The 57,671-nt window shown below is 47.7% G+C and carries 41 protein-coding genes (1 of these 41 running past the window's edge); 1 reads left to right on the top strand and 40 read right to left on the bottom strand.

What is annotated here, in order from left to right; translation table 11 throughout:
- The 16 genes from NFR99_RS00205 to proB all read right to left on the bottom strand — a co-directional run.
- Positions 1-922 carry the 5' portion of a flagellar hook-length control protein FliK gene (locus tag NFR99_RS00205; RefSeq protein ID WP_251352113.1) on the bottom strand. Its footprint begins 188 nt before the window's first position, so 922 of the gene's 1,110 nt are visible here — the first part of the coding sequence; it begins with the start codon at positions 920-922; the stop codon falls past the left edge of the window.
- Between the two features lie 59 nt (positions 923-981).
- Entirely contained in the window at positions 982-1,422 is a 441-nt protein-coding gene (gene fliJ / locus NFR99_RS00200) for a flagellar export protein FliJ (protein WP_120481091.1), read from the bottom strand.
- Between the two features lie 94 nt (positions 1,423-1,516).
- Entirely contained in the window at positions 1,517-2,818 is a 1,302-nt protein-coding gene (locus tag NFR99_RS00195) for a FliI/YscN family ATPase (protein ID WP_120481048.1), read from the bottom strand.
- Between the two features lie 6 nt (positions 2,819-2,824).
- Entirely contained in the window at positions 2,825-3,646 is an 822-nt protein-coding gene (locus NFR99_RS00190) for a FliH/SctL family protein (RefSeq protein ID WP_251352112.1), read from the bottom strand.
- A complete protein-coding gene (gene fliG / locus NFR99_RS00185; RefSeq protein ID WP_120481050.1) occupies positions 3,630-4,676 on the bottom strand; it encodes a flagellar motor switch protein FliG in 1,047 nt (348 codons plus the stop codon). The genes NFR99_RS00190 and fliG overlap by 17 nt, the downstream gene beginning before the upstream one ends.
- 15 nt (positions 4,677-4,691) lie before the next feature.
- Positions 4,692-6,374: a flagellar M-ring protein FliF C-terminal domain-containing protein gene (locus tag NFR99_RS00180; RefSeq protein ID WP_251352111.1), complete on the bottom strand. Its 1,683-nt coding sequence runs from the start codon at positions 6,372-6,374 to the stop codon at positions 4,692-4,694.
- 32 nt (positions 6,375-6,406) lie between these two features.
- Positions 6,407-6,739: a flagellar hook-basal body complex protein FliE gene (gene fliE, locus NFR99_RS00175; RefSeq protein WP_120481051.1), complete on the bottom strand. Its 333-nt coding sequence runs from the start codon at positions 6,737-6,739 to the stop codon at positions 6,407-6,409.
- Positions 6,740-6,802: 63 nt separating this feature from the next.
- The gene (gene flgB / locus NFR99_RS00170) at positions 6,803-7,204 is read right to left on the bottom strand and encodes a flagellar basal body rod protein FlgB (RefSeq protein ID WP_120481093.1); all 402 of its coding nucleotides are present in this window, start codon (positions 7,202-7,204) and stop codon (positions 6,803-6,805) included.
- 343 nt (positions 7,205-7,547) lie between these two features.
- On the bottom strand, positions 7,548-8,171 hold the full coding sequence (locus tag NFR99_RS00165) for a hypothetical protein (protein WP_120481094.1): 624 nt from the start codon (positions 8,169-8,171) through the stop codon (positions 7,548-7,550).
- A 152-nt stretch (positions 8,172-8,323) separates the two neighbouring features.
- Entirely contained in the window at positions 8,324-8,683 is a 360-nt protein-coding gene (locus tag NFR99_RS00160) for an Hpt domain-containing protein (RefSeq protein ID WP_120481052.1), read from the bottom strand.
- Positions 8,684-8,728: 45 nt separating this feature from the next.
- Positions 8,729-10,786 (bottom strand): bifunctional diguanylate cyclase/phosphohydrolase, encoded by a 2,058-nt coding sequence (locus NFR99_RS00155; RefSeq protein ID WP_251352109.1) that lies wholly within the window; start codon positions 10,784-10,786, stop codon positions 8,729-8,731.
- Between the two features lie 20 nt (positions 10,787-10,806).
- Entirely contained in the window at positions 10,807-13,350 is a 2,544-nt protein-coding gene (locus NFR99_RS00150) for a response regulator (RefSeq protein ID WP_251352107.1), read from the bottom strand.
- Between the two features lie 104 nt (positions 13,351-13,454).
- Positions 13,455-14,354 (bottom strand): M14 family zinc carboxypeptidase, encoded by a 900-nt coding sequence (locus NFR99_RS00145; RefSeq protein WP_158604767.1) that lies wholly within the window; start codon positions 14,352-14,354, stop codon positions 13,455-13,457.
- Between the two features lie 32 nt (positions 14,355-14,386).
- Positions 14,387-14,941 carry a 5-formyltetrahydrofolate cyclo-ligase gene (locus NFR99_RS00140; protein ID WP_120481055.1) on the bottom strand — a complete coding sequence of 185 codons (555 nt, stop codon included), beginning with the start codon at positions 14,939-14,941 and terminating at the stop codon, positions 14,387-14,389.
- Entirely contained in the window at positions 14,922-15,140 is a 219-nt protein-coding gene (locus NFR99_RS00135; protein ID WP_120481056.1) for a DUF896 domain-containing protein, read from the bottom strand. The genes NFR99_RS00140 and NFR99_RS00135 overlap by 20 nt, the downstream gene beginning before the upstream one ends.
- A 10-nt stretch (positions 15,141-15,150) precedes the next feature.
- Entirely contained in the window at positions 15,151-15,993 is an 843-nt protein-coding gene (gene proB / locus NFR99_RS00130; RefSeq protein WP_120481057.1) for a glutamate 5-kinase, read from the bottom strand.
- Positions 15,994-16,252: 259 nt separating this feature from the next.
- Here proB and NFR99_RS00125 point away from each other — a divergent pair, with 259 nt between their 5' ends.
- Positions 16,253-16,600, top strand: a complete 348-nt coding sequence (locus NFR99_RS00125; protein ID WP_120481058.1) for a hypothetical protein — start codon at positions 16,253-16,255, stop codon at positions 16,598-16,600.
- A gap of 36 nt (positions 16,601-16,636) precedes the next feature.
- On the opposite strand, the gene NFR99_RS00120 is transcribed toward NFR99_RS00125, so the two are convergent.
- The 24 genes from NFR99_RS00120 to NFR99_RS00005 form a co-directional block, all read right to left on the bottom strand.
- The gene (locus tag NFR99_RS00120) at positions 16,637-17,467 is read right to left on the bottom strand and encodes a pyridoxamine kinase (RefSeq protein ID WP_120481059.1); all 831 of its coding nucleotides are present in this window, start codon (positions 17,465-17,467) and stop codon (positions 16,637-16,639) included.
- A 1-nt stretch (position 17,468) separates the two neighbouring features.
- On the bottom strand, positions 17,469-19,109 hold the full coding sequence (locus tag NFR99_RS00115) for a putative polysaccharide biosynthesis protein (RefSeq protein ID WP_120481060.1): 1,641 nt from the start codon (positions 19,107-19,109) through the stop codon (positions 17,469-17,471).
- Positions 19,110-19,193: 84 nt separating this feature from the next.
- The gene (locus NFR99_RS00110) at positions 19,194-20,306 is read right to left on the bottom strand and encodes a DUF3048 domain-containing protein (RefSeq protein ID WP_135974913.1); all 1,113 of its coding nucleotides are present in this window, start codon (positions 20,304-20,306) and stop codon (positions 19,194-19,196) included.
- 11 nt (positions 20,307-20,317) lie between these two features.
- On the bottom strand, positions 20,318-20,815 hold the full coding sequence (gene ybeY, locus NFR99_RS00105; RefSeq protein WP_120481062.1) for an rRNA maturation RNase YbeY: 498 nt from the start codon (positions 20,813-20,815) through the stop codon (positions 20,318-20,320).
- Positions 20,793-21,812, bottom strand: coding sequence for a PhoH family protein (locus NFR99_RS00100; protein ID WP_120481063.1), 1,020 nt, complete (start codon positions 21,810-21,812; stop codon positions 20,793-20,795). Before NFR99_RS00100 ends, ybeY begins: the two co-directional genes overlap by 23 nt.
- Entirely contained in the window at positions 21,805-23,037 is a 1,233-nt protein-coding gene (gene yqfD / locus NFR99_RS00095) for a sporulation protein YqfD (RefSeq protein ID WP_251352106.1), read from the bottom strand. Before yqfD ends, NFR99_RS00100 begins: the two co-directional genes overlap by 8 nt.
- A 14-nt stretch (positions 23,038-23,051) precedes the next feature.
- The gene (locus tag NFR99_RS00090) at positions 23,052-23,327 is read right to left on the bottom strand and encodes a YabP/YqfC family sporulation protein (protein ID WP_120481065.1); all 276 of its coding nucleotides are present in this window, start codon (positions 23,325-23,327) and stop codon (positions 23,052-23,054) included.
- A 52-nt stretch (positions 23,328-23,379) separates the two neighbouring features.
- Positions 23,380-23,928 carry a DUF2284 domain-containing protein gene (locus tag NFR99_RS00085; RefSeq protein ID WP_251352104.1) on the bottom strand — a complete coding sequence of 183 codons (549 nt, stop codon included), beginning with the start codon at positions 23,926-23,928 and terminating at the stop codon, positions 23,380-23,382.
- Positions 23,903-24,586, bottom strand: a complete 684-nt coding sequence (locus NFR99_RS00080; protein WP_120481067.1) for a YkgJ family cysteine cluster protein — start codon at positions 24,584-24,586, stop codon at positions 23,903-23,905. Before NFR99_RS00080 ends, NFR99_RS00085 begins: the two co-directional genes overlap by 26 nt.
- 79 nt (positions 24,587-24,665) lie before the next feature.
- A complete protein-coding gene (locus NFR99_RS00075) occupies positions 24,666-25,652 on the bottom strand; it encodes a diaminopimelate dehydrogenase (RefSeq protein ID WP_251352103.1) in 987 nt (328 codons plus the stop codon).
- 94 nt (positions 25,653-25,746) lie between these two features.
- A complete protein-coding gene (locus tag NFR99_RS00070; RefSeq protein WP_120481069.1) occupies positions 25,747-25,923 on the bottom strand; it encodes a YjfB family protein in 177 nt (58 codons plus the stop codon).
- 192 nt (positions 25,924-26,115) lie between these two features.
- Positions 26,116-26,394 (bottom strand): DUF4160 domain-containing protein, encoded by a 279-nt coding sequence (locus tag NFR99_RS15430; RefSeq protein WP_251352102.1) that lies wholly within the window; start codon positions 26,392-26,394, stop codon positions 26,116-26,118.
- Complete coding sequence (locus NFR99_RS00060) at positions 26,378-26,656, bottom strand: hypothetical protein (protein WP_120481071.1); 279 nt, start codon at positions 26,654-26,656, stop codon at positions 26,378-26,380. Before NFR99_RS00060 ends, NFR99_RS15430 begins: the two co-directional genes overlap by 17 nt.
- 312 nt (positions 26,657-26,968) lie before the next feature.
- The gene (locus NFR99_RS00055; RefSeq protein ID WP_251352101.1) at positions 26,969-27,421 is read right to left on the bottom strand and encodes an FHA domain-containing protein; all 453 of its coding nucleotides are present in this window, start codon (positions 27,419-27,421) and stop codon (positions 26,969-26,971) included.
- Positions 27,422-27,491: 70 nt separating this feature from the next.
- Positions 27,492-29,105: an ABC transporter substrate-binding protein gene (locus tag NFR99_RS00050; protein ID WP_251352100.1), complete on the bottom strand. Its 1,614-nt coding sequence runs from the start codon at positions 29,103-29,105 to the stop codon at positions 27,492-27,494.
- 1 nt (position 29,106) lies between these two features.
- Positions 29,107-51,327 (bottom strand): SdrD B-like domain-containing protein, encoded by a 22,221-nt coding sequence (locus tag NFR99_RS00045; protein ID WP_251352099.1) that lies wholly within the window; start codon positions 51,325-51,327, stop codon positions 29,107-29,109.
- A 309-nt stretch (positions 51,328-51,636) separates the two neighbouring features.
- Positions 51,637-52,416, bottom strand: coding sequence for a hypothetical protein (locus NFR99_RS00040; protein ID WP_251352098.1), 780 nt, complete (start codon positions 52,414-52,416; stop codon positions 51,637-51,639).
- A gap of 165 nt (positions 52,417-52,581) precedes the next feature.
- Entirely contained in the window at positions 52,582-53,139 is a 558-nt protein-coding gene (gene efp / locus NFR99_RS00035) for an elongation factor P (RefSeq protein WP_120481107.1), read from the bottom strand.
- Positions 53,140-53,218: 79 nt separating this feature from the next.
- Positions 53,219-54,277 (bottom strand): M24 family metallopeptidase, encoded by a 1,059-nt coding sequence (locus NFR99_RS00030; RefSeq protein WP_251352096.1) that lies wholly within the window; start codon positions 54,275-54,277, stop codon positions 53,219-53,221.
- A complete protein-coding gene (locus NFR99_RS00025) occupies positions 54,267-54,773 on the bottom strand; it encodes a shikimate kinase (protein WP_120481109.1) in 507 nt (168 codons plus the stop codon). The genes NFR99_RS00030 and NFR99_RS00025 overlap by 11 nt, the downstream gene beginning before the upstream one ends.
- Positions 54,770-55,276: a YqeG family HAD IIIA-type phosphatase gene (locus NFR99_RS00020; RefSeq protein WP_120481110.1), complete on the bottom strand. Its 507-nt coding sequence runs from the start codon at positions 55,274-55,276 to the stop codon at positions 54,770-54,772. Before NFR99_RS00020 ends, NFR99_RS00025 begins: the two co-directional genes overlap by 4 nt.
- Positions 55,277-55,286: 10 nt before the next feature.
- A complete protein-coding gene (locus NFR99_RS00015; RefSeq protein WP_120481111.1) occupies positions 55,287-56,141 on the bottom strand; it encodes a patatin-like phospholipase family protein in 855 nt (284 codons plus the stop codon).
- Positions 56,142-56,161: 20 nt separating this feature from the next.
- On the bottom strand, positions 56,162-57,379 hold the full coding sequence (locus NFR99_RS00010) for an aminotransferase class I/II-fold pyridoxal phosphate-dependent enzyme (protein ID WP_251352095.1): 1,218 nt from the start codon (positions 57,377-57,379) through the stop codon (positions 56,162-56,164).
- A 55-nt stretch (positions 57,380-57,434) separates the two neighbouring features.
- A partial coding sequence (locus tag NFR99_RS00005; RefSeq protein WP_251352094.1) for a hypothetical protein occupies positions 57,435-57,671 on the bottom strand: 237 nt, incomplete at its 5' end.

Genomic DNA, 57,671 nt, shown 5'->3' with positions numbered 1-57,671 from the left:
CTCCGCTTCTCTGACTTAAGAGCTCCAGTGTCCTGGTGTTTGTTGCCATAATAGACACAACTGCTTTTCCTGCTTCATAGGTCATGCGTATCGTAAGCTTTCCCAGTGATGCCGGTTCCAGCTCCAGGGTTAGCGTCCCGTTATCCGCAGGCATCCGCGCTGCCATCGTTTTAGCGATATCCGGTGCCAGAGTATTTTCTGTCGTCTTTACCGGAACAGAAATGTCTTTCACTGCCGCAGTTTCAGCTTGTGCTTCCTGCCGGATATCATTTCCTGACGCCTGTACTGCTGTCTCTGCCTGGAACATTCCCTCTTCGTGGGGACGATTTCCAGCCTCTTTTACAACATTCGCTTCTGCTCTTCCTGAAACTGTCTCTGCTTTTGCAGCAGGCATATCTATCTGCTCATGTACGGAAACTGTTTGAACATTTCCTTCTACAGACTGCATTGGCATATTTTCCGCCGGCTTTTCTTCTGCCTGGCTTACAAATACTCCTTCCACACCATACACGCCCGCAGCGCCGTCATCCTCAACTGCTGCGACTTCCTCCGGCAACTCGAGAAGCTCTGTCTCATTCAGCAGATAAGCTGCTCCCAGCATCTGTGCCGTCAATACCTCTTCGGCGCCTGTTTCCTGGGTTTCTGATACACTTTCCGCTTTCTTATCCCCTGTTTGCTGAGACTCTGTTTTCTCTGTCTGCGCTGCCTTGCTGTCTCCTGCTTCTTTTGTGTCTTGTTTTCCTTCTGACTGAACCGTATCTTTCTTATTTTCTGTTTCATCCACGGCGTTCTGCCTTTCCTGGAGAAGTCTCTCAAAAATGCCCTCCACGCCTGCTGAAGCACTCTCCTTGCTGCCTGCCTTATTTGTACTCTCGGTGCCCTGCATGCGGTTAAAGGACTGCACTCTTTCGGTCCCTGTCATCTTTTTCCCTCCTTTCTTTATATTATATGTATATAATCAACAGGTTGCCCTGAGATTACCTATGTTTCACCAAGCCCCCGTATGACAAACTCTTCAATAAAAGATTCTTCCTCTTTTGCGGCGGCCTTGTTGTATTCCTCAACTTTCTTTTCTTTCAGCTTTTCAAATTTAGAAGTATCTGTCTTTGCCTCAATAACCTCTTCTTTTTTTTTCTGCTCTTTTATCTGCAGCTCTTTCAGCTTTTCTTTCTCGGTGTCAATGCATTCCTCCATACGGGAAATACATATGTCAAACATTTTGAAATCTTCTATAGAAGCGCCTGTTGATTTTTTCTTATCAAAGTCTGAACCATATTCTGCCAGTCTCTGATTCAGCTGATTAATCTCCTCTTGCTTCCGGTTTACACTCTGGAGAATTGCCGCGTGCTGCACCTTTAGGTCATCTAGCACCTGGCTCTTATATCTCAGTACCGTTTCCAGACGATATTGAAATTTCTTCATGCTTTCCTCTTTCTGACGCACTTGCTGCGTCATCCTGGTAGATTTGGAAGGTTAGTTCCAAACTTTTCTCTTTCTCACGCATTTACTGCATCATCTATCCTACAATACGCTCCATTAACTGTACGATTTCATCATAAGAGAATTTTTCTTCTATCCCCTGCATTAGAAAAGCGTTGATTCTGTTGATTTTTGATACCGCCTCATCTAATGCGGCGTTTGTTCCTTTTTTATAAGCGCCAATCGCGATAAGGTCTGCATTTTTCTGATAAAGACTCAACATATTCCGAAACTTTGACGCTGTATCGTGATGTCCCCGTGATACAATTTCAACCATAAGACGAGATATACTCGCTCCAATGTCTATGGCCGGAAAATGATTCTCATTTGCCAGCTGACGGCTCAGCACAATATGCCCGTCCAGAATACCCCTGACAGTATCGGCAATCGGCTCGTTTGTATCATCACCCTCTACCAAAACTGTGTAAACTCCGGTAATAGAACCTTTGCCAAAATTACCGCTTCGCTCTAAAAGTTTCGGAAACTCTGCATAAATTGAGGGAGTATATCCCCTTGCAATAGGCGGTTCCCCAATCGCAAGCCCAATCTCCCTCTGTGCCATGGCATATCGTGTCAGAGAATCCATCATCAAAAGCACATCATACCCCTGGTCTTTGAAATACTCTGCGATTGTAGTCGCCACTAAAGGACATTTCATCCGAAGCATGGCGGGCTGGTCGGATGTCGCCACCACCAGTACGGAACGGCGCATTCCCTCTTCACCCAAATCCTTTTGCATAAATTCCAAAACCTCACGGCCTCGCTCCCCTACCAGGGCAATCACATTAATATCTGTCTTGACATTCCTTGCAATCATGCCCATCAAGGTACTTTTTCCAACGCCCGAGCCTGCGAAAATTCCTATTCTCTGTCCTTTTCCAATTGTATTCAGGCCATCAATGGCCTTAATGCCAAACTCCAGCCGCTCTCTAATGGGCGGTCTGGTCAGCGGATTTGTATAGTTACTATTAACTGTATAATATTTGAACGCCTCAAACTTTCCCTTATCATCTATTGGCTCGCCTAAGGCATTGATAATCCTGCCTTTCAGAAAGTCTCCTACAGGAACCCTCAGCTTATGCTTTGTATTCCGCACAAAACTCCCTGATGTGATGCCGCCCATATCTTCATATGTCATGAGCTGGATTCTGTCACCTTTAAATCCTACAACTTCAGCAGGTATCTGTCGGTTCTGCTCTTCATTGTATATCATTACAATGTCACCAATGCTTGACTTTCCTCCTGAAGCTTCCATAGACATTCCCACTACATTTTCAATCTTTCCAATGTGGCTCACTGTCTCAGCTTTCATGACCTGCTGTGTTACTTTTTCAAACATACCCGGCTAAACCCTCACATTTCCCAAGATATCTTTCAAATTTTCCATCTGGGTATTTACACTTACATCAATGATTTCATCCGGCATTTCTATGATACAATTGCCCGGCTCCTCCTGCTCCATCACAACAAACTTAATATTGTTCGATAAATGCATGAGTTCCTGAACCATATTTGCATCCGCTTCTATCATCATATCATAATCATATTTACCCATGTAAATTTTTACCCATTCTTTTTTCTTGAGTTTTTCCGTAGCGGCAACAATCATCCGTTTAATAACTTCACCGCTAGATTTCAAGCTGATATGCATAACTTTTTCTGCAATTGCAATAGAACAGTCTTTCAACTCCTCAAGATATTTTTCCAGGACTGTCTCTTTCGCCCGGCTTACATCCTTCAGGGCTGTTTCCATTTCCCTGTGAAACTTGGAAGTTTCTGCATCCATCTCGGCTTTATAGTCAGAATAAGCCCTGCTTTGTCCTTCACGGAATCCAATCTCATAACCTTCTTCCTGACCGCGGCGCAGAGCTTCTTCTTTCATTCTCTCTGCCTCAGCCCGGGCTTCCTGCAGGATTGCCTCTGCCTCTTCCTGTACCTCTGCCAGATAACGCTCTTTTTCTTTTTCCTTCAGGTCTTCCTGCTCTTCTTCACATTCTTCTTCGGGAAGCGCTTCTTCTGCAGAAGTGTTCAGGTAAAAATCCGGAAAAACCGGACTTTTACCTTTTCCATTTGTATCTGCCGCCATAGAAGGAAGTTCAAACGATTTTACTCCCACGGACTGTGAAACAATCCCTGCTTTTATGATACGGCTAGACGAGAATGTCATCGTCACTGCCTCCCTTCTTGATAATTACCTCTCCCTGTTCTTCGAGATCCCTGATAAGCGTGACGATACGCTGCTGCGCTTCCTCTACTTCTTTCAATCTTACATTTGTAGTAATCTCCAAATCCTCACGGACGCTGTCAGCCATACGTTTGGACATGTTTTCGAAGAAAATATCCTTCATCTCATCAGATGCAGTCTTAAGCGCATACACCACATCTTTAACATCACAATCTCTAATAAACCGCTGAACAGAACGGCTGTCCATTCCAAGAATATCCTCAAATACAAACATTTTGTCGCGGATACTCTTTGCAAGATTCGGATTCCGTTTATCCAGCTCTTCAAAAATCCTCCGCTCATTACCGCGGTCTACATGGTTCATCACATCAGCCACATAATCCACACCACCCAGATTTGTGTTATCCGTGCTCGTGGTGATAGCTGAAAACTTACGGCGCATTTCTTCTTCTACAATCGCAATGGCCTCAGGCGAAACTCTATCCATTCCGGCCACGTTTTCTAATGCCGCAATCCTTTTGCTCTCTGGAAGCTGCTCCAAAATCTTTGCCGCCTGATCTGGATCCATATAAGAAATAATCAGGGCGATTACCTGCGAACGCTCATTCTGCAGCAGTGACAATACAGCTTTCGGATCCCCTTTCATAAAGAAGCTGAACGGCCTGGACTGAAGTGTTCTGGATACTTTATCCAGAAGCCCTGCGGCAGCAGTACTTCCAAAAGCTTTTTCCAGTACGTCACGGGCATATTCCATACCGCCATCTGTCATCATCTTATGCGCAAGGCAGAACTTATAAAACTCATCCAGTGTATCCTCTACCTGTTTATTGTCTGCCTTTCCCATGCCTGCCACTGCATAGGTAAGTTCTTCTATTTCCTGTTCACTCAGATACTTATAAATCTGAGACGCCCTGTCTGATCCAAGGGAGACAACTACGAGGGCGGCTTTCTCTCTACTGCTCAAGCTTTTTACATCTTCTGCAAATTCATTTAATTCTGCCTGCTTGTCCATAGTCATCACCCCTCATCATTCATCATTTTCTTTCAGCCAGCTCTGGAGAAGCTTCGCTGCAATCTGCGGGTTGCGCTCCACAAATTCATTCACATTCTCTTTCAGTTTCAGCCCGCGGCGCATACTCATGTTAAAGTTTGCTTCTTCGTCGGCAAAACCATCATCAAAATCATCCATACCTGCCCCGCCTGCCACACTTTCACCGGGACGAACCGGGAAATCATCATTTTCATTACTGAGAACTGAAACCGGAAGATCGTCTTCTGTCATATCTTCTAATCCTTCTGCCTTGTGCTTTCTCTTTCCTCTGCGAAGCAGCAGGAAAAGTACAAGAAGAAGCAGTACTGCCAATGCCACCGCGCCTGCTATGATAATCGGAAGCCAATTCATTCCCTCGCCCGGTTCATCCGGCTCGTCTGTAGAAGAATCGCCCGACTCTGCGGTTCCGTCTGCCCCATTGATCGGCACGCGTATAATTGATACTTTCTGGTCTGCATCCTCCTGGGAAATCCCGGCGGAATTTGCTATCAAATCAATCAAATCATTTTCTGATACCCTGGTATCATCCGTATCAATCACAACGCCTACGGTAAGATTCTCCAGATATCCCGGATCCACCTGTTTCTGTTCTTTCAAAACATCATACAGCCATTCCCTTGACGCACTTCCGTCTGAATATCCATTATTATCCCCGTCGTCATCGTCATCGTTTGTATATCTGGGGGTATCTGCATTTGCGTCTGTACCAACGATTCCCCCATTGCCCTGTGAACCAATCAACGACTGCTCGCCCTGCAGATCCTCCCGCTGAAGCAGTCCGGTTTTATCATCTTCATCATTTTTTTCAGGAACCTTATACTGTGTGTATTCCTGAAGCACCCTTTCTACATTCAGGGTTCCTTTTACTGATACAGCTACATTCTCCTGCCCATAAAGCCTTCCGAGAACACGACGGATGTTCGTTGCAATATTGTTCTCAATCATGCTTTCCAAAGCTGTCCGATTCTGCGAAGTTCCAACATCCGTATCAGAACTTCCTGCTCCTACCTCAAGCATCGTGTTTGCATCAAAGACAGAAACATTCGTAAATGTCATTCCCTGGACAGACCTTGCCACCAGATTTTTAACAGCCGACGCTTTTTTCTCCGACAGCTCGGACTCACCGTTCATGGTTATCACCACAGAAGCCGATGCTTCTGCCGCTGACGTATCCTCTATCGCGTATCTCTGCGTCGTGCCCGGCGAAATTGTCACCTTCGCATCTGTAACGCCTTCAAACAGACGAATAGTCGCCCCCAGGCGATCCTGCAGCTCATACAATGTATATTGCTCTTTATCTGACTCCGTAGTCATAATCCCCGTGTTCTCACGACGCATGTCATATGTAAAGCCGCTTTTCGGATATCCCTTGCTGAGCAAATCTACACGAAGCTGGTTCTCCTGGGACTGAGGTACTTTAATCGTACCGCTCTGGGCATCATAACGGTAATCCACGCCCGATTCGTTCAGAAGCCCCGCTACTTCCTGAGCCTCCTCCTGATTCATTCCGGTAAACAGGGTACTGTAATCTGTATTCTTAGTCAGGTTCAGCAATATTACAGCAGCCACAACAATAACCAGCATGCCGGCCGTAAGCCCTATTACCAATTTCCTTGTTTTCTCTGATAATTTTTGCCAATTTTCTTTTAGATTCTGCACATCCGTTACCAACCTTTAACTAATTTCGCTCATTACAGACTTATCTTCATAAGTTCATTATAAGTTTCTACCGCTTTATTCCGAAGCGATATCAAGACATCCAAACTGAGTGCAGCTTTCGCTTCTGCTATTGGAAGCGTATGCGCATCATCTAACTGCCCTGTTGACAGCAAATACTTCTTTCTTTCCACATCAAGCTCCGTTTCCTTTACCTGGTCTATTGCATTCTTGAAAATATCCGAAAATGAGGATATGCCGCTGCTTTCTGATAATGCTTCAGCTGTTCCCGCTGTTCCGAGAGTCTTCCCAATGCCCTCAAGTGACCCCCACATATTCATAGGGTTAATAAAAGATGTCCCTTCCATTTTAGATGTCCTCCTGTATTTTTATAATAGTGTTGTTATGATTCACCAAACGGCATCCGCCACTTAAAACGGCTTAGCCGCCGCCTGCAGCCGGCTGATATCATTATTAATAGAGTTAAGCATATACTGATATTCAAGCGCCGTCCGCACTAAATCTACCTGCTCTTGATCCATATCCACGTTATTATCGTCAAGCCGCGTGGACTCGTTATATGTAGTATACAAACGCGGGCGGGATGAATCAATCGCATCTGCCATCATATTTCGCCTCTCCCACTTATTCCCTCCGGACAAATCAGCCTTCGACAGCTTCGACGCCAGCTCTTCCTCAAAAGTCACAAACTGCGACTTAAACCCCGGAGTATCATTATTTGCAATATTGTTTAATGTAACCGTCTGCCTTGTCCAAAGATTATCAAGCACTCTCTCTGTCAAGGCAATTCCATTTCCATAGATTCCTGCCATATCAATCTCCATTCCGCCGCCGGCACCAGCGGCATAAATTATCATTTTTTCTTATAAATATAAATAAAAAGCTTATACACGAAAATCGTTGGGTAAAACCTTTTTAAAAAATTAACCCAACTGCTCTAGTTAATTTTAGCCTTCCTTGATGCTTTTGTCAACACTATTTTCCCTTTCCAAATCATACCAATTTACTTTTCACCCTCTCTTAATATCTTTGTGAGCACTGTGTAAAACAGCCGTAACATTTTCGCAAAAAACGTTACGGCTGTTAAGTGAAACAATGTAATCTTTATTAGTTATTATCTACTATTTAAACTATCGCCTGCTAATCCATTTAGCCTCAACCACGACTTGCATAATACTCATCAAAAAGTTTGCTTACCGCTGAATGTGTCTCATCACAGATCGATGGCAGAGAACCTCCCCACGCTGCTCCGGCTTGCTTAAACCCTTTCTCAACAGCAGCCTGCATCTCCTTCATTTTTTCAACGTCATCTCCGGCTACCGCCGCAGCAAAATCAAAAATTCTCTGAGATGTCTGAGAAACGCCCCAGAAACCGTTTTCTGAAATAGCTTCCTGCGCCTCTGCTTTCGTCTGCGCGTCAACAGTAAAATTGCCGCTGGCAATCGTCCTCCAGAAATCTCCGCCCTGTGCCATAGAAGCTGATATTCCCTGTTTCTGGAACATCTGAGTCATCATATTCGTAAAGCGGCTCATCTGGTTTGCCAAATCTTCTTTCAGGCTATTTACTAAAGACGCCCTCTCAGAAGCGCTCATTTTTGTTACATTTGCGTCACGGCTAAATTCCACTTTGTCTGTATCCGGCTCTGTCTTACCCTTAGAAGCCCCTGCCGTATTTTCCTTCTGTGCGGTGCCCTGAACTGCTGCAATTTCTTTGTCTGCTGAAACTGCCTGCATTGTCTGTGTATACTGGCGAACTGCCATATCCTGATTAACCTGCATATATCTGCTCCCTTCTGCCGTCATGCGGCATATAATATTTTTCTGGCTGCCTATGGAATATATCGGCATTCTCTCTGAAAAAATAAAGGGTACATTCATAAATAATATAAAAATCTGCTGTCATTCAGCATAAGTCCAAGCTGTGTTGAAATCTACTGCCCGTCCAATTCCCGGATACACGAAATCGTCCTCTCATAATCCTCTCTGACCCGGTCAAGCATCGGTTCTATATCGCTGCCATACTCTGTCTGTTCCTTCAGCCTGTCCGACAGGACTGCTGCAGACTTATAAAGCGGTGTAAGCGATAGATTCTGGCAGACGCCTTTCAGCGTATGGGCAGCCCGGAACGCTTCAGCCATATCTCCGCTTTCCAGGGAACTGCACAGCAAATCATAGCTTTTATCATTCATCACCTTAAGCAGGAATTTCTGAATTCTCTCATCCTTTCTCAATCTCGCAAATACATCCTCATAGTCCGCCCCCATAGCATCATAACACTCTTTTACTGTCATTTAAATACCTTCCTTTCTTTCATAAATAGCCTTACCGCACTCCCTTTATCTGGCTTCCCCTCCGGTATCCGCCATCTCCGCTTTATAAAAACAGTATCTTCCGCGCCCGCTTCTTTTTGCCTCGTACATCGCTTCATCCGCCATATGGAACAATACGCTGTAATCGCCTCCGCATTCCTCGGCGCATGCAATCCCCATGCTCACACTGACACGAAACTCTTTATACTGTCCGCACAGCAAATCAAAAATACGTTTCACCAAAGGTTCTGCCTGCTCTTTGTACGGCATAAAAAGCAGAAATTCATCTCCTCCCATACGCGCCGCAATATCAGAAGCACGCGTACTTTTTTTAATTGTTTCTGCTACATATTTCAGTACCTCATCTCCAAACAAATGCCCATACTGGTCGTTCGCCTGTTTAAACTTATCTAAATCAAACAACAAAAGGATATATTTTTGCTGTTCATCCTGATTAAGTATGTCGGAAATTTTCTCCTTTGCCGCCTTGTGGTTCAAAAGCCCTGTAAGCGAGTCATGGGCTGCCATCCGCTCAAGGTTGGTCATCTTTTCCATGTTGTCATGGATATCTACAATTTTGCCGATTGCTCCCATATACTCAGGTGTTTCCCCATCATCCCACATAGAACGGGCGATGACCCTGCTCCAACGCTCATGTCCATTGATATTCAACAGATATTTCTTCTCAACTACCGGTTTCTCCGGCGTAGTATTCACCAAAAGCCTCAGCAGCTCCTCGAAGTCACTTCCGTCAAATACTTTTTGCCCAAACGCTTCCTCTCTCGGATTCAGCACGGTTTCCGGCATATCAAGATAACGCGCCCCCCACTCGGAAAGAATCAGCATTTCCGGCATAGCCGTATACTCAAACTGTATTTCATGGGAAAGCTCTGCATAAAACTGATATTTGGTTCTCTCATGTTCCAGCAGCCGCAATGTGCGCTCAGATACCTCCAGTTCTCCCTTCTCCATCATCATTTCCACTGTACCGAGAATCTCAGTCTGTGAACTTCCCTGAGAGAGCACAGACAACTCTTTTTCTAATGTATCCGAAATATCTTTCAGGCATTCCATCAGTATCGGATTAAATATGCCGCATTCCCCATTCAAAATCATCTCCACGGCTTTCTCATGACTGTAGGCGTCCTTATATACCCGTTTACTGGTAAGCGCATCATACACATCTGCCAGCGCTACCACTTGAGCCACGATGGGAATCTCTTCTCCCTTCAGGCCGTCCGGATATCCTTTTCCGTCATATCGTTCATGATGCCAGCGGCAAATCTGATACCCAAGCTGAATCAACGGTTCATTTTTCCGCATAGGAATATCCTCTAACAGCCTGGCTCCCTCCATCGAGTGGGTACGCATAATAGCAAACTCCTCGTCCGTAAACCTTCCCGGTTTATTCAGTACTTCTTCCGGAATGACAATTTTCCCAATATCATGCAGTGCGGAAGCATTACAGATCAGCGGAATATCTTTCCGTGAAATATCATATTTATCCGTTTTCTCCAACAGCGCTTTCAAAAACAACTCTGTCAGCGTACAGATATGCAATACATGAAGCCCGCTCTCCCCGTTTCTGAATTCCACGATATTTGACAAAATCTCTATCATCAGCTGATTGCCGTTTTCCTTCTCCATCATCTGGTCTGCCACCATATGGGAAAGCTCCTTCTGTTTGGCAAAAAGCATGATCGTATTAATCACACGGCGGCGTACTGTACGCTCGTCAAACGGACGGCTGATATAATCCTGCACGCCTAAATCATAAGCCCTGTCGACATATGCCGGAACTGTTTCCGCTGATATCATGATTACCGGAATGCTTTTTATCCAGCCATTTTTGTTCATGGCCACCAGCGTCTCAAATCCATCCATAACAGGCATCACAATATCCAGCAGCATTACCGAAATCTCATGCTCATGGCTCTGCAGAATTGCTGATGCCTCCATCCCATTTTCCGCTTCCAAAATTTCATATTCACCAGACAACATATCCGAAAGAAGCGAACGGTTAATTTCCGAGTCATCCACTATCAATATTTTATTTCTTATTTGTCCATTCTCTTTTTTATTCATTGAACCATCTTCCTACCCTGTTATTTAAAATAGCTCTGAAGGTGATGCATCAGCTTATTCACATCAATCGGCTTTGCAATATGCTCATTCATGCCACATTCCAAACATCTCTGAATATCCTCTGAAAATGCATCTGCAGTCATCGCGATAATCGGCAGCCCTGCATCCGCACGTTCCAAAGCCCGGATTGCTTTTGCCGCATCATACCCGCTCATCACCGGCATGCGGATGTCCATCAGAACCAGGTCATAATACCCGACCCCGGACTCCTTGAACTTCTCTACACAGATCCGGCCGTTCTCTGCCCACTCTACCTCGAAGCCTACATCTGTAAGGATTTCTTCTGCAATCTCCCAGTTCAAATCATTATCCTCTGCCAGCAGGATACGTTTTCCGATAAAATTCTGCTCTTCCTCAATCTGTTCCTCCGGTTCTGATGAGCCTTGCAGATAACGGTTCAATCCAAGATACAGATTTGACTTAAACAGTGGCTTTGAGATAAATCCATGTATACCTACCTGCCGGGCTTCTTCTTCAATATCGCTCCAGTCATAAGCAGATATGATCAGGATGGGAAGTTCATCCCCCACAATCTTCCTGATTTCTTTCGCTGTCTGCATACCATCCATACCCGGCATTTTCCAATCCAGCAACACAATATCATAGTCATTATGATTACTATGGTTCTCTCTTACTTTTTTAACAGCCTCATTTCCGCCCAATGCCCATTCCGCATTAATTCCTATTTCAGTCAATGCCTGAACTGCGCTGTTACAGAGGTCTTCATTATTGTCTACTACCAGCATTCTCCAAGGCGGCAGCATCATATCGTCTTCCGCAACAGTAGCTTTCTCCAAATCAAGCATCACATGGAATTCGCTGCCTTTCCCTAACTCGCTGCTTACTTCAATCGTCCCGTCCATCATTTCAACAATATACTTTGTAATCGCCATGCCCAGACCTGTTCCCTCAATCTTCTGAACCTGGCTGGACTCATCACGTGTAAAAGTATCAAAAATCTTTTGCTGAAATTCCTCAGACATCCCGATGCCGCTGTCTTTCACCCGGAAATGACATCTGACATATTTATCTCCTTTCGGCGATTCTTCCTGTGTGAGATAAACATTAATCAGTCCTTCTTCCGGGGTAAACTTCACTGCATTAGACAGTAAATTAATCAGAACCTGATTCAGACGCACACTGTCGCCATACACATTTTCCGTCATGATTTTCTGGATAAAAATATCAAAATGCTGCCGATTGCTTTTAATCTGAGGCTGCACAATATTTACAATACTGTCCATAGTCTCCCTCAGAGAAATCAAATCAAGGCTCAAAGAAAGCTTCCCGCTTTCAATCTTTGACATATCCAGCACATCATTAATCAGCCCCAGCAGATGCTTGCTGGACAAGGTGATTTTCCTCAGACAGTCTTTTACACGTGAGATATCATCAATGTTTGCCACGGCAATCGCCGTCATTCCCACAATTCCGTTCATCGGCGTACGGATGTCATGGCTCATGTTAGACAAAAACTCGCTTTTTGCCTGGTTCGCACGATCCGCCTCTCTCTTAGCCTTCTGCAATTCCCTGAGCTGCTGCTGGGACAGTCTGTAATACAGAGCAAAAACCAGAAGCAAAGCCGCAAGAATACTTCCGCACGCACCCAAAACAACTCCCTGTCGCTGGGTACTCAGCCTGCCGATTGCATCATCCAAAATACCGTATGGCATGACAGACACCATGTACCACTCGGAACTTGGCAATGATGAACAGTATAAATGACGATGCACATCGCCTACCATCGCCAGCGCGGAATAGTCTTCACCTGCCTCCATTGCATCCTGCAGCTCCCGTGCATACTCATCCGGCGTTTTGCCGTTGTATTCCCCAAATACTTCTTTAATACGCGAAAAATAATCCTCTCTGAATGCACTGCCGCTTCTGACCACATAGCTTCCATCTTTACGGATAATATGTGAATACGTCATGGCGCCGTCCCCGCCATCGAGCACCATAGCGTCCGCCATATACTCCATCGGTATCCCTGCCACAATTGCGATGCTGGTTTTCCCATTTTCCATTGGATATGCCGCGTCCACACACAACATAAGCAGCTTTTCACCATTCTCTGTCCACCCGCTGGTTACCCGCTCCTCTTTATTATGTAATACTTCCCGGAACTCTTCCTGATTGATTGGCGTTATCTCCCCGCCATGAATCGGCTCACATTCTCCATTCTCTCCATAAAGCGCCAAATAGCTGAACTCTCTGATGTCTGCACTCTTATTCAGCTCGCTTATCATTTCTTCTCCATAACTGATTGTGTCCGGCGGCGTACGCCTGATGATCCCTTCTATCTGTGCCAGGCGCAAATCAACGATTGCGGCAAATTTTTCCTGAAGCTGTTTACTCATCTCCGACATATAAATCATGCCGATTTCACTGATCGTCTCCCCACTCTTTCCGCTCATGGTAGCACTTATCCAGAAAAACACCCCAACACATAATGCTATCAGACCGACAATACTGGCCAGCAGCAGCTTCTTTGTCTCTTTAAACATTGAACTTTACTCCTTTAGCGTATACTAACCTATCTGCTGCAATCCGCAGAAAAACATCTGCGGATTGCAGTATTACGATAACTAGCTTATCATAGCCCGCCGGGTTATTCAAGCAGGTTTTTTAAAAACTCCAGCGGAATCCACCGTGTCTCCTGATACGTTTCTGCCTGAAGCGCGGGATTCAGCGGAAACTCTTCTTCATCCCCCACCGTTTCTACAGTCAGCGCCGGCTTACGGTATGTTTCTGAATAAAAATTCACAGAATTCCCCCCATCATTCCTGGAGGCATGCTCTTCTTTCCTTTTCCCCAGCGCATAACCGGAAATCTTCTGTAAATGTTTCGCTATACACTTTGCTCTCCGGTTATAACGGTATGGCATAGCGTCTCTATAATAATAGATAATCCTGCCTCTGGAATGAAAATCTATATATCCCACGGATTCCGGAAACTCTCCAAAAGCATGAATTAATGCCCGCGTCTCCTGTTCACTGGCAGACTTTTTCATCCCTTCCCTCGCCTGATAAGACGCACAGGGAAAATTCCTGTTAATATCCACACCTCTTCCGTTCTCTTTCCATTCCGTATGCAAAATCCCTTTTGCCGCAGCAATATTCCCAAACAGAGGATTCCGAATTTCCGAAAAACCTCTCAGCGCTATTTCATATCCATCCGGGTTCATTAGCGGCAGAAAATAAATGCTGTAATCCGTAAGCAGTTCCTGCCATTCATCAAGTCCCGGGTCGCGGTACTCATTTTCACGGATAAGAGCATAATCCTCTGCCATCCGCAGCAGCAGCGCCGGATTTAAGCTCTCCCTGCCGTGAATGGCGCTGCTCACAATCAGGCATTTGCCGGAATCTCCCAGAAGAAGCCCCGGAATCTCCCTTCCGTCGTGGCTCTCCCCGGCACGACGGTAATGCAGATGCCCGGGATGCTCTTTTGCCAGTTCTTTTGAATGCTCCAGGATTTCCCCGCTGGTGTAGATTTTCCCAAATTCTATCAAACGCAGCCCCTCCACATGATATCATTCATAACTTATTTTATCATATGGAAAATCCTGCTTTCCGTGACAACTGTATGCGGCGCTATGTCAAACACATCCTTCGGCACTTCCTCCACAATCTGAAACTCAAATGCCGGGGCAATTGTTGTCAAGCCGGTATGTACGCTTAGAAAACGGTCATAAAACCCTCCGCCGTAACCGCATCGGCGCCGTTCTTTGTCAAAAGCCACCCCTGGCATAATCATCAGCGCATCTTCACAAACGGCTTCCTCTCCGCCCGTCGGTTCGGGAATACCATAATACCCCGGAGCTGTTTCTTCATATGCCTGAATATAGAAAAAGCGCATTTCCTCTCCGAACACTTTCGGCACGGCAATACGTTTCCCCTCTGCCCAGGCGGTTTCCAGGATAGGGCGCATACACACCTCTCCTTTACAATCCATATATGCATAGACGCACCCAGCGGTTTTCCACTGTTCCAGCTCCATGATTCTTTTACATATCATCTGGCTGCGCCGCTCCAGCTCCCCTGCGTCAAGCTGCCTTCGCCTGGCAAAAATCAGTTTTCTAATTTCCTTTTTTTCCATACCGCTCCCCCAGATTGGTGACGCTCCCATCTTTCTCTTTAATATCAATATTATCAAGCTGTGCTTTCAGATTCATCCGCACTGCCTCAATATACTCTCTGCGCAGTTCTGCCTGTTCCTCCTGCTCCGCCCGGGTCAGCCCCTCGGCTTTTGACTTTCTTGCCAGTTCATTAATCCGTTTTAACTTCTTCTCGTCCATCCCGCTCCTCCTATAGTTGTTCCAGGTAATCAATCAAATAAAATTCTTTTTCCGGCCTGCTTATAAAAAGTGTCCCATGATTCCGCCCCTGTATGATTTTATGTATCACATGGAAATCTTCTCCGTTGGCAATCACCATATCCACTCCTGCAGCGCCTGCAAGCTGCGCTGCCTGAAGCTTCGACGCCATGCCGCCGGTTCCCACGCTGCTGCCGGAGCTTTCTTTTCCCATCTCCAGCAAATGCTGGTCCAGTTCCGTAACGATATCAATAAACTCCGCGTGGGGGTTCTGGTTTGGATCATCCGTATAAAGCCCGTCAATATCCGACAAAAGAATCAGCAAATCTGCATCTACCAATGCCGCCACAATAGCCGAAAGCGAATCATTGTCTCCAAAATGAATCTCATAAGTCGCTACTGTATCATTTTCATTTACAATTGGAATCGCCCCCATATGCAAAAGCTCCCGGAATGTATTTAATGCATGATGGCGGCTCAAATTATCCAGCACTGTATTTTTCGTCATAAGAATCTGTGCAGCAAGCTGATTGTATTCCATAAAAAGTTTCTGATAAATCATCATCAGACGCCCCTGCCCTATAGCGGCGCACGCCTGCTTCTCTTCGGTCGTCCCCGGCCGCTCCGCCAGTTTTGCCGCAGCCGCTCCCACAGCAATGGCTCCCGAAGATACCAGAATGACTTCCTTTCCCATATTTCGGATATCACTGATTTCCCTCACCAAAATTTCCAGCTTGGTCAGGTTCAGCGCTCCTGTCTCCTCATGTACCAGTGAGGATGAGCCTACTTTAATCACAATCCTTTGTTTATCTTTTAGTCTTTCTCTTAAATTCATCTTCTATTCCCTTCTAACACACATTTTCCACGCGTCCTATCTTACAACACCAGAATACATCTGTCCAGTTAAATGTCACGCTTTCAAGACAGATGCCTGACGCAAAATCATTTTTGTAAATATTGGTCTGCCGTCATCTGCGGCAATGATGGATAAATGCATTGAAAATGTCGATACTATGACAAAACCATGAAAAAGCTTGGAAGCAAATGTTCAAGTTTACGAAAGATAGCGAAAAACGCGCCAGAAAGGAGAAATCATGAAAAAAAATTATGGCATCAGCATCCTGCTATGCACGGCAATCCTGTGCGCCCTCTATGCCGGCAGCTACCAATCTATGTATGCAGAGGACTCACAGACAGAACATACAGAAGAACTTTCCATAGCTCCTGCAGAAGCGGGGCGCGAAAAAAAATTGTACCAATACTGCCTGAAAGAAAAGGACGGCTGCGTATATGTATATTTTGCAGACGGAAAAACCATCTATGAACCGACCAGTATTTCACTGGCAGAGCTTCCGAAAAACATTCGGAAGAAAATCAAAAAAGGGCTGTACCTCCTGGACGACCGGGAACTCTACAGCTTCCTCGAAAACTACAGCAGCTGAAATCCCCGGCTGTCTGGCCGGATATCCTGTGTACAGTCACAAATACTGCAGATTCGGCTCCAACATCACGCCTTCCCGCACCGGATATCCGAACGCATCACTCATCTTGATGCACCGGCTTACAAAATCATGGGCTTTCACGACAGACTCCATTAGGCTCTTACCTTGTATCATACTCCCTTTCAGGACAGCCGCAAACAAGTCTCCTGTTCCGGGATAGGCGCGCCCTGCCTGGTTTCTCTTCAATACCTTAAGCCCTTCCGCGCCGTACACGGCAATCCCGATTTCCGCCCCTGATATCGGTACGCTTGTAATCACTGTCTGCCTGGCTCCAAGTTCCCCCAGCCTTTCACAAATTCTGCAAATCTTCTCTTCGGTACACCTCTCCTCATAGTTCTCCCCTGCCAGAAAACAGCTTTCCGTATAGTTCGGCGTAATAACGTCACTGTACTTTAAAAGCTTCCGCATGGCTTTTCCATAGGCTTCATCGTAATTCCTGTAATATACACCGTGGTCGGCCATAATCGGATCGACCAGCACATATGCTTCCGGATACTGTCTTAGCAGTATGCGCACCTCCTCCAGCATAGAAATATTACCGAGATATCCGACGAAGATATCATCAAACCTGATTCCGTTCTCCCAGAGATGTTCCGCGCTCCGCCCGACAAAAGCCGGCAATGCACGCATTACCGGCTTTCCATATCCTCCTGTGTGGGCAGACAATACCATTGTCGGCAGTGGGCATGCCTCAATCCCCATGACCGATAATACCGGAAGGATATTCGTCATGGCAGCTTTCCCCACACCGCATAAATCATGGATGACTGCTACACGCGTTACTGGCTTTCTTTTTTCTTTTATCATCTTATAAAATCCTCAGTCTCTGCAGAATGTATACGAGATAATTCCCTTTCGGCATTCCCCGCAGCTCCCGCTCCGTGATGCCCCGCATTTTTACGAGCAGCGCCACATATACAACAGCCCCCACCAGAACTGCAAGCACTGCCGGAAACAGGACGCCGGCAAATAAAGCAAACAATCTGTACGTCCCATAAGCAGCAAGTCCCATAATCCCTGACACCAGAATCGGTATAATAAAGGTACGCCTCAATTCCTGATGATAGCCAATCGCACGGTTAATCGCCCATGCATTTAAAACGCAAATTACAAAAGCAAAGAAAATATTCGCGTATACCACGCTGTATATATTCATTCCGCTGAAATTCAGCATAAGTACAAGCACAATAATATGGAACACCAGGGCAATCGCTGAATGGATCAGGGGTTTCTGCATCTCCCCCAGTCCCTGGAGAATCCCCGTCGTCAGCGTAGATAGTGCATAAAGTACTATCATCAACGCGCCGCTCTGCATGATGCCCGCCGCCAATGCACTGGAATCCCCATACACCAGCTGCATAACCGGTGAAGCCAGCGCTGCCAGCCCCACGGCACAGGGAATCGTAAACACCATTGTATAGCGGATGGAATCACGCACTTTAATCCCCGCTGCCCGGTAATCCTCATCTGTCATAGATGCAGTCAGGCTTGGCACCACTGAAGGCGCCAGACACGATGCGATAGACAGCGGCACATTCATCAACACTTTAAACTCCACAAATATTCCCCAGACCGTACTGTACTCCTTCTCGGAATATCCCTGCCCGGTCATAATTCCCCCGAAAATTCCCTGGTCAATAATCGTACTGATGTTGTAGATTACCGTACTCAGGATAACCGGAAGAATCGTTGCAATCAGTGCCCGGTAAATGACCTGGTCGGATTCCAGCCTTTTCGTGTGATCCCGCCGCATCTGCCGCCGGAAGCTCCTCTGATATGATACATAAATAAACAGCAGGAACAGTAAAGCTACCGTAACGCTTACTACCGTACCCAACGTGCCGCCTGCCGCACCAAACGCAGGTCCCAGCGAATCATTCCCTTTTTCACGCCCCAGTTCCGTGCCATAACCAATCAGCAGCGCCGCGCCTCCCACAGACACTACAGCATTCACAATCTGCTCGATTACCTGTGAGACTGCCGTAGGCACCATAGTTTCGTGCCCCTGGAAGAAACCGCGCAGGACGCCCACTACAGCATAGATGAAAATTGCCGGAGAGAGTACCCGCAAGGCATAGGCAGCCATCTCAAATTTCATAAACTTTGTAATAACCCCGCTCAGCGCCAGGGTAAGCAGGGACATGATTCCGCCGGCCACAAGCCCGAACTTCATCGCACATACAAAAACCTTATGTGCATTCTTCTTCTGTCCCTTATGCAGCCTTTCCGAGACAAGCTTTGACACCGCCAAAGGCAGGCTGAACGAAGAAATCATCAGAATAATCGCATAAATCTCATTCGCTGTAGAATAATATGTGTTGCCCTGATGACCCAGGATGCGCGTCAGCGGAATTCTGTAAATCATGCCGATTACCCGGGCCACAAAGGATGCGATTACCAGGATCGTCCCCTGTACTAAATAGTCTTTATTTTTGCTTCCGTTTCCCAAAACAAACCTCTTTCATTCCCACAAGCAAGGAGCCAGGCAGGCGTGCTTGCACGGATATTGGACTCCGGGCTGTTTCCCCAGGTATTATTCAATGACTATAGCATCCGCATAGGAATCCTGAATAATGCAGACCCAGGTTTTTCCCTGATTCAGCACAATCTCGTCACCGTTTTCGTCATAATATTTCGCCGGAGCATCCCCGCTCTCCCGTCTCCAGGTACATTTTTCATATGTGCCGTTTGTAAAATAATAAGCATCCCCGCCTGATATGGTATCAATATTCAGGTAGCCGTGGTCATCATAATTCTCCCACGGTGAAAGCTGGAAAATAATGTTTGTGTAGGTAAGCTGTTCCCCGGTGAGTTCGTCAATCTGTTCATCCCCGTACTGATAACGGTAATATTTTCCGTCCCTGTATTCAAACCACGGGGAATTGACCTGATATCCCGGTTTAATCGTCGCTGCCTCGCCTCCGTCGAGCGTAACCGTCTCTCCGTCTGCCGCAAACTGATACTTCTGCTGGAAGTCCTCTTCATGCACCCTGCGGTAACCCAGCTTTGTACATGCATTATCCAGAGCTTCGCCGCTGGTATAGCAGTTGTGGGGAGCCGGACGGTCTGAAGTACGGTAGAAAATGTCTTCTCCGGCATATCCGTAAATCTGCCCTGCGCCTTCCTGGTACTCCAGGCCGCTGATATTATTCACATCCTCAGAATTCAAAAGCTCCACTGCATAGACCGCTTGTCCATAGTGGACATAAATCGCATCAAATTCACGCGCGTACATCGGATAATACGTACGGCAGCTTCTTACAGCCCCGATTTTCTCCATGCCTTCCACGTCCTCGAAGATTCCCATAAGACGTGTAATACCGCCTTCTACCGGCGCTTCGTAAACCACTCCTGCCTTCTCAATTCCCGCCTGAGGACATGCATTGATAATATTATTCATCATAACCGCGAACGGACGCCTGTTATGCTGCTCTTCCCCTACAACTTCTCCTGTCAGATAGCTCCTGTCACCGGACAGCGCTTCGCTCTCTGTTTCTTCTACCACCGTCGGTTTAGGCTGTTCAACAGTTTCCGTTACAGGCTGCTGTGTCGCAGGCTCTGTTGCCTCTGTCTCTGCCTTTTTCTTACATCCTCCCAGCGCCACTGCTGCCGCTATAAGTAATATTGCTGCTGTCTGTTTTTTCATTTTTTTCTCCCTTATCTTTGTATACTCATCTGATTTAAAATCTCAGACTGCCTTCTTTCCATATCCTTTGCCTCCCCCGGCTCCATATGGTCATACCCCAGCAAGTGGAGTATGCTGTGAGCCACAAGGAACGCAAATTCCCTAATCACTGAATGTCCATACGCCTCCGCCTGTGCCAGAACCCTGTCCTTAGAGATTACAATATCCCCAAGCACCAGTTCTCCGGTATCAGGGTTAAAACAGTCATCCCCTGTTTCCTCCAGTTCTTCAAAATGCGCAGGTCTTTCGTATTCCCGCATCGGAAACGAAAGCACATCTGTGGGTCTGTCAATCCCCCGGAACTCCCGGTTCAGCCTGTGTATTTCCGTATCTGAGGTGAGAAGCAGGCTTACTTCTGCCTCATATGGGCAGCCCTCGTAGTCCAGCCCGCATGCGATCACCCGTTCCGCCAGTTCCTCTGCATCAAAGGGAAGTGCCAAATCATACTCATCTTCGAAATTTAGCGTCATATTTTTTCCTTCCCGGATGGTGCTCCTGCTGATTCTCTGTCCGCTTTTCATATTCCTCGTAGGCTTTTACGATTTTCTGTACCAGCGGGTGGCGCACCACATCCTTGCTGGTGAGATTGCAGAAAGCCACTTCATCAATCTTCTTCAGCACGCGCACTGCCACATCCAGGCCTGATTTCTGTCCGGATGGCAGATCCTTCTGTGTCAAGTCACCGGTGATGATAACCTTTGAGCCGAATCCGATTCTGGTCAGGAACATCTTCATCTGCGCCGGGGTTGTATTCTGCGCCTCATCCAGAATAATAAATGCATTATCCAGTGTACGCCCGCGCATATAGGCGAGAGGCGCCACCTCAATCAGCCCTTTTTCCATATTCTTCATAAAACTGTCCGGCCCCATAATCTGGTAAAGCGCATCGTAGAGCGGCCTCAGATACGGGTCTACCTTGCTCTGCAGATCTCCGGGCAGGAATCCCAGCTTCTCCCCGGCCTCTATCGCCGGCCTGGTGAGGATAATACGCCCCACTTCGTCGCTTTTAAACGCCTGGATTCCCATCGCCATCGCCAGATATGTTTTTCCTGTTCCTGCCGGTCCGATTCCAAACACTATCATTTTTTCGCGTATGGCGTCTACATACTGTTTCTGTCCCAGCGTCTTGGGTTTGATCGGCTTTCCATTGATGGTATGGCAGATGCAGTCCTTATCAATCTCTACAATCGAAGCTTCTTTATCTTCAAACGAAAGTGACAGGACATAGTCCACATTCTGCGCCTGAATGACATTTCCGCGTCTGGATAATTCTACCAGCTGCGTAAACACACTTTTTGCTTTATTTACCGCTCCTTCATTTCCAATAATCTTCAGTGCACCATCCCGGGCAATCAAGGTCACATTAAGTGTTTTCTCAATCTTCTTGATATGCTCATCGAACTGTCCAAAAACATTTTTTTCATGTTCCGCCGGAACGGATATTCTTATTTCGATGATATTACTCATTCGCCTGAATCCTTTCCTCTGCATCAACGCCCAGCGTGCGTTCCACCCGTTTCCCCGCCCGCCTGGTAATTTCAATTTCCCCACGCGCTGTACAGCTTTTTACGCCTATTTCTATTTTAACATTATTTTGTAATATTTGAACCCCTTTTTCTTGCATTTTCCAAAGAAATTTAGCGAGGGATTCTTTTGCTTTTCTGACAGCTTCTTCTTTTGAATATGTTTTTTCTATCAATTCATATTCTCTGCACTCTATCTTCCCCACCGTCACAGGCAAATAAAAATTTTCCGTAACCCTGAGCTGATGCCCTTCCTTTACTACGTCCGAAGCCTCATAAGATACCGGCCAGCCTGTAAACGCAAAGTTCTTTCCGAACATCGTCAGAAATACTCCTTTTTTCATCCTGCCCGTATATTCCTTTTTTATGTATTTCATGGAGAATGTCTCATTGTAAGAATATGTTGTTTTTACATAAATATCTGCGTCCGCCGCCACATACTGATAGTCAGCTACCTCTCCCGCATCATCCAGGATCTCCACCTGTCCCAGCACCAGCGGCTGCCCCTTTTTTACAGTGTCGCCTGCTTTGACCACAGGCGTACCCGAGCGGGTAATAATCTCCTGCACAACGCCGTCCACATCAGAAATCAAATCACTTGGGCCGTAATCCACCTCTTCTTCAAGCGCTAAATCTGTATTTTCCTTTACATCAATCAGCAGCCGGGTTCCCTGTATTTTCACTGATACCCATATAATGTCGTCAAACGCTTTACGGATATCTGCCGCCAACGCCTTGCAGTCGATCCTGGATTTCCACATCCCATGTGTAATCCTCTGCTCTGTGAGAAAATCAAAGATTACGTCATCTGTCCTTGCCTGGTTCCCCTCTATATGGATATCCCATATAAAGCCAGACAAAAACATCATCAACAGGACGCCAAACAGCACTCCGCAGGGAAGCGCTTTCCGCCCCCGATGTCTGTGCAAAAAAAAGGGAAGTCCATATCTTTCAATGATACGGACTTTTGTACCGCTCTTTTTCACCAGGGGCCTCAGGGTTTTAAACCCACGGATGGACAGATTCATCTCATAAGCGTTGTGCGCTTCCAGGAGATCCCACAGCTCAATCTGATGTTTCGCGCACATATTCAGAAAGCGCTCATAAGAGCTGCCTGTCACCCGTATGCGCACATACCCTTTCGTGTACTGTAATAATTGTTGTACCAAACAGACACCTCCGCTTACAGATAGTTTATCTGCTCGATATGCCCCGTCACCTTCATTTCCTCCCCGGTGTAATAAGAGATAAATAAATTTTTCCCCAGCACTTCCAATCTGCAGTTTTTCGTCTGGAGCATCAGCCGTGAATCTGTGTACTCAATGATTCCGCGGTAATTCTCAATGCACAGCTCCTCCTGCCCTGTCGCAGTCACAAGAACCGCCCCATCGGACAAATCTTTCGGTATCTGCGCGGCAGCGGATATTTTATGGTAAAGGGATTTTGATTTCGAACTCATACACTATCATCGCTTTTTATTACACAATATATGAAGCGGGGCGGGTACATATTCATTCTCCCTGCCTGATAAAAACAAATCCATACCACACGACGGTTCTTCCGTCATAGAAAAAATCCATAGAAAGCTTTTCCGCCGCCGAAGTCACCAGAATCCCATAGCTCTCAATGCACGGAAGCATCCTCTCCGCATGCCTGCAGGGCGCATCCGGCCAGGCGCATGTTTCACAGACAGCGCAGGAATCTGAAGAAAGCGCCAGAACTTCAAGCCCCGCTTCCCTCAAATCCCGGCAGACCGCATGGACAATCTCTTCATGCTCTTTCCTGGTTTCCAAAGTCTCCGCCATATCTGCGGCGTCTGTAACTTCTGCTAACGTCGTAAATACCAACGCCTGTTCATATGCTTCACATCTGTTCCGGCACTCTTCTACCGTCCCCACAGCCGGAGGACATGACCAGGATGTATTGTACCTCTCGCACTCCTGGCGGCAGATATGGCGCACCTCTTCTTTAAACTCAATTTCGCCCACATCCAGAAAACCGTATTGAAACACTGGATAAGCTGCAAGAATCTTTTCAATCATTTCCCTTTTGCTGTGCATCCATTAAACACCTCGCCTCTCTCAGACGTACATCAAACTGCACGTAGAAATCCCTTTCTCCGTCAAAAGGTTTCCGGTAAAAATTCTGCAGGATGTATAAATTTAAATTCCTTGGACTGTCCGTACCCTGACTCTCTGCCACCAGTCTCTCAGCATCTTCCAGAAAATAATGCCAGTCTGTCACGAACTTCTCATACTGTCTCGGACTCGGCGTGTCTATCCACTTCTTTACTTTCACCTTGCTCCTGTTGGTTTTACTGCACTCATGAACCTGCAGAAAATACCGGAACTTATGCTCTTCATAATACCGGCCCAGAGGAAACAGGCGGCAGATTCCCGGGCGGGCTGCATGAATGCCGCACCGCCCCTCCCCGCTCAGAAACACACATGCCTCACGGCTTCCTGCCATCCTTAAATTCGGCAGAATCGTCCCGTCCACCATCCGGAGCTCCAGCGCTTCTTCCAAAAGCTCATCAAAACTTTTCCCCAAATGCATACGCAGACGGTGCACATCCAGCGGATCCAAGAGAATGGAACTTCCCATTCCCCGACAGCAGGAAGAGCACCCCTGGCAATCATGGCAGTCCGCTTTTACACAGTCGTTCAAATCATACAGTTTACCGTCAGATATCTCATCCAGGCTTACTTGTCGTCTCATTTATTTTCTCCATATCTTCCAATCGGCAGCCATACACTGCAAATCCGGCCTTGCCGCCTATATACAGTCCTGCTTCCCTCTACAGCATGGACGCCCTTAATTCTTCCCCGCTCTTCGCACTCAGATAAGCCGGCGCGATGTCAAAGACTGTCCTGCACCCTGTCTGCCCCTCGCTTGCCAGACGGTAAGCCGCCCGTGCATACGCTGCGATTACGGAAGATGTAAACTCCGGGTTGGAATCCAGTTTCAGGCTGTATTCAATCAAATGCCTGTGTTCCTTCTCCCAGCCGGTCATGCCGCTGCGAAGCACAAATCCCCCGTGTGGGATTCCACTGTGCTTTTCCTTCAATTCCTGTTCGCTGATAAAATGCACGGTTGTATCATAATCGGCAAAATAATTCGGCATCGTTTTGATTTCCTCTTCTACCTTCGCCGCATCCGCGCCTTCCTCCAGCACGACAAAACATTCCCTTGTATGCTTTTCCCTGGTAGTAAGTTCAGGATTTTCTCCATTTCTCACTGCCTCCAGCGCCGCGTCCACCGGAATTGTATACTGCTTCCCGTCTTTCACGCCGTCAATACGCCGGATAGCGTCTGAATGTCCCTGGCTCACGCCCTTGCCCCAGAACGTGTAGTCCTTTCCTTCTGGCAGAATCGCATTCGCATACATCCTGTTCAGCGAGAACATTCCCGGATCCCAGCCCACGGAAATAATCCCTACTTTCCCTCCTTCTTTCGCTGCAGCATCCACATTAGCAAAGTGCTCCGGGATTCTGGCATGGGTATCGAAACTGTCTACGATGTTGAACAGCTTCGCAAACTCCGGAGACTGCTCCGGCAAATCCGTAGCGCTGCCGCCACAGAGAATCATCACATCAATCTTATCCTTCCAGTCTGCCGCTTCCGAAACCCGGCACACGGACGCCGTCTCTGTCAATATATGTACATCCTCCGGATTTCTCCGGGTAAATACTGCCGCCAGCTCCATGTCCGGATTCTGCCGAACCGCACATTCCACGCCGCGCCCCAGATTTCCGTAACCTAAAATTCCAATCCTAATGCTCATAGCTTATTCTCCTCTCTCTGCCTGTGATTTACAGTTTACTTCCGCCGTATGTATAAAAGAAACTGTGTACTAATTTCTTAGCACACAGTTTCTCTTATACCCGAATGTCAATATTCTCGCCCAATCCGGGTATCACGGCAGTTTCTATCATCTCTTCCAGAGCTGCCCCGGCATCTTCTACCGTGTCAAGCACTTTAGCCATCAGGGCAGTCCCCAAATCAATGCCTAACTCGCTCCTGGACATAGAAACTGATAATGCTGGAATATTCATATAAATCACCTCTTCGGGTACTATCATACCAAAAACTCACCCAAAATACAAGACTGTAATTTCTTCTTAAGTTTATATAAAAGGTCAATTGAAAATCCATACTTGTTTCACACAGTCCGTCAGTGTTTCCGTTTCAGAATCAGAAATTTCAGATTACCGGACAGATTATACAAGGCGATTAGAAATAGGGATTTAGCAGTAGTAACGGATTTTCCTAAAATACATAAGCCATTTATTCTCTATATCACTATGCCTTGCCGCAATGATATCCATAATATCCCTTAATTTCTTGTTGGGGATGTGCGAGTTATTATGGCAGAGCAGGCAACGCCCAGATTGAGTAAGCCATATCTTAGTTGCGTTTTCATAAGGAACCCCCTCGGAAACATGAACGTGTATCGGTTCCAAAGGTTCATTTTCATTAGACCAGAAATACACCAGGTAAGAGCCGATTTTAAAAATTTGCGGCATTATCAAATCCCCCTTCTCTCGCAAGACGGATTACGATATGCGCCACGGATTGGAGGTATTCTTGGAATATTTCAATTTCTTCCGGGGAGAATCCGTCAATATTCCTCCATTCGTAAGAAGGTAAATAACATTCGGCAGAATGGAATCCACCATAAACAGGCTTTTCAAAATAAACCTTTACAGTTTCTGCTCCGTCAGAATCATAAACCTCAGAATGGACAACCTCTGTTTTATCCTCCAGCGTCATAAATGGGTACATCATAATAAAAATCTCCTTTCTGTTCAGTACGTTTGGGTTAACAAGGCTTCGTTGGCTCTAATACCACGGCTGCTACCGCAAAAAAATTATATCCTTATATCAAAATCATCCTGCAGAATCTTTTCCTTTTTCTCCGCTATGTCCCCAATTATATTTTCTTCCTAAATCACATACCAGGTGATTGTATTTTCCCGGTATTTCGGTGAGCGTGAACATATCTGTTTTCTGCATTTATCTTACCACAAACCATACGAATAATCCATATGCTAATTTCATCCTGGTAATCACCGCGAACAGAACGCCGGAAGCCACATGTTATCTCAGCTCCAGCACATTATCCGCATCCCCTATCGCCAGCAGCGCGCCTTTGGGAAGCCTATACGGCTCCCTGCTTTTCAGCCTCTGGTCATTATAAAATGTACCGTTTGAAGAGTAGTCTGTCACCTGATATACATTATCCGGCAGCATCTCTATCACGCAGTGGAGCCTGCTCACCTGGCTGTGTGCCAACTGAATATCGCAGATAGATTTCCGTCCTACGGTACACCTCTGCCCCGGAGCCATCGGATAGCTGCGGCCGTTGAATATCCCAAACGCCCCATAAACAGCTCCTGTCGGCGTATAGAAATTCCCCGCCGCCCCCATACCTGAAACCGCTATCTTCTTTCTTCTGGATATACTCACCAATACAATAGCCAGGAATACGGCAAGAAAAAAGATATGCCCTGAACTATGAACTATGATTGAACCATACCAAAATCTCTCCAAAATCAATTTGCCGCTTACTTTGAACAATTACAAAGTAAGCGGCAAATCGATTTTCTAAATAAAATATTCTCTACTGCAGCAGTTCCAGCAGCGCTTCCTGGCTGCCGTCAGCCGCCACTGCCGCCATACGGCTTCCCGCATGTATCGGTATCAATGCGCCTTCCCGGCAGAAGAATTCCTCTGCCGTCCTGTAAACAGACAGCGGATCAGATTTCAGGCAATTTCCGATTTCCTTCTCATAGGCTGCGGCTTTCTCCTCGCTGCCAGACAGAAGCGCCTGCAGCGCCCTGTTCTGTGTTCCGTCTTCCGTCAGGCTCAGGTACAAATCATACCCATCCTCCGGAAGTCCTTCGGAACTTGCCGATGAATATTCGATGCGCTCAATGGTCAGCCCATATTCCCGAAGCTGTTCCTCGAGGGCGTCTACAGCCCCCTGGGATCCTACATCGGCTCCCGCCAGGACTGTGAGGGATTTCCGGGTTTCACTCAGTCCCGCAAGTACCTTCTCTGCCGCCTTTTTGTCATATGGCAGAATACTTGCGAAATTCGGTTTTCCCATTCCCCGTCCAAGAATGCTGTCAGGAACTTTTCCTTCTCCATAAATAGTATCACACAACGCTTGTCTATCTATCGCCTGGATAATAGCGCGGCGTATTTCCGGATCCTCTACCTTAGGGCTTGCAAAGCGGAAGCCAATAAATGCATACGTTCCCTCGGGAAGTTCATACACGGAATGCCAGCCGCTTTCCTTTAACATGCTTTCTGTACACTCCTGATCTGTCAGAAACATATCAAGCGAGTAATTTTTCAAGTTCTCTTCCAGCCCATTTTTCTCTGCCTTTTTCAGCAGTACTGTAGCGTAAGGATACTCTGCCAGAGAAGTATTTTCACTCTTAGCCAACAGGATCTCCTTGCCTATAACTGCCTCTGTAATCTGGTATTCCCCTGCTCCCAGCGGATATTCGCTTGCACTCAGCTTTGCTACCGGAACGGAAAGCATATCAAGGCACTCTGGGGATACCTCCAGGAAATGAAAGCGCAGAGTCGTGTCGTCCACAATTTCTATCCCTTCGATAGATGTAGCGGTACTTCCTCCATAGGCTTCCGCTCCCTCAAGCTGGACGACTGCCCCAAGCGATACTCCGGAAAACATTCTTTCCCTTACGTAAGCTTGATAGGACTCTTTTACATCTGCCGCTGTCACAGGGCTTCCGTCGCTGAATACTGCATCTGTCAGCGTTACCTCTGCCTGTTTTGCCTCCGTATCAAACGCAATGTCTTTTGCCAGGCATTTCTCTGCTTTTTTTGTGCTGTCCACGCGCACCAGCGGCGTATACACCAGACGGCGCAGGGCGCTGCCTGAAACCGTATCATGCAGATAAGCCGTATGGGCGTCCGAAAGTCCTGCGTCTCCTATCACAAGCTGCGCTTTCTGCTCTGCGCTTTTCTGTACCTTAGTTTTATCTCCATGAAGCACTTCCTGCCAGCCTTCTTTTCCCCCATCCTGTCCATAATACCAGAATGCAGCAGCCCCTCCGGCTGCCAGGACAAGGAGCAGGAGCAGTGCGGCTATCAGCCGCTTTCTGCCTCTCTGCTTTCCTGTTTCCTTTTTTTCTTTCTGCTGTTCCGTTCCTGCCTGCTGTTCTTCTTGCAGTTCTTCCTGAAGTTCTTTCTGATTATCCATATTAAGACTCCTCTTCTTTCTCCTTCTTCCTTCTTTTCACAAAGAGAAGGGCTCCAATCATAAGACCTGATACTGCCAGAATCAACAAATATCTTCCTATCTGCGTGTCATCTCCAGTGCGCACTGTCTCTACCGGGTCTTCGGTCTCTGTATCCAACGGCTCTGTGCCTGGCGCATACGGCTGCTTCTTCGGTATCGGCCATACCTCCATATCTGCAGTTATGCCCTCTCCGCCATCTTCAAGAAGCGCCGCGCCGCGGCCGATGTCTACATGTACCCGGTCAAGAGAAACTACATCCCGCCCCATATAGTGATCACGGTGTACTTCCGCCAGCTCAAATTCACTGCTGATTACCAGCTGCGGCCCTGCGGCGGGAAGCCCGCTCTCTTCTTTTCCTTCCATCGTTACTGCATCGTTAAAGTCATTGACTTTCTTTGCCAGCGTCTGGTAATCCTTTGATGCATCATACAGCCCTGCTCCCAGCGTCGCCGCGTTCACAGCCTGTCTTCCGGGATATTTCACCGAGAAGGAGGCGTCGTCCTTTGGCTTCATAATCGATACACGGTAGCGGTACGGGGTGAGATAATTGGGAGATTCCTTTTCCATATCTGCCACCGGAACACGGAACATATAGCGCCCGTCCTCCCCTGTCAGTATACGGGATTTCCCTTCTGCATCCGGCGTCTCTTTCCAGGTCTGTGCAACAGGGTCATAGCGGTACAGGATGATATTTACTGCCTTCCTTCCCTGCTCTTCCCCATTACGTATGCCGTCCTTGTTCTCATCCACAAACACACTTCCTGCCACGACAGTTTCCGTATCCAGTACATGCAGTCCGAAATCCAGCATATCCTGCACAGTGGTGTATCCTATGTGGTAGATGTAGCCGTAAGCGTTCTCTTTCTCTGCCGCCCCTCCCAGACGGAAGCTGCGGGTGATACCCTGCGCCTGATCGGTCAGGTATCCCGTAAGATTCAGGTGGGCATAATCATTATCTGCCCTGTCATCCCCGGCATTCAGCGGCACATAGTATGCGTTAGACGGTTTCTCCATGCGCAGCCTGTACCTGTAAGGACGTCTGGTCTTTCTGTCCAGTACGGGTACATCCGCAAAGCGGTAGTTTCCTTCTGCATCCGTAACACAGGATGCATATGCCCGGTAGACGCCATCCTGAAGGATTCCGTCTGTCTCTTCGCCTGGCACGTCTGTCTCGGTGGGCGATATCCATTCAGGCTCTTCCGGTACTGTACCCGGCTTCTGCCCCGGTTCCTCGTCTGGATTCTTTCCTGGCTCTGTATCCTCCGTGGACGGATTCTCATCCTCCGGTTCTGCCGCCCTCCCGCTCTCAACTCCGTCAGACGGCTCCTTATCGGGTTCTGTATTTCCCGGGGGTTCCTTATCAGGTTCTCCTTCTTCCTTCTCCGCAAACAGCGCCAGCCCGGAAGCTGTATCTCCCTCCTCAATGTCTGTACCTTCAATCATCACATCCAGATATACCGTATGTCCTTCCATTCCCGGTTCTGCATTCTGCAGGCCGTTCCAGTCTTTATCATTCCATACGACTCCTTCGATCAGGCTTCCCCTGTAAGGCAGGAACCCTGCATCTATACCATCATAGTTCTCAGCCAGCACGATACTGTAACCGTCAAGCCTGTTCTCTTCCGTTTCCTGCGGGTCTGCTGTTTTGGGCGCCACCAAAATTTCAGGCGTCAATTCTGAAGTAGATTCATTCAAATCACTGTCATTTATCCCGTTTCCGGTCAAATGCCAGGTAGCGTCAAATCCTTCCGGCATTTCGGGTATCTTTACTTTATATCCGAGAATTACCCTGCGTTTCGCCCCGTCCGTTTCGTTCAGAATTCCGTTCGTCGGAAGTCCGTCAAACCGATAGACGCCGTTTTTATCTGTCTCGGTGAGCATCTGCCCTCCCTCATCCGGCTTACCTTCCTGAGCGTCCAAATCCGACTCCGGTTCAGGCTGCGCACTCATAAATGAAATCCATTCATCAGCTTTCTTCCACTCGCCGCCATCCAGATAATACTGCTCCAAAAGAACCTTCACTCCAGACTGCCGTTTCTCTGTCTCCTGGCGTATTCCATCAGCAGTTCCCTTTTCATCATAGTCCTCCGTCCACGCGGTTCCTGTGATCGAAGTCGTCTGGTATGGTGAAAATCCGGCATTCATTCCGCCGATATCCTCAGAATAGGCCACGTCATAATCCTTACCGTCAATTCTTCGGTAATTATAACTGTTCCCTGAAAAACTGTTGCTTACCGGTTCTGCGAAAAGCAGCCAGCCGCCATTCTCTTTTGCCGGCCAGGTCATCCGCATTCCTTCCCATACCAGCTTATTGTCCTTCTCACTGCCTTCTTCTACCAGGTATTTGCTCACGGCATATTGCTTCAGAACTGTCTGGATCACCGCGTCCTCACCGTCCAGGCAGAGCCGGTATCCCGCCAGATAACGCTTCCCTTCCATATACAAAGATGGCGGAAGTTCCTCAAACTGATAGGTTCCATCTGCATCCGTTATCTGTGTCTGCCGAAACTCCTCTTCCGGAACCACATTCCATGCTCCGTCTTTATAATATGCCTGCTGCAGCACCAGTTTCAGTCCTTCAATTCTTTTTTCGCCTTCGTCCAGGATGCCGTCATGATCAGCATCTTTCCAGGCCGTACCTAAAAGTGATGCATTTTCATAGCGTTTTAAACCGCCGTCCCATCCGCTTCTCTCAGCGCCCTGGCATGCGTCATAGGCAACGCCTTCGACCTCCGCCACATTGATGGGGTTCGCATTCTCTTCTGCTTCTGCCGCCACTATAATGTACTCTTCTTCACCAGTCAGCCTGCCGCTGTTTTCATCGTCCGAGATGACCCAGTCGCTATCCTTCTCCCGGTTGCTGCCTGCTCTGTACTTTGTCACTGCATAGGTTTCAAAGATCCCTGCATCCTCGCACTTATCCATATCAATACGCACCTGATAGCCATATATCTTGAAATCATCAGGGTCTCCAACATGTGTTTCCAGCTTGTTGAACAGATAGCGGCCTGTTACTGAATCCGTCTGTGCTTCCTGTACAGTAAAGCTCTCGTCTTTTATCCATGTATCATTTTCATAAATAAATCTCTCCAGCTTTACCGTTACCTTTTCTTTTATGGGCGCTTCCTCCGGATCCTGAACTCCATTATAGTTCTTATCCTCCCAAATCCACCCTGAAATACTTCCTGTCGCATAAGGCAGCTCTCCGGCATTTCCACTGGCCTTCTCTTTCGGCGCTGCCAGCATGTCGTATATCTTTCCGTCCGGCGCCATCACACAATAACTGCTATACGCCTGTTTTACCTCAACGGCAGCTGGCAGGAACTCTTCTTTTTCCATCAATGTCAGCGGTATCTTCAGTTCTCCCGGGTTCTCCCCTTCCTCTTCTTCTGCCGCCGTTCGCTGCCGCGCTCCCGGACTTTTCTCATCTTCCGGCTGCAAATCACTCCACTTATGGCTGTCTTTTCCCTGGCGGTATTTTGTCAGCGTCCATCCCTGGTTCATGGCATCCATCCGTATCTGGTATGCGGTCAGGCGGCGCGCATTTCCTACCTCCAGCATCGCCGGAACTGCCGCAAATTCATACCGTCCCTTATCCGTGACAGCTGACGCATAGTTTTCTTTTGACAAAACCCATTCACCATTCTCATCCAGATAATACTGATCCAGATATACCGTCTGGCCGTCAATCGGCTCATCTACCGTCTCGTCGCTTCCCCGGATGCCGTCATAGTTCTTATCATTCCATACCCAGCCGTACAAATTCGTAGTCTCCAGCTCTTTCAGTCCCACATCCGGTCCTGCCGCCCTGTTCGCTGTCAGGATATCATAATCACTGCCTGCGTACGTATACACATAAGCGTCATTCTTATCCTCATTTGTTCCTGGAGACGCCTTTTTCGCTGTCACGCCAAATTCGCGCTCTACTTTTCCATCCCAGTCTGTCAGTTCATAAGGTTTCGACAAATCCAGCGTTCCTTTCGCGTCGCTGTCTGTCTCATTTCCCTTACCCTGATGATACCATGTCGTCTCATAGCCGGACAGCTTTTCCTGGCGGGGCAGGGTCACCTTATATCCTGCCAGATACCATTTTCCATTTTTTTCAATATGCGCCGGAAGATTTTCCAGAAGATATCTGCCATCAGCTCCTGTTACCGCCTGTGCAAAGTCTTCGGCTTCCTTTATCCACTTCCCTTCTTTTGTCATATAATACTGGTCGGCCAAAACCGTAAGCCCGGCAAATCCTTCCTCATCCTCCTGGTAAAGTCCGTCATACTCTTTCTCCTTCCAGATGATTCCCGTAAGCTCTCCCGTCTCAGGGCCTTTCAGTCCGCCGTCATAACCACTTACATTCCCACTGCTTTTTACGATGTCATACCTGACATTTCCTTCATCCCGGCAGTACGCCTCATTATGCGGAATAGTTGACACGCTTGCTGCTGCAAAATAATTTTGTTCTACCGGCGCCGTCCCTTTCGTCATATACAAGTCTGTCGCCGCCAAATCACTATCCACGGCAGTATCTTTTCCCTGATGATAACGTGTGACACGGTACCCCTCCGGCAGCTCTTTTAATTTCAGCCTGTAGTAAGCTACGCAGGCATTCTTTGTTTCCGGATTCTCATAATAAGTAGAGACATTCGAAAATTCGTAACGTCCGTCGCCGTCTGTCTGTGCTGTCCGCTCGTCTACCTTCGTGAAACTGCCGCCAGAACGGATATACTGCTCCAGAATCACTGAAACACCCTGAATCCCTTCGTCTCTGGATTCCTCTCCCTTCTTACGTATACCGTCATAATCTTTATCATCCCAGATTACGCCGCTTACCTTTACGTTCTCAAACTCTTTTAAACCGCCGTCAAAATCCAGCAGGCTGGCGCCATCCGTCACATCATAATTTTTTCCGGCATAGCTCATAATATAAACCGGGTCGGTTCCTTCTACAGCCTCATTTGCAAGGATAACCGGCGCGCCGTCTGTGAGATAATAAGCCATCTTGCCGTCAGATGTCTGAACCGGCGTGGTCTTTAAATCACTGTCTGCCTCTGTGTCTTTCACTGTCTGGTATTTCGTAACCGCATAATGAGCAGGCAGTGCTTCCAAATCCTCCTTGTCGATGCGGAGCCTGTACCCGGCCAGACATGCTCTGCCATCCGGCTCAGGCGTATAAGTCGTCATCTCCTGGAAAACGAAATTCCCTGCATTTGTAGTGGTCTTTACTGACGTGAAGTCTTCCTGTTCCATCCACCGGTTTGTATCCGCATCTAAATAGTAACGTTCTATCGTCACCTTGACGCCGCCGATTCCCGGCTCCAGGCCTTCCCGCACGCCATTGTAGTTCTCATCACTCCAAATCGTATTTCCCAGGAATCCTCTTCCGGCATTTACAAGTCCAAAGGCCAGTTTATATTGAGGTGCATAACCCTGCCCTTTCTCGTCATACAGCGGTTTTCCGTTTTCGCCAAGCTGGTATTCCATAAGGAAAGGTTTTGTCTGCATATAGATTCCGGACTTCTCCAAATCATTGTCGTCATCCTCCAGCAGAGGGTCATCATTATACTTATAAGGAGTTGGCTTCAATACAACGGCTTTATCCTCATTTTCTGCCCGCGCCACATACCAGCCCGGACGCACTTTGAATGTAAATTTTCCGTTTTCAGCGCTTCCGGGATTACTCTTATCTACAATCTCCGTCAGCATGGACGCCGGTTTTCCGTCAACATCCAAAGCTTCTTTCAGCTCTTCTGTATCCGGATCGTACTCGTAAAGCGTCACACGCATCTTTCCAAGCTTCTTCTCATCGTCGGTCATACGCCCGTCAATCTCCGGGGCGTCCTCCGGCCCATGCTCATCAAACCATGCCCATCCTCCTACCGTGTGAGGTCTGCCTACCCCTACATTATAAGAAGTCATCTGCCTGTCATAGCGCTGATGAGGCGTAAGCCCATCTGCCCCTACCGTCGTATTATCCAAATCCACCGCCGCTACATGAATGGCGTCTTTCGTCTGTGCTACCAGTGTGTCTACCACCATAGCATCTCCCGGTGCATCCCCCACGCCTTCTTTCCCTAAATCCGGGAGAGTGTCGCCGCTCCGGTAAACCTCAAGACCTGCTTCTGTATCGCCAATCTTCAATGTCGTAACTGCATAATTTTCCAGGCTCTCCGGGAATGTAAATCTCAGCTTGTAATCACCTGGCAGAAGATTAGAAAGCATATAATAGCCTTTATGCCCAAAGTAATCACTCTCTGAAATATATGACGCCGCCGGCCCACAGTCTGTATAAGCAATGAGTCCTGTTCCGGTTCTCACATATTCCCCCGTGTCTTCATTGATGAGCGCATATTTCACTGCTTCGCCTTCACGCTGCACTTCTGCGATCGCTTCCCCATTTCGGTTCACTATATAGCCTTTTTCACTTAAAAGCTCTACTTTGACCTTATTAATTCCCGGATCATCTGCTTTACCGTCAAAGTCCAAATCTGTGGTAAGCTTGGAAACCTGAGGACGTCCATTCGTCCCATCTTTATATTCTGCCTCATTCATCTCTGCGTCATAATTAAAATCATGCCATATATAGCTTCCAATATACCCCCTGCCTTCCGGCGCATTGAGATACACGCCAGCTTTACTGTTCTCTCCGGTCATACCCGCGCCCACTGCGTGGTGGACAAATGTGTTCCAGCCGCAGTAGCCCAGGGATGCTATAAATTGAGAACTGGAATCTCCCGAAACATCACCCACATACTTTGGAATATTCAGCGGCGCATGCATTTTATAACTCATCTCAATCCGGTTATAACTTCCGATACAGTAGTCCTCTTTCTCCATCTCCATCCATATAGAACGGATTCCTTTGATTGCCGCCTCATAAGCATCCGGATTATTTTTTGTCGCCGCAATCAAATCTATCAGGCGAACCATTTTATAGGTTTTTTTCAATGCGTCGTTTCCAAACAGCTGTACGTAGAAATTTACCTCTCTGGTGCCCCGGGTACCCTTTTCTGTATCAGGTTTATATGCGGGAAGTTCTGAAACGTCCAATGCTTTATAAGTATTGCCGGACTGTTCAAACGGTCCTACCCATATATCATAATCTTTCGGACTGCCTGTATTCGTAGTCATTTCCAAAATTTTCCCATCCGGATACTGCTCTATTTTATTCGGGTCAAATACTTTCACCTGAATAGAATCCGGTATCAGCCATCCGTTCCAGGATGAATCCCTGGCGATTGGATTTCCGGATGTATCACCGCTGAATATCTGGAAATCATTATTGTATGGCAGCACATCATACATACAGATATGCTTATGCTCCTCCGGCTTTGCTTCTGTCTGGTTCAAAATGGACACATTAAAGCGATAGTCCGTGCCTTCCGGCACACTGGCCGGCCCGCTCTTATAATCGCGGTCACTGTGAACCTGGGAGTCGACTTTCTTTACCTGTTTCAGCGCAGGATCTTCTTTGAAGCTCAATCCCTTGATTGTACGCCTTAAAGCCATCTCTGCCGCCAGTCCGTTATTATTCAGGTCACGGGAGTCTCTCTCGTAGCCGCAGCTTCCGTAACCATCATCGTTCGACGGAATATATGGCGTATAATTACCATTCTTGAAACCGTATCCATAAGACTCCATCAAATCCTGGGATACTGCAGAACCGCGGTCTGCGTTCAGGGGCATCATGAATTCTACTACCAGACGCTCGCCTGGCATCAGCATTCCAGTGTAATGGAAGATTACCACCTTACGTTTATGGGAACTGTTCAGGTTTACAATCTTTTCTACATATTCTGGCGAAGCCGGGTTTCCATCCCCATCCAGTTTCAAGGATACCCTCGGATTATCTACAATCTCCACGATATTCTGTCCATTTTCGTCCTGGAGCAGATTACCTTCCGCATCTGTTTTATCTCTTTCTACATACCATGTCCAGTGCGGAATTTCATAGTCCAGATTATCTGCCGGATTTGTAATGCTTCCCGTCACGCGGTAATCATCACTTAAATAATCCATGTCGTCCCCCTGAAGGCTGCTGTAGGGCACATATGCCAGATTATTCTGAAGGTTCTGGATATAAGGCAGCACTATCGACATATTCGGATCGGTAATTGTATCCTCTTCATTTTTTCCTTTTGGATCCAGATAACCCTTCTGCTCCAGCTGCGCATTGCTGTAATTTACCAGATACGTACGGTATTTCATTACCTTACTTGCAGATGGGTCTACCAGGATTGCCGCGCTTCCTACATTCCAGCGGTAGCCATTAATACCGGAACCTGTATAGTATCCCATTTCCATTCGGAATCCAAGATAGGGAAGCTCAGGATCTACATAGATTCCTGCGCGCCCTCTTTCTCCCAGCCCCGAATATTTCGTATCGTCATAACGCGTGATACACTGTGCAAAATAATTCGAATGAATTGCCAGCATCGGGTCGCCTGACAGCGTGGCTGCCTGCACAAACGCACAATTTTTCTTAACATTGTCCGGTATTTCATTTACATTCAGACGGCTAGGATCGACATCATCCATCTCTTCCTTCACGTCCTCCGTATCCGGATCGGCGTCTACTGCCAGACGAAAACCAGACGGAACCGGATAATAAATCGGAGTAATGTCATCATCATAACCTGTTCCGGCTTTCACTACAAAACGCACCTGGCGCACATTATCAGGAATTCCATCCGCTATCAGGGTATTAGCAGCCAGGCTATACCCGGCGGTATCGCCTATCAGCGTCCAGGAACCATCCCCATACGCCGCCCGATCCTCTTCCGAATCCGGATACAGGTATCCATCCTCTGCATGAGGATTTGTACTGGTACGGACAAGCACATAAACTTTCAGCATGCTCTCCAGCTTCTTCTTTTCTTCTTCCGTCAGGGTATCGGGCACTTCCCATACCCCGGTCCGGATCGCCTGCACTTCCGGCGTTACCTTAGGCCCTGTGACTGGCGCGATTTCACCGGTAGCTGTAGCTGTCCCATGAAACGGCAGCGCTATATCCACAAGGAACCTGTTTACCGCACCGCCTTTATTCTGCGCCTGATCCAACAGATACTGCATGCTCGTCGCACCCTTGATATGGACATCTGTTGCCGTGACAATCGTCTGCTCATCCGGGTCTATAATGGAACGGCGCGGCATAATAGAGTCAATACGGGCCGCCCCATCCGGTTTCCGAAGCCGGAAAACTGCTGAGCGCGCTGTCGTATATAAATCTGTATAATCGCCGTCCCTGTCATAGTCTGCCGCCTTCGCTGCTTCATCATCCTCGTCAGCTTCTTCATCTGCCTCCTGATCCATCGCCCGGTTTACCCACAGCACCAAATCCTGCGGCTGCTCTTTGAGGCCCTCAGAACCTGCGTTAAAATGTCCGTCTGTCTCATGAATCGTCACATAAGTCCTGCAGCCATCTGCCAGCCAGGTATCTCCGGCAGTACCTACGGTAGACTCTTCCCCCAGGTTATCTACCCTTGTCTTAATCCTTACTTTAACCCAGCTTCCACATGCCAGATATCCGCCCGGTTTTGCTCCGGTATATAAGGAATCATAATCTTGATAACCATCGTCTGCCGGTGTGGAGAGTTCTATGACTACGCTCTCCGCTTCATGCTGTTTCTTTTTATCCGTATTTGGATACTCCGGATAACCCGGATATCCGCTTCCAAGGCTGTTATAATCCGTTTTATGCTTAACTTTCAGGTTCCATCCGGAATCTTCATCCATAAGTTCAGCCATATCTACCGTTTTCGTCTCGGACGTACGGGCATCATAGTACTCTACCACGATATCATCCGGATCATACGTATCATCCTCATCCCAGAATGTTACTTCCTGCGGCAGATCAAACACAAACGCCAGCTTCGCATGGTGGACAGAACCGGTATAGCGCAGACCGTCTGCCTGGTTCAGTACCTTCGAACCATACCACAGTACATCGCTGTACTCCAGCGGCTTATCTCTTTCCGGATACGGAGAGGGAAGCGTCGCTTCCTCCTGTCCTTCACCCCCTATGTGGTACTCGCTATACACCATGCCTTCTTCTGTTTTCGTAAAGCCCACTGTATTGTAAGCAATCAAACGCGGCGCCCTGGTATACATCCTGGTTCGGTTGTACAGGCCGATATCTGCAATCTGCTTTTCTTTATCTTCTGTATCCGGATGCGTATTTGCCTGGCTGCCATTGAAGTCCTTCTGCTCCTCCGTAAGCATCAGCGGATTCCTTATATTTGCGGCATAATCTTCCACATTAAAGCTGTCTGTTTCCGAATATGCCCATCCGCTGTCAAAAAACGCTCTGTTACCATTTGCACTATCTGCGGGCTGATATAGAGATACTGCGTCCAGACGCTGGGAATCTCCTGCATTCACCCCCACATTATACGGGTTGCCGCTGATTCCTCCGTCCCACTCATATTTGAAACCTTCCATTTGGCTGCCGATATAGGTACGGATGTCTTCATATCGGTTATCTTTCGTTGTATCCCGTATCACGGCGCCGTCTGCCCCTTTTATGGACAGGTCCGGCAATTTCTCCGTAAATACTTTAAATGAATAAATCTTTAACGCCCCTGAACGGATTTTTGCTTCCAAATCCTTCTGCGCCACATCTCCCTGTGCATTTAAATTAGCTTCTATCCTTACCAGATAACGTCCCTCTGTCTGCCCGGTATCCTTCCCGTCCTCATATTCGGGTATCTCCACATACTGTACATCTGCGTCATAGAGCTGCTTCTCCGCTTCCGTAGCCGGTGAAACCGTATTAACTGTAGGAGCGCTCCTCTGATTCAATTCCCATGCAATCGGGCGTCTGGCATTATCTTCGTTATCTTTTGTATACGGCTTGCCATCGGCGGCCATCGGCACCACGCCTTCCGGAAGAAGCACATTGATGACCGGAAGCATATAAGTTCCCATAGAGCCGCCGTCTTTCGGATAACTATGGGCATGTTTTACTTCCTGATCCCCATATTCATGCCACCAGTAACGGTTTTCCACATTTACATTCACCCAGGCAGTATCGCCTTCACTGTCCGTATAATAGCCCGCTGCCGTCTGCCCGGTTCTATCCGCACTTTCTCCATCTGTGATAGCCGTCCACAGACGCAGAAGCGGCTTTCTCATCTCCGTCCTGGTTCCCGTCGCTGCATACAGATCTGCTTTATCTGCCGTATGGTAAGCGCTATATGCTTTTCCGGTATTCTGGCCATCCGCTCCATTTGCTCCGCCTGTCTGCACCTCGCTGCATTGGACGTTATATCCATTTACGCTCAGTGTGTTCGGCGAACCAACCGGGTTGATATAGTTATACCAGTGATGCCAGCCGGAATGTTCATGGGCGTAGGAACTCATATAGTCCATTCCGTGAATCTGGAAATGGGCATTTTTACTCCGGTTCGAGCCCACCCACTGGGTAATATCATATATCTGATAATAATAATAGTTCTCCCCTGCATTTGTCACAGGCTTCATCTGCACCCTGTCGTACCATTTCCCGTCCGCGTTAGTCGTATTCACATGGCATTTAATATCCACACGCATCTGATACCCTGATGCACTGCCTCGGTTAAACCAGCGCTTCAGCGGGTAATTTACTGTAACTTTCACAACATACGGAACCAAATTCTCTCCCTGGTAATAGTTTGCATTCGCGGCTGTATTCCAGAGTGGATCCTGCGGCTGCTTGGGCGCCTGGTATCCTCGGTCACTCTCAGGCGTCTGGATAATCTCAGCCTGGATATTTTCTGCGGGAATTGTGCCTCCCCACGTATTAATATCTGTCAGATACTGGCCTGATACCTGAAGGTTTCCGTCCTCATCCAGCAGCGGTTCCGTTCCCAGAGGGAACGTATAGAGCATCTCTACCCCATCCACTCCCCAGTCGCCATAATTGCTTGCCGTCAGGCGCGCCGTATAATCCTGCTGGTATTCTAACGTTGTGATATAACGGTTATAAAGATACCACCTCAAATCATAGAGATACCAATTCCAGCAGTCCCTGTTATGGTAATAATCCCCGGGCTGAATCCACCAGCTATAATCCAGGTTCCTGCCTGTCTCTATGCGCCTTCCTGCATTATTTTCCGTATATCCCCCGTATCCCAGATACTCGCTTCTGTCTCTTTCTATATCTGGAATTATCTGGCTGGCGGCATTAAGCCATGCTTTCTGCAGATGGGTACGCGCTTCGCTCCATACAATCGGCGTCCGCTTTTCACCCTCTCCGGCCTGCTCCCAGTTCTGGCTGGCAGCAGTCCGCGGGCCTGTCACAAACACAAAGTAATCACGGTTTGCATTTGACGCCCCCTGGTACAGTATCTGCCCCGGAAGGCTGTCTTTTCCGGCGCTCCCTGCGCCTGGCGTATACCGCGCCTGCTGCATGTAAGAGCCGGCGGCAATATCATAATCCATAAACCGTCCGTCATTCCCCCAGGCGCTTCCATTATTCGCTGTCCCCGGAATATAGACCTTCGTTCCGTCAAACATCTTATATCTGTCGCACTGATCGTTCTTGTCCGCTGAAAATCCCACATCATGGATGAGATAATCCATGTCCATCATCTTATCTGAAGTTTCCAGCACACGGTTAATCCATTTGCTGTCTGAACCTGTTGCCAGCGGCCACGCCTGCCCTGAAACAGTATTTGTCCAATACTCACCCACTCTCGGAAAATACGACGGCGACTGATCTGCGTCAGTTGCCAGACTCCTGTCCTGATCCGTCATAATCATGGGCAATCCGTCCTGATGCGCAGTAACTGCATAATGAAACGAAATACTATCACCAATCTCCATACGGACAGCTTTTCCCTTCTCGCTCACCGGACGTATCTGATACACGGTATATTCCGCATCCTGAGATATGCCGGACGCTCTTGGATCCAAATCTTTATACAGTTTCTTTCCGGGACTGTTTGTATCTACCGTAGAGTAAACGGAAGCGTCAGCATGATTCGTGTAAATCATCTCACCGCCGTAATCTTTTGCAGTAACTGTCTCTAACCGGTTTACTTCCCAGCGGATGCCTGACATATCCCTGTCAGCCCCTGTCTTATCCTTCCAGGTAATATGAACCCCGCTCATATCTCCTTTTGCCGCGTCTTCCAAAGCTTTTGCATCCACGTATTGAGAAGGAACCTTATCATAAAATACCGGGTTCAGCATCGCACCCTGAACAGTACCGCCGCTCTCAGCCTGCGTCAGATTCCGCAAGGTCGTCTTATACCAGAAGGTTTCATTTGGCCGGTATCCGGTTTTCTGGGCTTTTCCGGCGGCATATGCAGCAGCCGCTTCCTCCTCTGTATCGAAAATCTGTGTCTGGAACCAGAGAATCGGAGTCTCACGCCTCACTGACGGCGTTGCCTGCGCGCTGCCGCTCATTGACGTATTCTTTGCCCCTTCACCTAAGTGCTCTTTTTCCGTATGGGTATGCGTATACACCTCTGTTACTTTTAGAAGTCCGGTAAATATATCTGCCTGTACTCCGGTTCCCACACCGAGACGCTCATCCTGATAACGCCCTGCACCATTTAGAACAACCGGATTCAGCGCCTGCCCGGCTGGAATATCATAATATGTCCAGCGCACGGAAATCACCCGGGACAGCATTGCTTCCAGCTCCTCCGGACTGTCTTCGTAGTCTGCTGCGTCCACCCATCGGCCTTTCTCAATATCCTCAGCTGTACGCGTATAGTTATTATAGGCATCCGGATTATCCATCCCGTCTTCATCCAAAACAAAGTATTCTTTCTTAATTGGAGGTCTCGGAGTAATGGTGTTCTCTTTCAGTCCTGTCGGATAGTCCGTTTCAAAAAGTCCGGTAAGCTCAAAAACCTGCAGATAACGTCCGTTCACCGGTTTCAGGAAATTAACGGTTTCCTGAATATTCTGGGAATGCTGGCTGTAGTTCTTTATTCCGCTCACAGTCACCTTACCCGGCTGTCCGTCAAATCCTCCCAATGCATCTGTTCCAAACGCGAACCCTATACTCAAATCTGACTGCCTGGTAACAAAATACGTACCGGAATCTGCCCGGCATGTATACTGGTGAACACGGCCGTCCAGAGCCACATTATCCATAAAATTCCGCCAATAGCTGACATCGGTGTTTCCATCGGTATTTCCTGACGTGTTGTAAAGTGTCCCGGCATCTCCATGATTCCGATGCCAGTCAACCGAATTCAGATTATAATTATTCGTTTCCTTCCCACCGTTAATGCGGTACTGTGAGTATCCGTGTTTTGTTCCGCTCGCGGCGTAAAGATAACTGTGTATCTCTTTCCCCTGGAAAGCCGTTCCGAATTCATCCGTCATCTGCGTGACAACTCGCAGCGTCACTGCTTTACCTGGCTTAATCTGGGCTGCATCACCTTCTGTCCCCAGATGGACGACGATTTGTTTGATATTCGTCAGCGTCTCTTCCCCAGAGGCATCTGCCATCCTGGAATAATCCGTCCCCGGATTCAGTTCCTGCTCCCCTGCATATGCAGTCATATCTGTATCTGCAATATCCGTGCTGTTGCTCACAATCTCCCACTTACAGATTCTCTGCCCCTGGGGCATATCAAACCTCAAATCTGTCTTTTCCTGAGGAACGCCTGCACCCGCCCAGGAACCCACTGTTATCAGGTATTCTATATAGTCCCAAGGCATCACATGCCGGCCGTCGATCTCTTTCTTCGGCGCTTCAATCGTACAGTCATCCAAATCATATGCAAATTTGTTTGTATCTCTGGTACGCGTCACTTCCACACGGAGATTCCCTACCAGGTTACTCAAACGCGTGGTCGCCGCCTTCGTTGTGCCGCTCAATTCGCTGAACGTACCATGGTTCGGGTCAATCGTTGTAAATGTTGCCCCCAGGTTCTGCGTAATTGACGCATTCACGGCATAGCCGTTCGGGCTGTTCCAGCCATAGGAAGGGATGGAATCAAAGTCCCAATTCGTATAGCTGTCTCCGCGGAACACCGCCTGGCTCCTGTCCACAAATACGCCGTCATAACGGAATGCATAGTCTGTGGCCGTCTTGCTCGCCGACAAGTACTGCCCTGCCTGCATAACCGTTTCCGGTTTCTCCCGATTCCCTGCTACAGCTTTAAAATCAAGCTTAAAAGAATTCACATGCGCCCTGTCATACGCACGCGCCTTCCCGTCCGTCTGCGTCACACTGTAGCTGGTTACCATATCCAGATTGTCATGAAGCAGCTTCTCCACATCAAGCACATAATCTTTTCCATTAGCATCCGGCGTCAGGAGCGGCTTGAGCGTCTCCAGTGTAAAACTCATCTGCTTATTACTCGAACCGACCAGCAGCAGGCGGTTCACCCGGAACCAGTCTCCGTCAATAAACTCCTTTGGAATATACAGCTTTTGCATATTAAACGCGGCCTGCAGGGAATTTGTGGTAAAAACCCCGTCCAGACGCGAAGCATGCTCTTTTTCTGTACTTCCATCCTGACGGTTCCACGCCCTCACAACGTACTCCTCCACATTCGGCGTAAGATTGTCATTTTGGTAATCATTTAATGTACCGACCTTAGCCGCCACAGAATACCCCGCCTGATATGGAATCAGATACCCCCGCATATGCGCCGTCTCAAAAGTATCTGTCCAGGCATGCGCCGGCCTTGAGCCATCACTTGTATAATAATACTCCGTATTGTACTGCGGATTTGTCCTTCCTTCGTTTGGCGTATATACACAGTAATCGATAGGCGTAATCCTGTTCTGCGCATGTTTAATGCTGTCTCCCAGCCCTGTCCCCGGCTGGTTTACGTAAACATAAGGCTTCCCTTTGATGAGCACATCAATATTACTTGCGTTTCCGCTCAATTCTGCTGAATACTTTCTTCCGACTTCTTTTGCATAATCAGAATTTCCGTTCCACTTCTCGGTAACAATCTTAAAGTTCTTTACAAACTGCCATTCTTCGAGCCAAATCTGGTTTACTGCCGCCGCCTCTTCTTCTGTCTGACCTTCTGAAGCATACAGGAAGAAAATCTCATTGAGTGTACCAAGCTGATCTTTTGTAAGCGTTACCGTCCTGGTCTTTGCCGGGTCTGCCTGATAACTTACCACATTTCCCTCTGCATCTGTAACTTCCGAATATCCTTCCAATTCCAGGATAATCGATGTCATATGAGTAAACACATCATTTTCAAGCTTCAGTCCTGTAGTTAAAAATCCATAATATTTAAATTCTGTATTCGGCTCAATCACCGGAAGCGTATCGGAGAGTACTACTTTGTCAGAAAAGCCCACACGCCCCGCCCAGTCATAGCCGTCAGCCTCTTTCCAGTCATCCAGATTTCCGGTCTGTGAATAGTCATGCGTCAGATTCTGCGCGCCATTCCCGCCATTCGATGTATACCCTGATGTAAAGCAGGAACCACGGTAAAAGCTTACTGCAAACTGATTCTGGTCTGCAAACTTCACATTCGTATCGTCATACTCTGATGTTGCAGCACTATGAACTCCATTCCTCACGTAGTTATTATCACGCACAACTCCCATCACCGCCGAAGATTTCATATCACGAGCAGTTCCGAGGTACTCCGTCCTGACCCAATGCCATCCCAGGCCGGAACCCCATTCTACATGACCTCCCCAGTACTTATTCCAGTATGACCACGAGGATTGAACGCGCCTTCCGCTGGCAGCTCCGGCATCTGTACGCTGCTTTGACCTGCCATTTGTCTTATTTCCTATCGTCAGCGTAGTTTCTGCAGTCAGTTCCGCTCTTCCTGTCTTATAAAGCCGCCCGGTGACCTCAAACGCAGAACGGGTATTGGCGTCATTCTCCCTGTACCACGTCCCGTAATCCGGATCTGCCGCCATAGTTTCCGCCTCATCTTTATACCCCGGCTGATTCACATCCATATTCACCACAATTCCCGTAACCGGGTTTTCCGGGCCATCCAAACTATATGCATATGCATCTGTCCAGAACTCAGCCTCATCATCACTGTAGCCAAGCCCTTTTACCAGATTAATCCTGAAATATTTGTTCCCTGCAGCGTCCGTCTCGACTGCATTTCCCACCCAGTCAGAAGGCTCTATTCTGTGAACAGCGCCATCTTCCCTGGTAACTTCTATCCAGTTAAGATACTCCCTGGTATTTGGATTCACTTTAAGGTAATAGGTATCGAAAATCTGTGACGGAACCGTAATACTGAGATTTACCGTAGCCGCCGTGTTCAGCGATTGGGTGTGCACCCAGCTGTAGTTCTGGTGCTCCTGGCTGCTGTAGGTATTGTAATTTGGCGCGCCTACGGGCAGATTTCCTCCTACATTTAAATATTGCCGAAAGTCTATCCCGAAAGAGCCAATGCCTTTGTAACCGATTTCCAGCTCCGTGTTATCCCCAAACGGAACATTATTCCAGCTGCTGTGGGTCGCCCACTCTTTTCGGATATGCTCCAGGGCATCTGCCTCTGCCGTAAATTTCCCGGTTGCCCCGTCGTTATAAAATGCCGATACCACAGTGTCAAAATACATCTTACTCACATATGACACCGTAGAATCTTTCGCTTTTACACACCAAAGGTCTCCCTCATCCCGAATTCCATCCAAATAATTTTCACTATGCGTATTCAAGATATCTGTAGTATTTAACGGTGAATCCTCATAGCCGTAAAATTCCACCCTCTGTTCTGTCCGCGTATCTTCCTCTGTCACCTTCATATAGCGGCCGCCCAGAATCTCGACCCGCGCAAGATGATTAATCCCAAGCTCCTGAAGCTGTGCCTCATCCAGCACAAGTCCCTCATCTGTCAGTGACAGACGGGTTCCATCCTCCAAATCGAATGCGGTAATCGTCCCTTTCGCGTCTGTTACCGGCTTCAGCGCCAATGGCGCGTCCGCACTGTCCACATCCGTAAGCTGTATGCTCCCAATACTTCGATACTGCGCCAAGAGCTCTTTCTTCACTACAAGCTTCGTCACATGGAAACCTGTATATGCCTCCCCGCTGCCTGAAGATACATGATCTGTAAACCGCACGCCGGCATTATCCTTAATAGGGAGGTCAATCGTGGCGTCTACATCATCCAGCACTGAAAAATAACTATAGCCGGATTCCGCCGGTGAAGAACCATTCTCCATGTTTACCCACATCTTAAAATCCCTGTCATAAGGTACGCCCAGCCTTGTCTGGTTCTTATCCGTCATTGACGTATCACTTACAGCGCTCTCCTTCACATCCGCGTACTGAATATGCGAATGCAGAGCCAGATAAGGACGCTGTACATGGAAACGTCCTGTATCGGACGCGCTTTTATTCTCTGTATAATCTGCATCATTCTGTACCAGCGCCGCTGCTGCATCCAGGTTGTCAAACCAATCCGTATTTCCATGCAGTTCTATCTGTGCGCTGTTCCCGTCTGCCTTCGTAGTACCGTAAAAGTCCGTAAACTGCAGACGGATATACCGCAGATAGGTAATCTCCGGAACAGCTGAAAGCGGAATCCGCAGGCTTTTATCCGGCTGGCGGTACGCCTCTAGTTCTTCTGCTGTAAATACCCGGGACGGTTTATCCGGCTTTGCCCCATCCATAGCATCCCAGTTATAAAGCTCAAGAGATTTTATTTCACACGCTTTCTCTGTATCTGCCCCGATTACAATCTCCTCACTCTTAAATCCCTGGACGGCTGTTTTCTTAGTGCATCGGTCAGCTACACTAAGCAAATCAAGATCTGCGTAGCACGGTCCCGCCGGGCTGATAGACGTATTTTCCAGCTGAAAGCCATACCAGACTTCTTCATCATTCATCGTCTCCAAAGTATGGGGAGACGCGCTTCCTCCGTTCTGCTGAACCCCATCCCTTACCCAGTGGGTCGAAGCTGTCACTTTGGGCTCAAAATCTGCCACTTCCATTATAACTTTCTGTGTTTTCCCGAAACTCGCATAAAGATAGTGCTGCGGAAGCAGTCCGCCTGTCGCTTCCAGCTCTCCATGCCAGTCAGGTGTTCCATGAATCTCTACACGAAGGGCGTTATCCTGTTCCGGATCTTCTTCGCTCTGCCCTTTTGCATAAATATTTCCATTCAAATGTGAACAGACCAGCCGCACCTGTCTCACACCCTCTATCTGCGGAAAAGCCGAAACGGGAATACGAACCTCCTTCGTTGCTGCATCCATATATTGCTTTTTTACATCATCCCAGCTGATAGAAGCCTTCGGAGGTTCCGTCCCATAGGGTTCCTGATCCCAGTTGTAAATCCATAGCGCTGTCGGGATAACTGCCTCATCCCAATTCCCTGAAATTATGATTTCTTTTGCCTTAAACCCTCTAAGAGAGGCTGCCTCTCCTGCCGCCGCCTTATTCTCCAGGCTATCCATAGTAAATTCCAGATTTGTATCATCAGCCGCTGACGGGCTTCTGTTCTCTATCACAAAACGGTACCATGCATCCTCCGCCCGATACGGCACAGTCCCCGTCTTTTCCACTCCATCTCCTTCTTGATAAAATATGTCGCCTGTAATTACCGGATTAATCGCTTTTGCCGTCAATGCCGCAGCATCTCTGGCCGTCTGGTTCGGGACATTCAGCTCCGGATCATAATCTGTCTGCCAAATACCTGTCACGGTACGGCTCTCCGCAAAAGAAGGCACGCCTCGTACCTCAACCCAGCAATCATCCTCTACAGTCACATCCGATTCAAAATAAGAAAACGAGACTTTAATTCCCTGCAAATCCGGTATTTGTGGATTCTTAGGATCCGTTCCTACCCATACATCGTCAGTTAGTACAATATCTCCATCCTGCTGATACGCATCTATGGATTCCTTCGGAAGCACCCACTCTGCTCCCGATGCATCTATAAAAGTAATGGAATTAATGAGGGATTTCTCCACTGCCGCCGCATTTATGCGCAGTTCCCTCGCCCGAAAACCACCCCATTTTCCCTTGCTGTCCAGACTCAAAAAATCTCCCTGTGTAGACAAGAGTGCCGGAATCATCTTTGATGCGCTGTCATTTGTCATTACAAACCGATAAGCCGCATTATTCTCATTTAAAGGAACCTGTACGATATCATTATCTATCTCCTCCGGTCCATCTTTCCCATACCGGATACTTTTCGTCACGATTCCCGGTTTCGTGGGTTTTGCATTAATCGTAGCCTTGCTGACCCGGCTGCTCGCATCCTTCTTCTGATAGCCTGGATTCCCGCCTAATTCTACCAGGCTCTCATAGTATGTCCACTGCTGATAGTTAATTTGCAGCTGGTTTTCATACTTTATAGCCTGCATGGGATATCCTTTTACCTCAATTCTGCCATCGAAGCTCTTTCCAGGCCCAATACGGTGCTTAAAGTTCCAGCGGATACGTCCTGTGAAAGAGGTTCCTTTATTTGCTTCAAGGTATGCCTCCATCTCTTCCTGCATGGTAATGGTATAGCTCCTGCTACCGTCTGCCTCTTCCTCCACGCCCTGACGAGTGCCGCAAGGAACCCAGGAAAGCGTCCCCCCTTTCCCTTCTACCTCCAATTCCAGCAGATTCCTGCCCTCTTCACCTTCACAGAACCAGTCCTCCAGTTCTTCTTCCTCTCCCAGATAAATCTTAATCTCTTCCAGCCTGAAATGCTGCGGAAGAGTATCCAGGGCGTAAGAATCAAAAATCGGCACATTTCCTTTATTCGCGAATCCTTCCAGAAAATACGATGAAAGCTCGCCTACGCCGGCTTCGATAGACGACACCTGCGCGCCAGAATCATTCTGTACATATTTCCGCTGCTCTACTGTTATTTTGCGCTGGTCAAACGGAGTATTGTTATTAAACTGCTGGCTCCAGGAATACCCCTTCCCGCCGAAGAATATTGTCGGACGCAGAACGCTTAGATTATTCAAGTCACTCTCAAAGTTGTTTGGATACGGTATCGCTATATAATACACCTTCTGTGAAATGTGCCCGGGTGTTGTATCATGAGGAGAGTACAGAGCCTCATGTTCACGCGGAATATTAATCGTCCCCGCCGTAGGATAATAATACGGAATCAGCGGCTCTTTAATATTGGAAAATGTCTCCAAATCCCACTCTGCCAGCTCCTCAGCCGGAATATCCGTCACATCCCAGCAGAGCACACCGCCCTCGCCAGGCTTTCCTGAATATGGATATTCTCTCGCTTCAAGGTCAAACTCTGTATTTTTCGTAAGTTCACCCGTAACCGGATCATAACGCCAGGCCATCATATCAGCCTGAAGAACACCATGAACACCGCCGTTTACCGTGCTGCTCTGTACTGTGAAGTTAATGTCATAGCCATCCAGATAACTTTCTGCCTTTTCCGAAATGTTCTGCACAACTATTTTATAAGTCATATAGTTATACTGATCCCACATAGGCGGGTGCGTCAAAGCTTCTATAGAAGCTGTCCAGTTCAGGTTACTGTTGATAAACGCGATGGAATTGTAATTCCCCTGTTCACTGTCGGGATTCCCACCTACTTCAATCTTCTGATATCCCGATGTCACGTTGCCAAAAGCATCGCGGTATGTTGTGTAAGACATTCCTGCCTCTACGGAGGCGCTGGCGTTTTCCGGTACATCCCCGAAATATTTGGATTCCAACTGTACAACGGCATCTGTCGTTCCATGCCAGATGCTGGCTGCTTTCACCATCTGAATATCCACAATACCTGAAAAGGTAAAGGGCTGGTACTCATTCAGCGGCACTCCTTTCCAGCTTGACGCACCGTCAGGCGGAGCCATGATTTCCCCGCCCTGTGTATAGATCACAGTATTTTCTGTACCTACGCCATACCAGTTAGACGAAGGCATATCCCGTACCAGGGTACGGATACTGCGGTCTGCTGCTGTATAATCTTCCGGTATCTCATATGTAGTATTCAGGTTGCCTGCTTCATCGTAGACAAGAAACGGAGACGCCAGAGTTATCAGCATTCCCTGGGATTCTCCCGATGTATATCCCGGTTTCAAATTCAGGTTATATACTGCCGTTCCTGAATTCTTCAGCATATACGCCGGCTGCCCCGGCGTCACCTGATCTGCCCCGGTAACCCCGCTAAATGTCATCTTGTATGCCGGCAGTTTTGTTTCTGCCGCCTTCACCGGCGCGGAGCTGTAAGGCAGTCCGGACAATATACAGGCCACTGCCAGCAGCCAACACAAAAATCTCCTTGCAACGTCACTAATCCTGTTTTCTGTTTCTTTTTCCATCATAAAACATCCCCCAAAACTAAATGCCAAGTTACAACACGTACTCATCCAAGTATTTAATATCCGCTTGATATTACTTAATACTTACTTAATAACTACATATCAAGTATATGCTTATCCCCTTTTACTGTCAACAATGAGGTGTATAAATTTTTCAATTGATTTCTTATTAATTTCGTTAATTTTCTTCCTTTGTCCAAAAAAGGAAAACCAACGCAGAATACAGGGCTAACATGTAAAAAAACTGCCGCACAATGCCATCATTGTGCGGCAGTTTATCAACCGTCCCTTTTGCGCTTCAATCACTTGTGCTTATTTCGCATACTTAATCTTATATGCACCATTAACAGAAGGTCTCTTATTCACACGATGGACTTTGATGTAGTAAGTTCCTTTTGGAAGGTTTTTACGTGTCGTAGTCTGGAATGTAACCTTACCCTTCTGATTCTTCGCCCAGACCGATGACGTACCTTTAATCCCTGCTGTCTTCTTACTTGGAATAAGATCAATATAAATATTGTCATTCGAGTATACTTTGTAATTTAATGTAATCTTTGCGCTTTTCTTTAAAGTAATCTTATACCAGTCAGCTTTTTTCCCTGATTCTCCGAGTCCGACAACGCCTGTAATTGTCTTTTTCTTTTTCAGAGAAACTGCTTTTTTCTGAGTGCCCCCGCTCTTCTCCGGATAGTCCTGTTTCGCTATCTTAATCATGAAAGCTTCTGCGTTCTGCACCCGAATCTGATAAGTCCCCTTATTTACACCAAACGCCGCTATGCGGGAATTTACAGCATCTACATAGCCCGCAGCCAGCACTTTCCCTTTTGCATCGCACAGCGCAATATTCATTCCCATATTAACGCCAGTCATGGTTTGCGCATAACCGCTGATACCGATATAAGCCGGTTTCTTTAGCTGAAATTTATAATAATGCGTAATCGTCCCATCCTGATCAAGATTTACCTTCTCCTCACCAATGGCAATCGTCTCCACTTTATCCGCCGCCAGTGTTGTCATACCAAGCAACAGCGCCATCATACATACAGCTGCCGCCATCCCTAAAAGTTTCCTAAATACATTGCTCTTCTTCATTTACGGTTCTCCCTTCCTTTTTTTAGAAAAACTTAATTTCCAAGATATTTTATCACAAACATCCGGTACTGGCAACTGCAATTTTGTCCACCTCTATTCAAAGATTTTCCTTTTCACAAAAAAATCCCGCAGAATCTGTGTTCTGCGGGATTTTGGTACTTTTCTTTAAACTCTGGAAAGGTAATCGCCTGTCCGGGTGTCGATTTTCAGCTTATCGCCTGTCTCTACAAACAGCGGCACATAAACAATTGCGCCTGTCTCTACTGTCGCAGGTTTTGTCGCGCCCTGTGCAGTATCGCCTTTGAAGCCCGGCTCTGTATCCGTAACTTCCAGCTCTACAAACAAAGGAGGCTCCACTGTGAATACGTTACCATTGTAAGAACATACTTTCACAGTTTCATTTTCCTTAACAAACTTCAGTGCGTCGCCAATTACTTCATCGTTCAGCGCAATCTGCTCATAGGATTCCATATTCATGAAATGGAATAAATCCCCGTCGCTGTACAGATACTGCATCTCCACTCTGTCGATACGCGCCTGCGGAAATTTCTCCGTCGGCCGGAACGTCTTTTCCACCACGCCGCCGTTGATAATGTTTTTCAGCTTTGTGCGGACGAACGCAGCGCCCTTTCCCGGCTTTACATGCTGGAACTCGAGAATCTGCATAACGTTCCCGTCTATCTCCAATGTGATTCCATTCTTAAAATCTCCTGCTGATATCATTTGATATTCCTCCTGTATTTCTCTATTCCCATAATTACAAATCATTCTATAATAAAATCCTGCATTTTTCAACCATTTTTTACAGTTCTATCAATTCTTTTGGCGAATGGGTGAAATTTTCGCAGCCTCCGGCCGTGATTCGAACCAAATCTTCAATCCTTACGCCCCCGAAGCCCGGCAGGTAAATTCCGGGTTCCACCGTCTCAACCATATTTTCAATGAGTACCTCATGGCATTTCGCTGACAGTCTCGGCTCCTCATGGATAAACAGCCCTACGCCGTGTCCCAGACCATGCCCGAAATACTCTCCATACCCTGCTTCTTCAATAACCGTGCGCGCCGCGGCATCCGCCTGACATCCTGTTATCCCGGCTTTTATCTCCCGGAGCGCAGCCTGCTGCGCCTGCAGTACTACGCCGTAAATTTCCTTCTGCCTAGCGCTGGCCGCCCCCACCACGACTGTCCGGGTCATATCTGAGCAATACCCTTCATACACGCACCCGAAATCCATCGTGACAAAGTCCCCGTATTCGATGGGTTTATCAGAGGGAATCGCATGAGGCATGGCTGAATGGACTCCCGAAGCAACAATTGTATCAAAACTGTTCCTTTCAGCCCCCATTTCCTTCATATAATAGTCGATTTTCGCGGCAATCCGGCGTTCCGTCACACCGGGACGGATATCCTTCAGAATCCGTGCAAACACCCGGTCTCCAATAGCTTCTGCTTTCTGAATCAAAGCAAGTTCTCTTTCCGTTTTCACTTCCCTGAGCGAATTCAGCAAGTCCCCTGCCGGCTTCCATTCAACTCCGGCACAATGCTCTTTCAACTCCAGCACATCCGCATAAATCAAATGCTTATCCTCAAATAACAGGCGCTTTACAGCCGCCTGCCCTAAAAGCTCTGCCAGGATTTCCTTATACCCCCGGCCGCTTTTGATTTCCATCACCTCAAACCCCGGCGCTTCCTCTTTTGCCTGTGTAGTGTAACGAGAGTCTGTCAGGAGCACCTTCCTCTCCGGCGTCAGAAGTAAATATCCGTCCGTTCCCCGGAATCCGCTCAGATACCGCATATTGTATCCATTAGACACCAGCACCGCATCTGCGGAAATTTCCTGTTTCCATATTCTATCCGGCATACCTGGCAATCTCCTTTACAATCTCCGCAAAATCTTTCCCATCAGTGACCACCCGGACGTCAGCCAGCCCGTCATATATTTCTTCCCTGGCGTCCATCAGCTCCCTGATACGCCTTTTCAGTTCTCCGCCCTGCAGCATCGGTCTGGTATCATCCCCCTGCAGGCGCGCTGCCAGCGTATCCGGCTGCGCCATGAGATACACTACCGTCCCCAGCTGCTTTAAGTATTTCTGGTTCACCGGGCGCACCGGAAGCCCGCCGCCCACTGCGATGATCTGCCTCTCCTCCGACCGCAGGAGCTGCCTAAGTACCAAAGTTTCCAGTTCCCTGAAATACTCTTCCCCGGATTCACGGAAAATATCACTGATTTTCCGCCCCTCCTGTTCTTCTATCAGCACGTCTGTGTCTACAAACGGCTCATGTAATGCATCTGCCAGAGCTTTTCCCACGCTGCTCTTTCCGCACCCCATAAACCCAATCAATATCACATGATTCATTTTTCACTGTTCCTCTGTTTCTCATAAAAATACAGCACGACTTTTTCCAGATACCGTTTCAGTACAATCTGAATTTCCTCTTTCGGATGGATAGGCTTCACCAGAACCGCATGCATCCCCGCCCGTTTTGCTCCATATACATCTGTAAAGAGCTGATCCCCTACAAACAGCGCATTTTCCTTTGTGCATCCCATCAAATCCATCGCTTTCTGATAACTCTTCACCCCGGGCTTATGGGCATTTTCTATGAACTGCGCCCCCACTGCCCCCGCAAAAGGCTCTACCCGCGGAAGCTTATTGTTGGAAATCAGACATACTGCCATCCCAAGCTCCCTAAGCCTGGCAAACAGACCTATGGCACGCTCATCTGCCGGAGCGTCATGGGGCACCAGCGTATTATCAATATCAAACAATACGCCTCGGTAACCCTTGTCCCGCATCTCTTCAAAGTCAATGCTATAGGCAGAATCCCAATATTCATCGGGATAAAAACGTTCTAACATGATTACCTCTCTATTCTTCTAAAAACTTCAGCATCTCGTCATATCTCCGCTCCATCTCCTCATATCCGTGACGATGAAATGCCTTGATTGCTTCCGTATCCGATTCCGTCCGGGAAATCGTGGGAACCTGCGGACGGATAACAAAAACTTTTCCTTCATCCTCCCATTTCTCCACCAAATCCAGCGTACGGTTATAGTTTAACGGACGCAGACTGGAACACTTCGCCATTTCCGGATATTTTCGGAACGCCGCCTGATAAAGCGCGGCAGATTTCTTCGACACCTTTTTCCGGTATCCCCTCTCCCGTGTAAGAATCAGGACATTTTTCCGATTCCCCTCCCGCATAGAATGGAGCAGCGGAATCGAATCCGCCATCCCTCCGTCCAGATAAGGCACTCCGTCCACCACTGTCTTAGGCGCCGCCAGAGGAATACTGCTCGAAGCCCGCGCCAGCAGCATCAGTCTCTCCTCATCCTCCCTTTCAGTCAGGTACTCCGCCTCCCCGGTCAGACAGTTCGTCACTGTAATTTCCAGCTCCATAGGCGAAGCAAAAAAAGCCCCAAAATCAAAAGGATGATTCTCCCTGGGGTCTCTGTCATAAATCAAATCCATGTCAAACAGGCTCCCCGTCCGGATTGCTTTCTTCAAGTCAATCAGCTTCTCCTCATCGTCTCCTTCCCGTACCGTGCATTCCAGCATCCTGCCTTTCTGCCCCGCCACGAAATTCAGTCCATTGCTCGCACCCGCAGATACTCCAATCACTTTTTCTATCATAAACTTTTGGTCCAGCAAAAAATCTAGCGCGCCCGCAGTAAACACGCCGCGGATGGCTCCGCCTTCTAAAATCATCGCTCCCTGGTACATAATTCCACCTTCCTCACTATTTAATCCTGTCTGTATGTACTTAGGAATTCCGCCAGCTTATCTGTAGCATTTTTCAGTTCTTCCAGGCAGGGCAGATACACAATCCTGAAATGATCGGGGGTTGATAAATTAAACCCTCCTCCATGAACCAGCAGAACTTGCTGCGCTTTCAGAAAATCCAGGCAGAACTGTTCATCATTCCGGATATGGAACCGCTCTGTATCAATTTTCGGAAAAATATAAAATGCCGCCTCAGGTTTCGTTGCCGTGATTCCCGGGATATCATTGAGCGCCTTGTAAATAAACTCCCGCTGCTCATAAATCCTCCCGCCCGGCAGTATCATCTCGTCCGGCGTATCTACGTCTCGCAATGCCGTCTCTACAATCGCCTGGGAAGGCACATTTGAGCAAAGCCTCATAGAAGAAAGCATATTCAGCCCTTCTATATATCCCTTTGCTTTTTCTTTCGCGCCGCTCAGGCACATCCATCCCATCCGATATCCCGCTATCTTATGCGATTTTGAAAGTCCGTTCATAGTAATGCAGAACACATCCGGCGCAAGAGAAGCGATGGATACATGCTCTTTCCCATCCATCACCAGGCGGTCATAAATCTCATCCGCAAAAATAATCAGCTCATGCTCCCTTGCAATCTCCACAATCTGTTCTAAAATCTCCCTGGGATACAGCGCCCCTGTAGGATTGTTCGGATTAATCACCACGATTCCCTTTGTGCGGGAGGTAATCTTACTGCGGATATCCCGCAAGTCCGGATACCAGTTGGACTTTTCATCACAGATATAATGTACGGGCTTCCCTCCCGCGAGGTTCGCCGCTCCTGTCCAGAGAGGATAATCCGGCGAAGGCATCAGAATCTCATCACCGTTATTCAACAGACCTTGCATCACCATCACAATCAACTCGCTCACGCCGTTTCCCGTATAAATGTCATTGACACCCACACCCGGTATATTTTTCTTCCGGCAATAATTCTGAATGGCGCGTCTCGCTGAAAGAAGCCCCTTGGAATCAGAATAACCTTCTGTATTCCTCAGATTATCCGCCATAGTCTGTACAATCGTATCCTGCGCCCGGAATCCAAAGGGCGCGGGGTTGCCGATATTCAATTTCAAAATAGAAATCCCATCCTCTTCCATGCGCGCCGCTTCATCAACCACCGGGCCGCGGACATCGTAGCACACATTGTCCAGCTTGGTCGATTTCTCAAAAGTTCTCATACTGTCATCCCCCTTCCGTTCTCCCTAGTATATACCATTCTTTCCCATCCCACAATCAGAAAATGAAATTTCCGGTACTTGCCGAAAACGGTGAAACTGTCAAATTGCGGTCTGTAGGTGAGTTCATCGCTTCCCCCATACAGCTACGGAACCGATAGTATCCATACCTACTCCGGACGCTGGGGTACCTGCCATATATCCCACACTGACGGGGACAACGCGTCGGTGAGCTAACCGTCGGAGAAACACGCAGCGCGTGTTTCTCTGCCAGATCGGAAGAGCACCCATCACA

The organism is Hominisplanchenecus murintestinalis (assembly GCF_943193015.1).
Lineage (GTDB): Bacteria > Bacillota > Clostridia > Lachnospirales > Lachnospiraceae > Hominisplanchenecus_A > Hominisplanchenecus_A murintestinalis.
This window is presented reverse-complemented; position numbering and strand designations above follow the sequence as displayed.

What these genes read in the sequence shown, in the direction of transcription:
- NFR99_RS00015 (WP_120481111.1), bottom strand. Translation starts at nt 56,141, where the DNA reads ATGTACCAGGGAGCGATGATTTTAGAAGGCGGAGCCATCCGCGGCGTG.
- NFR99_RS00030 (WP_251352096.1), bottom strand. Translation starts at nt 54,277, where the DNA reads ATGCCGGATAGAATATGGAAACAGGAAATTTCCGCAGATGCGGTGCTG.
- NFR99_RS15430 (WP_251352102.1), bottom strand. Translation starts at nt 26,394, where the DNA reads ATGCCGCAAATTTTTAAAATCGGCTCTTACCTGGTGTATTTCTGGTCT.
- NFR99_RS00120 (WP_120481059.1), bottom strand. Translation starts at nt 17,467, where the DNA reads ATGATAAAAGAAAAAAGAAAGCCAGTAACGCGTGTAGCAGTCATCCAT.
- NFR99_RS00165 (WP_120481094.1), bottom strand. Translation starts at nt 8,171, where the DNA reads ATGCAGGTTAATCAGGATATGGCAGTTCGCCAGTATACACAGACAATG.
- NFR99_RS00045 (WP_251352099.1), bottom strand. Translation starts at nt 51,327, where the DNA reads ATGATGGAAAAAGAAACAGAAAACAGGATTAGTGACGTTGCAAGGAGA.
- NFR99_RS00140 (WP_120481055.1), bottom strand. Translation starts at nt 14,941, where the DNA reads ATGGAAAAAAAGGAAATTAGAAAACTGATTTTTGCCAGGCGAAGGCAG.
- fliE (WP_120481051.1), bottom strand. Translation starts at nt 6,739, where the DNA reads ATGGAAGGGACATCTTTTATTAACCCTATGAATATGTGGGGGTCACTT.
- flgB (WP_120481093.1), bottom strand. Translation starts at nt 7,204, where the DNA reads ATGGCAGGAATCTATGGAAATGGAATTGCCTTGACAGAGAGAGTGCTT.
- NFR99_RS00090 (WP_120481065.1), bottom strand. Translation starts at nt 23,327, where the DNA reads ATGAGTTCGAAATCAAAATCCCTTTACCATAAAATATCCGCTGCCGCG.
- NFR99_RS00050 (WP_251352100.1), bottom strand. Translation starts at nt 29,105, where the DNA reads ATGGATAATCAGAAAGAACTTCAGGAAGAACTGCAAGAAGAACAGCAG.
- NFR99_RS00135 (WP_120481056.1), bottom strand. Translation starts at nt 15,140, where the DNA reads ATGGACGAGAAGAAGTTAAAACGGATTAATGAACTGGCAAGAAAGTCA.
- NFR99_RS00155 (WP_251352109.1), bottom strand. Translation starts at nt 10,786, where the DNA reads ATGAATAAAAAAGAGAATGGACAAATAAGAAATAAAATATTGATAGTG.
- NFR99_RS00040 (WP_251352098.1), bottom strand. Translation starts at nt 52,416, where the DNA reads ATGAAGAAGAGCAATGTATTTAGGAAACTTTTAGGGATGGCGGCAGCT.
- NFR99_RS00070 (WP_120481069.1), bottom strand. Translation starts at nt 25,923, where the DNA reads ATGAATATTCCAGCATTATCAGTTTCTATGTCCAGGAGCGAGTTAGGC.
- NFR99_RS00125 (WP_120481058.1), top strand. Translation starts at nt 16,253, where the DNA reads ATGAAAAAAAATTATGGCATCAGCATCCTGCTATGCACGGCAATCCTG.
- ybeY (WP_120481062.1), bottom strand. Translation starts at nt 20,815, where the DNA reads ATGACGCTAAATTTCGAAGATGAGTATGATTTGGCACTTCCCTTTGAT.
- NFR99_RS00150 (WP_251352107.1), bottom strand. Translation starts at nt 13,350, where the DNA reads ATGTTTAAAGAGACAAAGAAGCTGCTGCTGGCCAGTATTGTCGGTCTG.
- NFR99_RS00195 (WP_120481048.1), bottom strand. Translation starts at nt 2,818, where the DNA reads ATGTTTGAAAAAGTAACACAGCAGGTCATGAAAGCTGAGACAGTGAGC.
- fliG (WP_120481050.1), bottom strand. Translation starts at nt 4,676, where the DNA reads ATGGACAAGCAGGCAGAATTAAATGAATTTGCAGAAGATGTAAAAAGC.
- NFR99_RS00085 (WP_251352104.1), bottom strand. Translation starts at nt 23,928, where the DNA reads ATGCACAGCAAAAGGGAAATGATTGAAAAGATTCTTGCAGCTTATCCA.
- NFR99_RS00060 (WP_120481071.1), bottom strand. Translation starts at nt 26,656, where the DNA reads ATGATGTACCCATTTATGACGCTGGAGGATAAAACAGAGGTTGTCCAT.
- fliJ (WP_120481091.1), bottom strand. Translation starts at nt 1,422, where the DNA reads ATGAAGAAATTTCAATATCGTCTGGAAACGGTACTGAGATATAAGAGC.
- NFR99_RS00110 (WP_135974913.1), bottom strand. Translation starts at nt 20,306, where the DNA reads ATGAAAAAACAGACAGCAGCAATATTACTTATAGCGGCAGCAGTGGCG.
- NFR99_RS00010 (WP_251352095.1), bottom strand. Translation starts at nt 57,379, where the DNA reads ATGAGAACTTTTGAGAAATCGACCAAGCTGGACAATGTGTGCTACGAT.
- NFR99_RS00160 (WP_120481052.1), bottom strand. Translation starts at nt 8,683, where the DNA reads ATGACAGTAAAAGAGTGTTATGATGCTATGGGGGCGGACTATGAGGAT.
- proB (WP_120481057.1), bottom strand. Translation starts at nt 15,993, where the DNA reads ATGAATTTAAGAGAAAGACTAAAAGATAAACAAAGGATTGTGATTAAA.
- NFR99_RS00075 (WP_251352103.1), bottom strand. Translation starts at nt 25,652, where the DNA reads ATGAGCATTAGGATTGGAATTTTAGGTTACGGAAATCTGGGGCGCGGC.
- NFR99_RS00025 (WP_120481109.1), bottom strand. Translation starts at nt 54,773, where the DNA reads ATGAATCATGTGATATTGATTGGGTTTATGGGGTGCGGAAAGAGCAGC.
- efp (WP_120481107.1), bottom strand. Translation starts at nt 53,139, where the DNA reads ATGATATCAGCAGGAGATTTTAAGAATGGAATCACATTGGAGATAGAC.
- NFR99_RS00190 (WP_251352112.1), bottom strand. Translation starts at nt 3,646, where the DNA reads ATGACATTCTCGTCTAGCCGTATCATAAAAGCAGGGATTGTTTCACAG.
- NFR99_RS00080 (WP_120481067.1), bottom strand. Translation starts at nt 24,586, where the DNA reads ATGAGACGACAAGTAAGCCTGGATGAGATATCTGACGGTAAACTGTAT.
- NFR99_RS00020 (WP_120481110.1), bottom strand. Translation starts at nt 55,276, where the DNA reads ATGTTAGAACGTTTTTATCCCGATGAATATTGGGATTCTGCCTATAGC.
- NFR99_RS00100 (WP_120481063.1), bottom strand. Translation starts at nt 21,812, where the DNA reads ATGAGTAATATCATCGAAATAAGAATATCCGTTCCGGCGGAACATGAA.